At 70.2% G+C, this 56,812-nt stretch carries 48 protein-coding genes and 1 pseudogene (1 of these 49 cut by a window edge); 34 read left to right on the top strand and 15 right to left on the bottom strand.

Going from position 1 to position 56,812, the window contains the following annotated elements:
• Positions 1 to 424, bottom strand: partial view of a glycosyltransferase family 2 protein gene (locus C5F75_RS12280; RefSeq protein ID WP_099316285.1) — the 5' portion only. It extends 1,145 nt beyond the left edge of the window; only the first 424 of its 1,569 coding nucleotides appear in the window; it begins with the start codon at positions 422 to 424; its stop codon lies off the left edge, out of view.
• A gap of 1,123 nt (positions 425 to 1,547) precedes the next feature.
• On the opposite strand from C5F75_RS12280, the gene wecB reads away from it, so the two are divergent.
• From wecB to C5F75_RS12255, 4 genes are all read left to right on the top strand, one after another.
• A complete protein-coding gene (gene wecB, locus C5F75_RS12270) occupies positions 1,548 to 2,765 on the top strand; it encodes a non-hydrolyzing UDP-N-acetylglucosamine 2-epimerase (RefSeq protein ID WP_059640937.1) in 1,218 nt (405 codons plus the stop codon).
• 455 nt (positions 2,766 to 3,220) lie between these two features.
• A complete protein-coding gene (locus C5F75_RS12265) occupies positions 3,221 to 3,682 on the top strand; it encodes a (2Fe-2S)-binding protein (RefSeq protein WP_059573824.1) in 462 nt (153 codons plus the stop codon).
• Positions 3,679 to 6,003 carry a xanthine dehydrogenase family protein molybdopterin-binding subunit gene (locus C5F75_RS12260; protein WP_104012289.1) on the top strand — a complete coding sequence of 775 codons (2,325 nt, stop codon included), beginning with the start codon at positions 3,679 to 3,681 and terminating at the stop codon, positions 6,001 to 6,003. Before C5F75_RS12265 ends, C5F75_RS12260 begins: the two co-directional genes overlap by 4 nt.
• A gap of 244 nt (positions 6,004 to 6,247) precedes the next feature.
• Positions 6,248 to 7,228, top strand: coding sequence for an NADPH:quinone oxidoreductase family protein (locus C5F75_RS12255; protein ID WP_104012311.1), 981 nt, complete (start codon positions 6,248 to 6,250; stop codon positions 7,226 to 7,228).
• A 149-nt stretch (positions 7,229 to 7,377) separates the two neighbouring features.
• Here the strand turns inward: C5F75_RS12255 and C5F75_RS12250 are convergent, their stop codons facing one another.
• Positions 7,378 to 7,959 (bottom strand): PadR family transcriptional regulator, encoded by a 582-nt coding sequence (locus C5F75_RS12250; RefSeq protein ID WP_063896791.1) that lies wholly within the window; start codon positions 7,957 to 7,959, stop codon positions 7,378 to 7,380.
• A gap of 154 nt (positions 7,960 to 8,113) precedes the next feature.
• Here C5F75_RS12250 and C5F75_RS12245 point away from each other — a divergent pair, with 154 nt between their 5' ends.
• From C5F75_RS12245 to C5F75_RS12215, 6 genes are all read left to right on the top strand, one after another.
• Positions 8,114 to 10,138 carry an NADPH-dependent 2,4-dienoyl-CoA reductase gene (locus C5F75_RS12245; protein WP_059573820.1) on the top strand — a complete coding sequence of 675 codons (2,025 nt, stop codon included), beginning with the start codon at positions 8,114 to 8,116 and terminating at the stop codon, positions 10,136 to 10,138.
• Between the two features lie 46 nt (positions 10,139 to 10,184).
• Positions 10,185 to 10,625 carry a nuclear transport factor 2 family protein gene (locus tag C5F75_RS12240; protein WP_059573819.1) on the top strand — a complete coding sequence of 147 codons (441 nt, stop codon included), beginning with the start codon at positions 10,185 to 10,187 and terminating at the stop codon, positions 10,623 to 10,625.
• Between the two features lie 438 nt (positions 10,626 to 11,063).
• Positions 11,064 to 13,154, top strand: a complete 2,091-nt coding sequence (locus C5F75_RS12230) for a TonB-dependent receptor (RefSeq protein WP_104012310.1) — start codon at positions 11,064 to 11,066, stop codon at positions 13,152 to 13,154.
• Between the two features lie 11 nt (positions 13,155 to 13,165).
• Complete coding sequence (locus C5F75_RS12225) at positions 13,166 to 13,951, top strand: ABC transporter ATP-binding protein (RefSeq protein WP_099316290.1); 786 nt, start codon at positions 13,166 to 13,168, stop codon at positions 13,949 to 13,951.
• Positions 13,948 to 14,940, top strand: coding sequence for an ABC transporter substrate-binding protein (locus tag C5F75_RS12220; protein ID WP_060011680.1), 993 nt, complete (start codon positions 13,948 to 13,950; stop codon positions 14,938 to 14,940). Before C5F75_RS12225 ends, C5F75_RS12220 begins: the two co-directional genes overlap by 4 nt.
• Complete coding sequence (locus C5F75_RS12215) at positions 14,937 to 15,977, top strand: FecCD family ABC transporter permease (protein ID WP_104012288.1); 1,041 nt, start codon at positions 14,937 to 14,939, stop codon at positions 15,975 to 15,977. The genes C5F75_RS12220 and C5F75_RS12215 overlap by 4 nt, the downstream gene beginning before the upstream one ends.
• 45 nt (positions 15,978 to 16,022) lie before the next feature.
• Here C5F75_RS12215 and C5F75_RS12210 read toward each other — a convergent pair whose 3' ends face one another.
• Together C5F75_RS12210 and C5F75_RS12205 are read right to left on the bottom strand one after the other, a co-directional pair.
• Entirely contained in the window at positions 16,023 to 17,408 is a 1,386-nt protein-coding gene (locus tag C5F75_RS12210) for an ATP-binding protein (protein WP_104012287.1), read from the bottom strand.
• Entirely contained in the window at positions 17,409 to 18,134 is a 726-nt protein-coding gene (locus tag C5F75_RS12205; protein WP_059573813.1) for a response regulator, read from the bottom strand. It abuts the gene before it with no gap.
• A gap of 245 nt (positions 18,135 to 18,379) precedes the next feature.
• On the opposite strand from C5F75_RS12205, the gene C5F75_RS12200 reads away from it, so the two are divergent.
• From C5F75_RS12200 to C5F75_RS37190, 3 genes are all read left to right on the top strand, one after another.
• A complete protein-coding gene (locus C5F75_RS12200; protein ID WP_099316294.1) occupies positions 18,380 to 19,126 on the top strand; it encodes a MipA/OmpV family protein in 747 nt (248 codons plus the stop codon).
• Between the two features lie 280 nt (positions 19,127 to 19,406).
• On the top strand, positions 19,407 to 19,742 hold the full coding sequence (locus C5F75_RS12195; protein WP_059573811.1) for a hypothetical protein: 336 nt from the start codon (positions 19,407 to 19,409) through the stop codon (positions 19,740 to 19,742).
• A 6-nt stretch (positions 19,743 to 19,748) separates the two neighbouring features.
• Positions 19,749 to 19,880 carry a hypothetical protein gene (locus C5F75_RS37190; protein ID WP_258048561.1) on the top strand — a complete coding sequence of 44 codons (132 nt, stop codon included), beginning with the start codon at positions 19,749 to 19,751 and terminating at the stop codon, positions 19,878 to 19,880.
• A gap of 31 nt (positions 19,881 to 19,911) precedes the next feature.
• Here the strand turns inward: C5F75_RS37190 and C5F75_RS12190 are convergent, their stop codons facing one another.
• The 3 genes from C5F75_RS12190 to C5F75_RS12175 all read right to left on the bottom strand — a co-directional run bounded on the left by C5F75_RS12190 (position 19,912) and on the right by C5F75_RS12175 (position 23,971).
• On the bottom strand, positions 19,912 to 21,120 hold the full coding sequence (locus C5F75_RS12190) for a lytic transglycosylase domain-containing protein (protein WP_104012286.1): 1,209 nt from the start codon (positions 21,118 to 21,120) through the stop codon (positions 19,912 to 19,914).
• 404 nt (positions 21,121 to 21,524) lie between these two features.
• Positions 21,525 to 22,685 carry a porin gene (locus C5F75_RS12180; protein WP_104012309.1) on the bottom strand — a complete coding sequence of 387 codons (1,161 nt, stop codon included), beginning with the start codon at positions 22,683 to 22,685 and terminating at the stop codon, positions 21,525 to 21,527.
• Between the two features lie 395 nt (positions 22,686 to 23,080).
• Positions 23,081 to 23,971: a LysR family transcriptional regulator gene (locus tag C5F75_RS12175; RefSeq protein ID WP_104012285.1), complete on the bottom strand. Its 891-nt coding sequence runs from the start codon at positions 23,969 to 23,971 to the stop codon at positions 23,081 to 23,083.
• Between the two features lie 112 nt (positions 23,972 to 24,083).
• On the opposite strand from C5F75_RS12175, the gene C5F75_RS12170 reads away from it, so the two are divergent.
• Together C5F75_RS12170 and C5F75_RS12165 are read left to right on the top strand one after the other, a co-directional pair.
• Complete coding sequence (locus tag C5F75_RS12170) at positions 24,084 to 24,509, top strand: VOC family protein (protein ID WP_060011695.1); 426 nt, start codon at positions 24,084 to 24,086, stop codon at positions 24,507 to 24,509.
• 132 nt (positions 24,510 to 24,641) lie between these two features.
• The gene (locus C5F75_RS12165) at positions 24,642 to 25,226 is read left to right on the top strand and encodes a flavin reductase family protein (protein ID WP_104012284.1); all 585 of its coding nucleotides are present in this window, start codon (positions 24,642 to 24,644) and stop codon (positions 25,224 to 25,226) included.
• 40 nt (positions 25,227 to 25,266) lie between these two features.
• On the opposite strand, the gene C5F75_RS12160 is transcribed toward C5F75_RS12165, so the two are convergent.
• On the bottom strand, positions 25,267 to 26,163 hold the full coding sequence (locus tag C5F75_RS12160) for a LysR family transcriptional regulator (RefSeq protein ID WP_060011698.1): 897 nt from the start codon (positions 26,161 to 26,163) through the stop codon (positions 25,267 to 25,269).
• 97 nt (positions 26,164 to 26,260) lie between these two features.
• Between C5F75_RS12160 and C5F75_RS12155 the strand changes: the two genes are divergently transcribed.
• The 4 genes from C5F75_RS12155 (at position 26,261) to C5F75_RS12140 (ending at position 30,353) form a co-directional block, all read left to right on the top strand.
• Entirely contained in the window at positions 26,261 to 27,559 is a 1,299-nt protein-coding gene (locus C5F75_RS12155; RefSeq protein WP_059640911.1) for a CitMHS family transporter, read from the top strand.
• A gap of 39 nt (positions 27,560 to 27,598) precedes the next feature.
• A complete protein-coding gene (locus C5F75_RS12150; protein ID WP_104012283.1) occupies positions 27,599 to 28,960 on the top strand; it encodes an acyclic terpene utilization AtuA family protein in 1,362 nt (453 codons plus the stop codon).
• The gene (locus tag C5F75_RS12145) at positions 28,960 to 29,271 is read left to right on the top strand and encodes an AtuA-related protein (protein WP_059573802.1); all 312 of its coding nucleotides are present in this window, start codon (positions 28,960 to 28,962) and stop codon (positions 29,269 to 29,271) included. The genes C5F75_RS12150 and C5F75_RS12145 overlap by 1 nt, the downstream gene beginning before the upstream one ends.
• A gap of 257 nt (positions 29,272 to 29,528) precedes the next feature.
• Positions 29,529 to 30,353, top strand: coding sequence for a topoisomerase IV (locus C5F75_RS12140; RefSeq protein WP_104012282.1), 825 nt, complete (start codon positions 29,529 to 29,531; stop codon positions 30,351 to 30,353).
• A 41-nt stretch (positions 30,354 to 30,394) separates the two neighbouring features.
• Here C5F75_RS12140 and C5F75_RS12135 read toward each other — a convergent pair whose 3' ends face one another.
• Together C5F75_RS12135 and C5F75_RS12130 are read right to left on the bottom strand one after the other, a co-directional pair.
• Complete coding sequence (locus C5F75_RS12135; protein ID WP_059573800.1) at positions 30,395 to 31,324, bottom strand: phosphatidate cytidylyltransferase; 930 nt, start codon at positions 31,322 to 31,324, stop codon at positions 30,395 to 30,397.
• A 34-nt stretch (positions 31,325 to 31,358) separates the two neighbouring features.
• Positions 31,359 to 31,991: a lysophospholipid acyltransferase family protein gene (locus C5F75_RS12130; RefSeq protein ID WP_059574309.1), complete on the bottom strand. Its 633-nt coding sequence runs from the start codon at positions 31,989 to 31,991 to the stop codon at positions 31,359 to 31,361.
• An 18-nt stretch (positions 31,992 to 32,009) separates the two neighbouring features.
• On the opposite strand from C5F75_RS12130, the gene C5F75_RS36740 reads away from it, so the two are divergent.
• The 5 genes from C5F75_RS36740 to C5F75_RS12105 all read left to right on the top strand — a co-directional run bounded on the left by C5F75_RS36740 (position 32,010) and on the right by C5F75_RS12105 (position 36,770).
• Positions 32,010 to 32,444: a hypothetical protein gene (locus C5F75_RS36740; RefSeq protein WP_155634599.1), complete on the top strand. Its 435-nt coding sequence runs from the start codon at positions 32,010 to 32,012 to the stop codon at positions 32,442 to 32,444.
• A 15-nt stretch (positions 32,445 to 32,459) separates the two neighbouring features.
• Positions 32,460 to 33,065, top strand: coding sequence for a CDP-alcohol phosphatidyltransferase family protein (locus tag C5F75_RS12120; protein ID WP_059573799.1), 606 nt, complete (start codon positions 32,460 to 32,462; stop codon positions 33,063 to 33,065).
• Between the two features lie 77 nt (positions 33,066 to 33,142).
• Positions 33,143 to 34,912, top strand: coding sequence for a bifunctional alpha/beta hydrolase/class I SAM-dependent methyltransferase (locus tag C5F75_RS12115; protein WP_059573798.1), 1,770 nt, complete (start codon positions 33,143 to 33,145; stop codon positions 34,910 to 34,912).
• Complete coding sequence (locus C5F75_RS12110) at positions 34,909 to 36,318, top strand: phosphatase PAP2/dual specificity phosphatase family protein (protein ID WP_059573797.1); 1,410 nt, start codon at positions 34,909 to 34,911, stop codon at positions 36,316 to 36,318. Before C5F75_RS12115 ends, C5F75_RS12110 begins: the two co-directional genes overlap by 4 nt.
• Positions 36,318 to 36,770 (top strand): hypothetical protein, encoded by a 453-nt coding sequence (locus tag C5F75_RS12105; protein ID WP_059573796.1) that lies wholly within the window; start codon positions 36,318 to 36,320, stop codon positions 36,768 to 36,770. The genes C5F75_RS12110 and C5F75_RS12105 overlap by 1 nt, the downstream gene beginning before the upstream one ends.
• Before the next feature lie 54 nt (positions 36,771 to 36,824).
• On the opposite strand, the gene C5F75_RS12100 is transcribed toward C5F75_RS12105, so the two are convergent.
• On the bottom strand, positions 36,825 to 37,847 hold the full coding sequence (locus C5F75_RS12100; RefSeq protein ID WP_104012281.1) for a sensor domain-containing diguanylate cyclase: 1,023 nt from the start codon (positions 37,845 to 37,847) through the stop codon (positions 36,825 to 36,827).
• Positions 37,848 to 38,338: 491 nt separating this feature from the next.
• Between C5F75_RS12100 and bcsB the strand changes: the two genes are divergently transcribed.
• The 9 genes from bcsB to C5F75_RS12060 are packed head-to-tail and all read left to right on the top strand — an operon-like array spanning position 38,339 to position 53,092.
• Positions 38,339 to 40,666, top strand: coding sequence for a cellulose biosynthesis cyclic di-GMP-binding regulatory protein BcsB (gene bcsB / locus C5F75_RS12095; protein ID WP_059573794.1), 2,328 nt, complete (start codon positions 38,339 to 38,341; stop codon positions 40,664 to 40,666).
• A gap of 3 nt (positions 40,667 to 40,669) precedes the next feature.
• The gene (gene bcsZ / locus C5F75_RS37185) at positions 40,670 to 41,899 is read left to right on the top strand and encodes a cellulose synthase complex periplasmic endoglucanase BcsZ (RefSeq protein WP_258048560.1); all 1,230 of its coding nucleotides are present in this window, start codon (positions 40,670 to 40,672) and stop codon (positions 41,897 to 41,899) included.
• Positions 41,884 to 45,792, top strand: coding sequence for a cellulose synthase subunit BcsC-related outer membrane protein (locus C5F75_RS12090; RefSeq protein WP_104012308.1), 3,909 nt, complete (start codon positions 41,884 to 41,886; stop codon positions 45,790 to 45,792). Before bcsZ ends, C5F75_RS12090 begins: the two co-directional genes overlap by 16 nt.
• Before the next feature lie 8 nt (positions 45,793 to 45,800).
• Positions 45,801 to 47,777 (top strand): cellulose biosynthesis protein BcsE, encoded by a 1,977-nt coding sequence (gene bcsE, locus C5F75_RS12085; RefSeq protein WP_060011715.1) that lies wholly within the window; start codon positions 45,801 to 45,803, stop codon positions 47,775 to 47,777.
• A complete protein-coding gene (locus tag C5F75_RS12080) occupies positions 47,774 to 48,019 on the top strand; it encodes a hypothetical protein (RefSeq protein ID WP_060011717.1) in 246 nt (81 codons plus the stop codon). Before bcsE ends, C5F75_RS12080 begins: the two co-directional genes overlap by 4 nt.
• Positions 48,016 to 48,795, top strand: coding sequence for a cellulose biosynthesis protein BcsQ (gene bcsQ, locus C5F75_RS12075; RefSeq protein ID WP_059640895.1), 780 nt, complete (start codon positions 48,016 to 48,018; stop codon positions 48,793 to 48,795). Before C5F75_RS12080 ends, bcsQ begins: the two co-directional genes overlap by 4 nt.
• Positions 48,792 to 51,329: a UDP-forming cellulose synthase catalytic subunit gene (bcsA, locus tag C5F75_RS12070; RefSeq protein ID WP_060011719.1), complete on the top strand. Its 2,538-nt coding sequence runs from the start codon at positions 48,792 to 48,794 to the stop codon at positions 51,327 to 51,329. Before bcsQ ends, bcsA begins: the two co-directional genes overlap by 4 nt.
• A gap of 27 nt (positions 51,330 to 51,356) precedes the next feature.
• A complete protein-coding gene (gene bcsG, locus C5F75_RS12065; protein ID WP_059573788.1) occupies positions 51,357 to 52,913 on the top strand; it encodes a cellulose biosynthesis protein BcsG in 1,557 nt (518 codons plus the stop codon).
• The gene (locus C5F75_RS12060) at positions 52,895 to 53,092 is read left to right on the top strand and encodes a hypothetical protein (RefSeq protein ID WP_059573787.1); all 198 of its coding nucleotides are present in this window, start codon (positions 52,895 to 52,897) and stop codon (positions 53,090 to 53,092) included. Before bcsG ends, C5F75_RS12060 begins: the two co-directional genes overlap by 19 nt.
• Before the next feature lie 55 nt (positions 53,093 to 53,147).
• Here C5F75_RS12060 and C5F75_RS12055 read toward each other — a convergent pair whose 3' ends face one another.
• From C5F75_RS12055 to C5F75_RS12040, 4 genes are read right to left on the bottom strand one after another with little or no spacing between them, the layout of a single operon-like run.
• On the bottom strand, positions 53,148 to 54,032 hold the full coding sequence (locus tag C5F75_RS12055; RefSeq protein ID WP_060011720.1) for a pirin family protein: 885 nt from the start codon (positions 54,030 to 54,032) through the stop codon (positions 53,148 to 53,150).
• 31 nt (positions 54,033 to 54,063) lie between these two features.
• On the bottom strand, positions 54,064 to 54,456 hold the full coding sequence (locus C5F75_RS12050; RefSeq protein WP_059573785.1) for an OsmC family protein: 393 nt from the start codon (positions 54,454 to 54,456) through the stop codon (positions 54,064 to 54,066).
• A gap of 56 nt (positions 54,457 to 54,512) precedes the next feature.
• Entirely contained in the window at positions 54,513 to 56,093 is a 1,581-nt protein-coding gene (locus C5F75_RS12045) for a cation:proton antiporter (RefSeq protein WP_059573784.1), read from the bottom strand.
• Between the two features lie 25 nt (positions 56,094 to 56,118).
• Complete coding sequence (locus C5F75_RS12040) at positions 56,119 to 56,379, bottom strand: DUF1427 family protein (RefSeq protein ID WP_059573783.1); 261 nt, start codon at positions 56,377 to 56,379, stop codon at positions 56,119 to 56,121.
• A gap of 278 nt (positions 56,380 to 56,657) precedes the next feature.
• On the opposite strand from C5F75_RS12040, the pseudogene C5F75_RS12035 reads away from it, so the two are divergent.
• Positions 56,658 to 56,812, top strand: a pseudogene (locus C5F75_RS12035) (hydrolase); the annotation flags it as partial.

Here is a 56,812-nt window from a genome sequence, read left to right as displayed (position 1 = left end):
TCATCGTCCGGTAGGGCGCATGCTGCGGCTTGAACAGGCGGTCGATGCTGAATACGTAGTGCCGTGCGGCATACGCGCACGTCAGCAGCGTGAACAGCCACAGGTAGGCAACGCACGGCATCAGCAGCAACTTGGGATCGAACGTGAGGTCCGGCGGGGTGGCGGGCGGCGGCGCGAGCGACGCATCCGGATCGGGCGACGCCTGCGCGGAGACGGACAGCGTCACGCTGTCGAGCGCGGCTCGCTCCACCGCGATCGCGATGTGTGCGGCGTTCGCGGCGTTGACAGCGGGCGCGCCGAACCGGGCGGGTTCGGCAATTGCCTGCGAGGCGGTGTCGGTATCGCGCACGATCAGCGAGCAGGCAAGCGCGATCAGCAGCAGGATGACTTGCTCGCAGAGTGACGCCGTGCGCGTTTTCTTCATGTCTGGTCCCCGGTCCCGCAACGACGACCGGTGAGCGCCGAAGCGCTGCGTGGATCGCGCGGATGTCAATGGAAAGCGGCGGCGCGTCCGTCGCGCAGGGGCCGTGGTCGGGTGCCCCGGACGGACGCGTTGCGTCGCCTCCCGGCTTCGTTGCCTTGGCGTCCCCGTCCGTCTGCTGCCGTGCGAGTGCTTCGGGACACCTGTCCGACATCAAGCAAGGCGTGAGCCATCTGCCCGGATGCCCCGTGCGGCAAGGCGCCGTACCCGGGAAGCGGATCCGGGACGCGCGTGGGCGGCGCGTTTTGATTCACTGACGAATCAGCGTGCACGGATCGCATTCAGCCCGCGCGGCGCCGGCGGCAAGCGTTGCGCATTTCGCGTGGCGGCCGGTTCGTCCCGTCCATTGGGGCGCAGGCGGCGGTATGGCGGTCGCAACGCGCGCCGGTTTCGCATGAGGAAAATGGAACGCACTCCGATGTATTTGCCGGATTCGGTGCCGCGTTACACATTCGCAACATTTCCCGCGCACCGATTCGTGTGACGCAAGCGCCGTCTCGGGCCGGAGAAATTCCGTACGCGCGACGGCGGCCGACGGCCGCGCGCGCGCCACGCGCTGCACCGACGAAAGGGGCGAATCGCGGCGACGCAACGCGCGTCGAAAGATGCGCGCGCTTCGATGCGTCACGCGTGACGACAGGCATGCGCGATTCGTCGGACGACGTCGTGTGACGGATCGCGCGTGCGTCCCGCTGTTTGTCGTTGTCGCGGGGGGCGGCGATGCGGGCGCCCGTAGCAGTTGTGAAACATTCCGCAACGCGCCGCGTGCACACGATCGCCGTGAAACGAAGCGGGCCGGGATGCGGGCCGGCTGGTTTGAATATTGCTGTAGCAGGAGGACCTGACACGCGACACGGCGAGGAGCTGCTCATGACGTGATGGATCCACCGCAACCGGCCGGTAGTACGACGATTCGCGCGGCCCGGACCGCGCGGACGAGGTGGCCCGCTCGCCCCGCAGCACCACGGCATGTCGATCGCGCGCGAGTACGGGGTGCGCCGCCCGAATACATGCTTCGCGCCACGTGCAGGATCGCCACGCGCGAAGCGGCTAAACGAGGACAACGATGAAGAAGATCTTGCTTGTGTTCGGGACTCGGCCGGAGGCCATCAAGATGGCGCCGCTGGTGCGCGCGCTGAAGGCGCAGGCGGGTGTCGACGCCCGGGTATGCGTGACCGCGCAGCATCGGCAAATGCTCGACCAGGTGCTGACGCTGTTCGACATCAAGCCCGACTACGATCTCAACCTGATGCGGCAGGGCCAGACGCTGACCGACGTGACGACCGGCATTCTTCAGGCGATCGGCATGGTCTTCGACGAATTGCGTCCGGACGTCGTGCTGGTGCACGGCGATACGACGACCACGCTCGCGGTGAGCCTCGCGGCGTTCTATCGCTATCTGCCGGTCGGGCACGTGGAGGCCGGGCTGCGCAGCGGCGACATCTGGTCGCCGTGGCCGGAGGAACTGAATCGCCGCGTGACCGATGCGGTGTCGTCATGGCATTTCGCGCCGACCGGGCAGGCACGCGACAACCTGCTGAGCGAGGGCGTGCCGGGCGGGGCGGTCTCGCTGACCGGCAATACCGTGATCGACGCGTTGCACGAGGTCAAGCGCATGCTCGATCGCACCGCCGCGCTAACGGACCGGATCGCCGCGTACTTCCCGTTTCTCGAACCGTCGCGGCGCGTCGTGCTGATCACCGGCCATCGCCGCGAAAGTTTCGGCGAACCGTTCCGGAATTTCTGCGACGCGCTCTGCACGCTGGCGAAACGCTATCCCGATGCGCAGTTCGTCTATCCGCTGCACCTGAATCCGAACGTGAGGGAGCCGGCGCGCGCGCGGCTCGGCGGCGTACCCAACATCTACCTGATCGAGCCGCAGGAATATCTTTCGTTCGTATTCCTGATGTCGCGCGCGTATTTCATCATCACGGATTCGGGCGGCATTCAGGAGGAAGGGCCGGCGCTCGGCAAGCCGGTGCTCGTCACGCGCGAGACGACCGAACGGCCCGAGGCGATTCAGGCCGGCACCGCGCGGCTCGTCGGGACCGACCAGGACAGGATCGTGTGGGAGGCGTCGCGGCTGTTCGACAGCGAGAGCGCTTACGAGGAAATGTCGCGCGCGAGCAATCCGTATGGCGACGGCCATGCGAGCGAGCGGATCGTGCACGCGTTGATGCGTACGCCCGGCGTGCCCACGAAGACGACGAGTTTCGCGATGGGTGCCGCCGAAATGCCGTTCAACGCGCTCACGCTCGGGTTGCAGGCGTTGCGCTCGCCGTGAGGAAGACCATGCGGTAACGCGTTTCGACGCGTTCGCGCGCATCCATCGAGCATCCGGTCCGGCCGCGAGGTCGGCCGGATGTTTGCACGTGTGCGCCCCGACACGAATCGCCCCGTTGCATTCGCCAGCCATGCCGCCGACACGCCCCGTTCCCGGCCGTGTTTTCTTCCCGTTTGCCTAAAACTCCCGAATCGCCCCAATCCGACGTCGAATCCAAAATGGTTCGATAATGCCGACGGCGATCCATGCGGACGAGCGGCCGGCCGGCGTTCGGTTGAAAGGTTGCACGGGCAACCGGCCGACCGCATCGTTCGCGGCATCCGCCCGGCCGTGCCTGCACGGGACACGGCCGACGAAACGGCGCCACGCCTGCCTGATCGTTCGGAATGTGCGCCGCGCCGTTCGAATCCCCACCCGATGCCTGCCCGGCCGGCATCGCAACCAGGAGGTGAACGATGATCACGCTGACCGTCAACGGTAGCGAGCAGCACTTCGACGGCAATCCCGACATGCCGTTGCTCTGGTATCTGCGCGATGTCCTCGGCCACACCGGCACCAAGTTCGGCTGCGGCATGGCGCTGTGCGGTGCGTGCACCGTCCATCTCGACGGCGTGGCGATCCGGTCTTGCATCACGCCGGTCGCGGCGGCTTCCGGCAAGCGCGTGACGACGATCGAGGGGCTGTCGACGGACCTCACGCACCCGCTGCAGCAGGCGTGGCAGGAGTTGAACGTCGCGCAGTGCGGCTACTGCCAGTCCGGGCAGATCATGCAGGCCGCGTCGCTGCTGAAGACGAACCCGCATCCGAGCGACGCCGACATCGACGATGCGATGTCCGGCAACATCTGCCGCTGCGGCACCTATACGCGCATTCGCGCGGCGATCCGGCTGGCCGTGCGCCGCGGAGGTGCCGCATGAGCGCATCCGAACTCTCCGTCCACAACGAAAGCCGCCGCGCGCTGCTGCTCGGCTTCGCGTCAGGCGGGCTGCTGCTCGCGTTCGGCGTGCCGTCGCTCGCGCAGGCGGCCGCGCCCGTGCAGCCGCCCGTCAGCGCGAATCCGCGATACGGCGGCGCGGGCATGCCGCACGGCTTGCGCGACGATCCGAACCTGTTCGTTGCGATCGCAACGGACGGCACCGTCACGGTGACCTGCATCCGCTCCGAGATGGGGCAGGGCGTGCGCACGAGCGTCGCGCTCGTGGTGGCCGACGAGCTGGGCGCGGACTGGGCGCGCGTGAAGGTCGCGCAAGCGGTCGGCGACGAGGCGCGTTACGGTAACCAGAACACCGATGGGTCGCGCAGCTTGCGCCAGAGCTTCGCCGCGCTGCGCCGCGCGGGCGCGGCCGCGCGCACGATGCTCGCGCAGGCGGCCGCTGCGGAGTGGGGCGTCGACGTGCGCCAGGTCAAGGTGACGGTGCACGAGGTCGTCGACCCGAAGACCGGACGCACGCTCGGCTTCGGCGAGTTGGCGGCGAAGGCGGCCGCGCTGCCGGTGCCGGATACGACGACGCTCGCGTTGAAGGCGCCGGCCGAATTCCGCTATATCGGCCAGGGCAGGACGGCGCTGATCGACGGACGCGACATCGTCGGCGGCCGCGCACGGTACGGGATCGATACGCGGCTCGACGGCATGCTGTATGCGGTCGTCGCGCGATCGCCGGCCTACGGCGACACGGTCGCGTCGTTCGATGCGTCGGCCGCCGAGAAGCTGCCGGGCGTCGTCAAGGTCGTGCAACTGGCGTCGACGCCGCTGCCGTCCGGCTTCCAGCCGCTCGGCGGCGTGGCCGTCGTCGCGCGCGATACGTGGACGGCCATCCAGGCACGCGCGCAGTTGAAGATCGACTGGAAGCGCGGGCCGCATGCGGGCTACGACTCGGCCGCCTATCGCAAGACGCTCGAAGCGGCCGCCGCGCAGCCGGGCGACGTGATCCGCAACGACGGCGACGCGGCGGCCGCGCTCGCCGGCGCCGCGAAACGCGTGCGTGCGACGTACTACGTCCCGCATCTCGCGCACGCGACGATGGAGCCGCCCGCGGCCGTCGCGCGCGTGGCCGACGGCCGTTGCGAAGTGTGGACCTGCACGCAGGCGCCGCAGACCACGCGCGACGAGATCGCGAAGGCGCTCGGCTTGCCGACCGAGCGCGTGACGGTCAACGTGACGCTGCTCGGCGGCGGCTTCGGGCGCAAGTCGAAGCCCGATTACGTGGTGGAAGCCGCGCTGCTGTCGAAGGCGGTCGGCGCGCCCGTGAAGCTGACCTTCACGCGCGAGGACGACATCGCGCACGACTACTTCCACGCGGTGTCGCTCGAGGCGTTCGACGGCGGGATCGATGCGTCGGGGAAGGTCGTCGCGTGGCAGCATCGCACGGTCGCGCCGTCGATCCAGTCGACGTTCCGGGCCGGCGTCGTGCACGAGCAGCCGGGCGAGCTCGCGCAGGGCATCGCGGATCTGCCGTTCGCGATTCCGAACGTGCGGATCGAGAATCCGGCCGCCGAAGCGCACACGCGGATCGGCTGGTTCCGTTCGGTGTACAACATCCCGCATGCGTTCGGGATCCAGAGTTTCGTGTCGGAGCTCGCGCATGCGGCCGGCCGCGATCCGAAGGATTTCCTGCTCGAACTGATCGGGCCCGCGCGGCGTTTCGAACCGCACATCACGGTGAGGAACGTGAACTACGGCGAGGATCCCGCGCTGTATCCGGTCGATACGGGGCGGCTGCGGCGCGTGGTCGAGACGGTCGCGCGCGAAGCCGGCTGGGGGCGCAAGCTGCAGAAGGGGCACGGGCTCGGGATCGCCGCGCATCGCAGCTTCGTGTCGTACACGGCCGCCGTGTGCGAGGTTCAGGTCGGCGCGGACGGCGGGATCTCGGTGCCGCGCGTCGACATCGCGATCGACTGCGGGCCGCAGGTCAATCCGGAGCGCGTGCGCTCGCAGCTCGAGGGCGCGGTGGTGATGGGGCTCGGCATCGCGCTGCACGGGGAGATCACGTTCAAGGACGGCCACCCGGAGCAGAGCAACTTCAACGGCTTCCAGGTGCTGAGGATGAACGAGGCGCCGCGCGAGATCCGCGTGCATCTCGTCGCGCCGGACGACTACTCGACGCCGCTCGGCGGCGTCGGCGAACCGGGCCTGCCGCCCGTCGCGCCGGCGCTGACCAACGCGATCTTCGCGGCGACCGGCACGCGCATCCGCAGCCTGCCGGTGGCCGATCAGCTCGCGAAACCGCGGGCGGGTTGACGCAACCACCGTTCGTGGCGGCGGCGCCGGGCCGCATCGCGCGGCCCGGCCCGCCTCCCGGTGCGCGGACTCGCGCGAGCGTCGTTGTCGGTTGCGAACGACCGTGCTAAATTTCCGCCAGCCGGAATGCTGACGATCGTGCCGACGCCGAAGGCCATCGTGCGTTCGTCGCGAACCGGCCGAGCGGGCGGATCCCGCGGACCATACCGATGCCCGGCCACGCCGCGCAAGGAGAGAGAAGCGCATGAAAGCCCTGTTGTGTACCGCATTCGGCCCGATCGACCGCTTGCGCATCGAGGACGTCGCGATTCCCGAACCGGCTGCCGGGCAGGTCCGGATCCAGGTGAAGGCGGCGTCGCTCAATTTTCCCGACGCGCTGATCGTCCAGGGGCTCTATCAGGTGAAACCGGCGCTGCCGTTTTCGCCGGGCGCCGAGTTTGCCGGCGTGATCGATGCGGTCGGCGACGGCGTCACCGCATGGCGGCCCGGCGATTCCGTGATGGCGTTTACCGGGCACGGCGGGTTCGCGCAGCAGTGCGTGGCCGATGCGCACCAGCTCGCCGCGTTGCCGCCGGGCATGACGTTCGAGCAGGGCGCGGCGCTCGTGCTCGCGTACGGTACGTCGCTGCACGCGTTGCAGCAGCGTGCGCGGTTGCAGGCGGGCGAGACGCTGCTCGTGCTGGGTGCGGCCGGCGGCGTCGGGCTCGCCGCGATCGAGATCGCGAAAGCGCTCGGTGCGCGCGTGATCGCGGCGGCGTCGAGCGCGGACAAGCTCGCGCTGTGCCGCGAAGCGGGCGCCGACGAAACGATCGACTATGCGACCGAGGATCTGCGCCGCCGCGTGGACGAACTGACCGGCGGGCGCGGGGCCGACGTCGTCTACGATCCGGTGGGCGGCGCATGCAGCGAAGCGGCGCTGCGTGCGACCGCGTGGCGCGGCCGGTTTCTCGTGGTCGGCTTCGCGGCCGGCGAGATTCCGAAGATCGCGCTGAACCTCGCGCTGCTGAAGGAGCGCGACATTCTCGGCGTGTTCTGGGGCGATGCGGTGCGGCGCGATCCGGCGCAGCATGCCGCGAACATGCGGCTGCTCGCCGAATGGTTCGCGGCCGGCAAGGTGCGGCCCGCGATCACCGAGCGCGTGTCGCTGGACGGTGCGGTCGACGCGATCGCGCGGATGGCGAACCGGCAGGTGAAGGGCAAGGTGGTGATTTTCCCGGACGCGTGATCCGGTTTCGCCGCGCGGCGATTCAACGCGGGCCGCGCGGCGGGTTCTTCATGACGACGGGCGCGGGGCGACCGTTGTAAAGGCATCCTCGCCATGTAGTCAGACGCACGATGTCGAGCGGCGGTGAAGCGAACCGCCGCGCCGCGGCGTCAATCCTTCGGCAGACGCAGCGTATCGAGCGCGTGCTGCGAAAACTCGACCCAGAACCGCTCGTTCGCGATGCCGGCCTGCAGCACCAGATGCTGCAGGCGCTTCGTGCGTGACTCGCCGGCCGCCGGAGCGCCGGCCGCCGGGTCGCCGGCCGCCGGATCGCCGGCCGCCAAAAAATCACGCGCCTCGATTTGCAGATACAGGTCGAGCTTTTCCTGATGCAGCGCGATGCGCCGCCGGATCTCGTCCTCGAGGCCGGCCGGCCCGAGCACGGCCTCCGCGCGCAGGCGCACCATCAATGCTTCGCGCAACGGCGTCGGATCTTCCGGTTCGGCGATCCAGCGCCGCAATTCCTTCTTGCCGGCCGGCAGGATCCGGTACGCGCGCTTGCGGCCGCGACCGGATTCGGCCGGCAGCGATTCGATCCAGCCCGCTTCCTCGAGACGCCCGAGTTCGCGATAGATCTGCTGATGCGTCGCCTGCCAGAAGTAGCCGATCGAGCGATCGAAACGATCGGCGAGCTCGGACCCCGAACCGGGACGTTCGGCGAGGGCGGTGAGAAGCGCGTGAGGCAGGGACATGTCGGATCGAAGGAGGCTGCGCAATGGCCTGCATCTTGCCATATCGGGGCCACGGCACAAACGACGGGACTCTGTTTATGCAACATGTTGCATAAACGAGGGCGGCGAGCTACCATCCGTGCAACTTGTTGCATAAAAATTGGAGACGCTCCCGATGACCTCCCGTTATCCGCATTTGACGACCCCGCTCGAACTCGGCTTCACGTCGCTCCGGAACCGCGTGCTGATGGGGTCGATGCACGTCGGCCTCGAGGAGGCGCCGAACGGCTTCGAGCGGATGGCGGCGTTCTATGCGGAGCGCGCACGGGGCGAGGCCGGGCTGATCGTCACGGGCGGCTTCGCGCCGAACGAGCGTGGCCGCCCGGCGCCCGGCGGCGCGATGCTGACGACCGAAGCGGACGCCGAACGCCATCGTGTCGTGACGCGCGCGGTGCACGCGGAAGGCGGCAGGATCGCGTTGCAGATCCTGCATTTCGGGCGCTATGCGTATCACCCCGCGCTCGCGGCGCCCAGCGCGCTGAAGGCGCCGATCAACCGGTTCACGCCGCATGCGCTGACGAGCGACGAGGTCGACGAGACGATCGCCGATTTCGTGCGATGCGCGGCGCTCGCGCAGCATGCGGGCTACGACGGCGTCGAGATCATGGGCTCCGAGGGCTACCTGATCAACGAATTCATCGCCGCGCGCACGAACCATCGCGACGATGCGTGGGGCGGTGCGTACGACAACCGTATCCGCTTCGCGGTCGAGATCGTGCGGCGCGTGCGCGAACGCGTCGGCGCGAAGTTCATCGTCATCTACCGGCTGTCGATGCTCGATCTCGTCGAAGGCGGCTCGACGCTCGACGAGGTGATCCGGCTCGCGCGGGCGATCGAGGCGGCCGGCGCGACGATCCTCAACACCGGTATCGGCTGGCACGAGGCGCGCATTCCGACCATCGCGACCAAGGTGCCGCGCGCCGCGTATGCGTGGGTGACGCGGCAACTGATGGGCAAGGTCGGCATTCCGCTCGTCGCGACCAACCGGATCAACACGCCGGAAGTCGCCGAGCAACTGCTCGCCGACGGCTATTGCGACATGGTGTCGATGGCGCGGCCGTTCCTCGCCGATGCCGAATTCGTCCGCAAGGCGCGGGAAGGGCGCGCGGACGAAATCAACACGTGCATCGGCTGCAACCAGGCGTGTCTCGACCATACGTTCAGCGGCAGGATCACGTCGTGCCTCGTGAACCCGCGTGCGTGCCATGAAACCGAGCTCGTGATTCGTCCCGCGCCGCGGCGCAAGCGGATTGCGGTGGTCGGCGCGGGGCCGGCGGGCCTCGGCTTCGCGGTCACGGCGGCCGAACGCGGTCACGCGGTCACGCTGTACGAGGCCGGCGCCGAGATCGGCGGCCAGTTCAACCTCGCGAAGAAAGTGCCCGGCAAGGAAGAGTTCAACGAGACGCTGCGCTACTTCCGCCGGCAGATCGAGCTGCGCGGCATCACGCTGCACGTCAATACGCGTGCGAGCGCCGAGATGCTGTTGCAACGCGAATTCGACGAAGTGGTGATCGCGACGGGCATCGTGCCGCGTACACCGCCGATCGAAGGCATCGACCATCCGAAGGCGCTCGGCTATCTCGACGTGCTGCGCGACGGCATGGCCGTCGGCCGCAGCGTCGCGATCGTCGGCGCGGGCGGCATCGGCTTCGACGTCGCCGAATATCTCGTTCATCGCGACGGCGGCGAGCGCGTCGATGCCGACCGTTTCTTCAGCGAATGGGGGGTCGACAGCACGTATGCGACCGCGGGCGGGCTCGGCGCCGCGCGGCCCGAGCCGGCGGCGCGGCACGTGCATCTGCTGCAGCGCAAGGCGTCGAAAGTCGGCGACGGGCTCGGCAAGACCACCGGATGGATTCACCGCGCGGCGCTGAAGGCGCGCGGCGTCGGGATGTCGTCGGCGGTCACGTACCGCCGCATCGACGACGACGGTTTCCACGTGACGATCGACGGCGTCGAGCAGACGCTGCCGGTGGACAACGTCGTGATCTGCGCGGGGCAGGAGCCGTCGCGCGAGCTGGCGGAGCAACTGCAAGCCGCCGGATGCCGCGTGCATCTGATCGGCGGCGCATACGAGGCCGCCGAACTCGATGCGAAGCGCGCGATTCACCAGGGCACGACGCTGGCCGCGACGCTTTGATACCGACTCGTTTCCATTCGATCCAACAACGTTACTGGAGACCGCGATGACGCACTCACTGCTGAATGTTCATCCCGCCGTCGCGAAATCGCTCGACGCGTGGCACGCGATGGTCGAGCGCAAGGATTTCGGCGCGCTGGAATCGATCGTCCATCCGGACGCCGTGTTCCGTTCGCCGATGGCGTTCAAGCCGTACGGGCCGGCGCCCGCGCTGCTGATGGCGCTGCGCACGGTGATCACGATCCTCGAGAATTTCACGTATCACCGCCAGTTCGCGACCGACGACGGCAAGAGCGTCGTGCTCGAGTTTGACGCGACCGTCGGCGACAAGGCGCTGAAGGGGATCGACATGATCCGCTTCGACGACGACGGGCGGATCGTCGAATTCGAGGTAATGATCCGGCCGTTCAATGCGCTGCAGGCGCTCGGCGCGGAAATGGGCGCACGGCTCGGGCAGCAGTTGCCGGCGTTCAAGACCGGCGGGTGAGCGGGAACACGCGCTAGCGTGCAACCGGCTTGCGGCCGCGTTGCCGGCCCCGCGCGAGGTCGGGCGCAGCGTCGACGACGCGCACGGCAAGCGCGTACGTGTGCGGGTGCACGCGTTCACGGCACGCAATCGGCCGCAGGCCGACAAGCCGCGGATGCAGTTCGGTTTCCCGCCGCAGACGCGCGGAGCGGCATCCCAAGCTGTCAAAATCCTGACGAATCAAGTTGATATATTGTATCATCCGAGGTTTTCGTCGCCGGCCGGGCGGGCTGCCCGGGCCGCTCGTGTGCGACGACATCCTGCGAAGATCGATACGACGTGACGAGAATCGGACACACCCCGGCGCGCGGGGCGCGGCGCCATGCCGCGCCGCGCCGGAACGCGAGCGCCTGGCGCACGCGCGCGGCACGCGGTTGCACGACCTTGGTCGGCTGCGCGATCGCGACCACCGGCGCGCTGGCCGCCGAAGCCGCCGCATCGGCGGCGGACGACCGGCACGCGCTGCCGGCGATCAGCGTCACGGCTTCGTCCGCACCGGCCGACCCGCTGACGCAACCGCTCGAAACGGGCTCGCGGCTCGGGCTCGCGAGCCTCGACACGCCTGCGAGCGTCGAAACCGTCACGGCCGATACGATCGAAGCACGCGGCGATCGCACCGTGCTCGACGCGGTCACGCGCACGGCCGGCTTTGCGAGCGCGATCGCACCAGGCACGGGTGGCACCGCATCGAGCGTGCGCGGCTTCAGCGGGCAGGAATCGGTGATGATGCTGCTCGACGGCGTGCGGCTGATGCCGGCGGCCGGCACGATCACGTTTCCGTTCGACACGTGGTCGGTCGCGCGCATCGAGGTGCTGCGCGGGCCGGCATCGGTGCTGTACGGCGAAGGGGCGATCGGCGGGGTCGTGAACGTGGTGCCGAAGCGGCCCCGGCGCGCGCGCGAGACGACGCTGCAGGCCGGCATCGGCCCCGACGGCGCGAAGCGCTTCGCGTTCGATACGACGGGCGCGCTCGGCCCGCGGCTGTCGTACCGCTTCTACGCGAGCGATGCGCGCGCGAACGGTCTCGCCGAGCGGGCCGATACGCATACGACGGCCATCGGCGGCGCGCTGACAGTCGACGTGAGCCCCCGGCTCACGCTGACGCTCGACTACGACTACGGGCGCCAGATGCCCGCGACGTACTATGGCGTGCCCGCGCCGAACGGCGTGCTCGATCCGTCGCTGCGCAAGCTGAACTACACGGTCGGTGACGCGACGATTTCGTACTACGACCAGTGGACGCGCCTGTCGGCCAGCTACCGGCCCGCGGCCGGCGTGACGATCGACAACCAGCTCTACTACCTGACCTCGAACCGCCACTGGCGCAACGCGGAATCGTATGTGCTTGACCGCGCGACGGGACGTGTCACGCGCGGCGACTATCTCGACATCGGCCACCATCAGCGACAGATCGGCGACCGGCTGAGCGCGCGCTTCGACGGCATGCTGTTCGGTCGCGCGAACCGTTTCGTCGTCGGCACGGAATTCAGCCAGACCACGTTCAACGGCATCAACAATTCGCCGTACGGCGGCGAAACGACGGTACCGGCGCACGGCTTCGATCCCGGCGTATTCACGAGCCCGAACCCGACCGTGCCGCAGTTCAGCACGCGCGCGCGGCAGGCGGCGGTATTCGCCGAGAACCGGCTCGAGGTGCTGCCGCGGCTCGCGTGGGTGAGCGGCCTGCGCTACGACCACATCGCGTTCAGCCGCGAGCAGGCGGCGACCGGCGCGCGCTTCGACAAGCGATTCGCGAACGTCGGCTGGCGCACCGGTTTCGTGTTCGACATCGCACCGACGTTCAGCGCGTATGCGCAGTACACGACGGGCGCGGAGGGCGTCGGCTCGCTGTTGACGCTGTCGGCGTCGCAGGCGGGCTACCGGCTCGCGACCGGCGAGCAGTGGGAAGCCGGCCTCAAGCAGACGCTGCTCGACGGTCGCGCGTACTGGACGTTCGCCGTGTACGACATCACGAAGCGCAACCTGCTCAGCACCGATCCGTTCAATCCGGCGCTGCGCCAGCAGGTTGGCCGGCAGTCGTCGCGCGGCGTCGAGCTGACGGGCGGCGCGCGGCTGCCGCACGGCTGGACGGTCGATGCGAACGTCGCGCTGCTGCGTGCGCGCTACGACACATTCAACCAGACGGCCTGCGGCGCGACGGTGTCGCGGGCCGGCAACGTGCCGTCCGGCGTGCCGCAGCGGACCGCGAACCTGTGGCTCGGCTGGGCGTTCGCCGAGCGCTGGCAGGCGAATGCGGGCGTGCGCTACGTCGGGCCGACCTACGGCGACGACGCCAATCGCATACAGGTGCCGTCGTATACGGTGTTCGATGCGTCGCTGCGCTGGCAGCCGACGTCGCGCACCGAGCTCGCGCTGACGCTGCGCAATCTCGCGAACCGCACGTACGCGGCGACGACGTCGAACGGCGGCGAGCAATGGCTGCTCGGCCCGTCGCGCTCGGCGGAGCTCGTCGCGACGATGCGCTTCTAGGCCGGCACGACATGCGTGCCGTCACCCACATGCTCGACATCGAACGCGTGCGCTGGTCTCCCGGCGGCGCGGCCGACGTGCTCGATTCGGTGACGCTGACGGTGGCCGAAGGCGAATTCGTCGGGCTGGTCGGCCCGAACGGCAGCGGCAAGACGAGCCTGCTGCGCTGCGTGTTCCGCTACGCGCGCCCCGACGCGGGCCGCGTCGCGCTCGACGCCGAGGACGTGTGGCGCATGCGGCCGCGCGCGGTCGCGCGGCGCATCGCGGTGCTGCAGCAGGAAACGCCGGACGATTTCGGGCTGACGGTCGACGAACTGGTCGGCATGGGCCGCACGCCGCACAAACGGGCGTTCGACGGGGAATCGGCCGACGATCGCCGGATCGTCGATTCCGCGCTGCACGACGTCGGCCTCGTCGAGCGCCGCGCCCAGCGTTTCGCGTCGCTGTCGGGCGGCGAGAAGCAGCGCGCGCTGCTGGCTCGCGCGCTCGCGCAGCAGCCCGAACTGCTGTTGCTCGACGAACCGACCAACCATCTCGACCTGCGTCACCAGCTCGAACTGCTCGCGCGCGTGCGCCGCCTCGGCATCGCGACGCTCGCGACGATTCATGACCTCAATCTCGCGGCCGCGTATTGCGACCGGCTCCATGTGCTCGCGCACGGCCGCGTCGTCGCGTCCGGCGCGCCGGACGACGTGCTGACCGAAGCGCTGCTGCGCGACGTGTTCGGCGTCGCCGCGCTCGTCGATCGCCATCCCGTCACGGGCCGCCCGCGCATCACGCCGCTTCATCCGGAATGACCGCCATGCCGTTTACTCTCTTGTCCTTCGTGTCCCGCCGGCTGCTTGCCGCCGCCGTGCTCGGCTGCGCGGCCGTTCACGCGCTCGCCTATCCGGTCACCGTGCGCAGTTGCGACCGCGACGTGACGTTCGAGCATGCGCCACGGCGTGCGGTGAGCAACGACGTGAACCTCACCGAGATGATGCTCGTGCTTGGCCTGAAGGACCGGCTCGTCGGCTATACGGGCATCGGCGGCTGGAAGACGGGCACCGCGCGCGTGCGCGACGCATTGCGCGGCGTGCCCGAACTGGCGAGCCAGTATCCGTCGCTGGAAGTGCTGGCCGCCGCGCGCGCAGACTTCTATCTCGCCGGCTGGAACTACGGGATGCATGTCGGCGGGCCGGTGACGCCGGCGACGCTCGCGCCGTTCGGCATCCGCACGTACGAACTGACCGAATCGTGTTCGCACGTGATGAAGCAGTCGGCCGCATCGTTCGACGACGTGTTCCGCGACCTGACCAATCTCGGCCGGATCTTCGGCGTCGATGCGCGCGCCGCGCAGGTCGTCGCCGCGATGCGCGCGCGGCTCGCGGCGGTGTCGCGTGCGATCGGGCGCCCGGCGCCAGTGCGCGTGTTCGTGTACGACAGCGGCACCGACAAGCCGATGACGGCGGGCGGGCTCGCGATGCCGACCGCGCTGCTCGCGGCGGCGGGCGCACGCAACGTGATGGACGACCTGCCGCGCAGCTGGACGCAGGTGAGCTGGGAAAGCGTGGTCGCGCGCGATCCGCAGGTGATCGTGATCGTCGACTATTCGGCGGTCACGGCCGCGCAGAAGCAGCAGTTCCTGTCGAGCCAGCCGGCGCTCGCGCGCGTGGCCGCGATCCGCGACCGGCGCTTCGTCGTGATTCCGTACGATGCCGCGACGCCGGGCCCCGAGAACGTCGCGGCCGTCGAGACGCTCGCACGCGCGCTGTATCCGGCCGCATTTGCCGGAGCGGCGCGATGAGCGTGCGCGGGCAGGTGGCGCGGCCCCGCATGCGCGTGGTGCTGCCGGCGCTGGCCGTGCTGCTGATCGCGTCGATCGTCGTGTCGGCCGCGTTCGGCCCGGCGCCGATCGCGATGCCGGCCGCGGTGCGGATCGTCGCCGCGCACGTCGCGTCGGCGTTCGGCGGCGCCGACGCGTTCGCCGCGGCAGCGGGCGACGACAGCATCGTGTGGCTGATCCGGATGCCGCGTGCGCTGCTGGCCGCGATCGTCGGCGCGACGCTGGCGACGGTCGGCGTCGCGTTGCAGGCGGCGACCGCGAACCGCCTGGCCGATCCGCACCTGCTCGGCGTGAGCGCGGGCGCGATGCTCGGCGCGGTCGCGGTCACGGTGGTGGCCGGCGCGGCGTTCGGCCCGTTCACGCTGTCGGCCGCCGCCTTTGCGGGGGCGCTCGCGGCCACGGCGTGCGTGGTCGCGCTCGCTTACCGGAGCGGCCGGCTCGAATCGGACCGGCTGCTGCTCGCGGGCGTGTCGGTGTCGTTCATGATGGCCGCGTTCGGCAACCTGCTGCTGTATCTCGGCGACCAGCGCGCCGCATCGTCGGTGCTGTTCTGGATGCTCGGCGGCGTCGGGCTCGCGCGCTGGGACCTGCTGCCGGTGCCGGCCGTGTGCGCGGTGCTCGCCGTCGGCGCGCTCCATGCGCGCCGGCGCGAACTGAATGCGCTGATGTCGGGCGACGTCGCCGCCGCGTCGCTCGGCGTGCCGAGCGCACGGATGCGGCGCGAGGTGTTCGTCGTCGCGTCGTTCGCGACGGGCGCGATGGTCGCGGTAAGCGGCGCGATTGGCTTCGTCGGGCTCGTGACGCCGCATCTGTGCCGTCGCGTCGCCGGCGCCGAGCATGGCCGGCTGCTGCCGGTCGCCGCGCTCGCGGGCGCGATCCTGCTCGTATGGGCCGATGTCGCCGCGCGCACGCTCGCGGCGCCGGAGGATCTGCCGATCGGCATCGTGACCGCGCTGTTCGGCAGCCTGTTCTTCGTCGCGCTGCTGCGCCGGCGCTGAGCGGCGGCGCGGTCGGGCGGGGCAGGCCGACGCACGCCGCGTGTTTTATCGAAGCGGGATGACCGCACCCGCGCCGCTGCGGCGCCGCGCGTCGGCATGCGTGCTCGCCGCGCCCTGCGCGACGTCGAAGAGCGTGTCCGGCAGCGCGCGCACGGGCAGCGTGATCACGAAGCGCGCGCCGCCGAGCGGCGAATCCTCGAGCCGCACGTCGCCGCCGTGCACCTGCGCGACGCGCCGCACGATCGCGAGCCCGAGCCCGAAGCCGCCGGTCTGCCGGTCGCGGCTCGAGTCCAGCCGCTGGAACGGCTCGAACACGCGGGCACGCTCGGCGGCCGGAATGCCGGGGCCGTCGTCGTCGACGCTCAGCACGAGCGCGCCGGACCGGTCTCGCGTGGCGGCCAGCACGACCTTGCGCGACGCATAGCGCGCGCCGTTGCGAATCAGGTTCAGCAGCGCGCGGGCGACGAGCTTCGGATCGCAGACATGGGTCGCGGGCGCATCGAGCGTCGACACGTCGAGCGCGATGCCGCGATCGGCGATGTCGTCCGCGACGTTGCCGGCGACGCTGTCGATCAGCGCGTCGACGTCGACTTCCATCGGCGCGAGTTCGCTCGCCCCCTGTTCGAGCCGGCCGATCGTCAGCAGCTCGGTGACGAGCTCGTCGAGTTCGCGCACGTCGCGCCGCAGCGCGTCGCGGCGCTCGCGCATCCGGCCCGTTTCGTCGGCGTCGGCGAGCAGCGCGAGCCCGAATTCGAGTCGGGCGAGCGGCGTTTTCAGTTCATGCGAGATGCCGTGCATCATTTCGCGCTGCTGCTTGATCGACGCCTCGATGCGCGCGGCCATGTCGTTGAACTGCTGCGACAGCTCGTAGATGTTCGACTTGCCCGACAGCTTCACGCGCGTCGACAGCATCCCGGCGCCGAACGCGCGCGCGGCATCCTGCAGCCGGCGAATGTCGCGCCAGTGATAGTGAATCCACAGCACCACCGCGAGCAGCGTCGCGAGCGCGAGCAGCATGTACGCATAGATGCGGATGTCGAGGTCCGGCGCCTCGATCGGGCGCGCATGCAGCACCGAGCCGTCCGCGAGCGGCATGTAGTAATCCTTGCCGTTGTAGCTGATCGCGATCCGGCCGGCATCGAGATCGCGCAGCGGCGCGCCGCTCAATTGCGCACGCGCGTCGGCCATCGACATGAAGCCGAACCCTTCGCGGCCGTGCAGCGCGAGTTCGCGCAACGCAAGCTCGCGCTGCGCGCCGGGATGGCGTTCGAGATAGTCGTTCAGCACGAACGAGTAGGTCGTCAGCGAGTCGCGCTGAGCCTGCGCGCCGCGCTCGTAGAAGATCCGGTCGAACGACAGCTGGATGAAGATGATCGACGCGCCGACGAACAGGATCACGACGAGATACAACCGGAGTAGCGGGCGCAGCATTCACTCGTCCCATGCGGAAGGGCTGAACAGGTAGCCGCGACCCCAGATCGTCTTGATCTTGTGCGGCTCCGACGAAGCGTCCTCGAAGCGGCGGCGCAGCTTCGAGATGCCGGAATCGACCGAGCGGTCGAGCCCGTCGAATTCGATCCCGCGCAACTGCTTCAGGATGTCGTCGCGGCTCAGCACGGTGCCGGCCGCGCGCGCGAGGATCAGCAGCAGATTGAATTCGGCGGTCTTCAGCTCGACCGGCTCGCCGCGCCACGTGACGGTGCGGTTCGGCGGCGAGATCGTGAGTTCGCCGAATACGAGTGCGTCGGGCGCGACGGCCGGCGCTTCCACCGCGGCCGGCTGCGCGCGGCGCAACAGCGCGCGGGCGCGTGCGACGAGCACGCGCGGCTCGATCGGCTTCGTCACGTAGTCGTCGGCGCCGGTCTCGAGCCCGGCGACCTGGTCGTACACGTCCGCGCGCGCCGTCAGGATCAGCACCGGGACGTTGGTGAACGCGCGGATGCGCCGGCAGACTTCCATGCCGTCGAGATTCGGCAGCATCAGGTCGAGTATCACGAGGGCCGGCTGGTGCTCGCGGACGCCCGCGACAGCGAGGTCGCCGCGCCGCACGACCGTCACCGCGAATTCGTAGCCGTCGAGATATTCGCGGACGAGCTGCGCGAGGCGATCGTCGTCCTCGATCAGCAGCACACGGTATTTGAGCGGAACTTCGTTCATGGTCTCCTCAGAGCGCACGCGCCATTTCGCACCCGGCAGGCTGGTGCGCGACGCGGCACGCGAATTCTATCCGGCGGATCGGCCGGCGGGGCAGCGGGGAGACAATCTCGAACAATCGAACACAATTGCGCACAGATTCGCCGCACATTCGGGACAGTCTCGGCGCAGGGCGGCACCTAGACTGCCGGCTTCGTCACTCTTATCTCAATATTGTGCGCCCATTACTTCGACGCTACCGCTATTGCATGCCGCTCGCCGGCCTGACCCTCGCCGCCGCCGCCCACGCGGAAAACCAGTATGCGTTGTCGCTCGGCGGCGGGTTCGCACCGCGCTACGCGGGCAGCAACCAGTATCGCGGCGTCGTCGCGCCGTCGTTTTCCGCCACGTTCGGCAACGGCTTCTTCATCGACAGCACGCAGGGCGCCGGCTACCGGCTGAACCTGCCGCACGGTGCGTTCGTGTCGGCGGCGGTGGGCTATGACGCGGGCCGCGCGGACGAGAACCGCTTCGATCTGCCGGGCTCCGACTACCTGAAGGGAATGGGGCGGATTCCGGGCTCGGTGCTCGTCGGCGTGCGCGCCGGCGTGACGTTCTTCGATGCGGCGGAACTGAGCGTCACGATCGATACGCCGGTGACGCACACGTCGCGCGGCGTGTCGGGGCACGTGGATCTCGCGGTGCCGGTGCTCAAGACGTCGCGGCACGAGATCATCGTGACGGGCACCGTGCACGCGGGCACGGGACGCTACATGCAGACCTTCTACGGCGTGACCGATGCACAGTCGCTGACGAGCCGCTTCCGGCCGTATTCGGCGAGCGGCGGGATCGACAGCGCGTCGATGGCGGTGGCATGGAACTGGACGCTGTCGCGGCACTGGTCGGTGCTCGCGACCGGCGGCGTGACGCGGCTGCTCGGCCGCGCGGGCGACAGCCCGATCGTGCAGTCGCGCAGCAACTACTACGGCATCGCGGGCGTCACCTACAAGTTCTGAACGGATGCCGACGCGGGCCGGCGTGTGCCGGGCGCATGCGTTGCGTCGGCGTCGCGCGGTCGCCGCGAACCGCGTGCGGTAACATGCGCTCGGGTCCGGCGTCAGGCCGGCCCGCGACGCAGGTGCGCCGAGACGGCTCGGCCAGGTCGAAAACGGCCGCCGTTCGCGGGCCGGCTCCGTCAGGAAACGGCCGGCAGCGTGCGGAACCGATCACGCATGCGATGCCCGGTCGTGCACGAATGCCGCACATGGACCGCCGGGCCGAGAGAAGGAGAAACCAATGAAGAACACGATCGCGATGCTCGTCGCACTCGTTGCGAGCGCAACTTTTGCAGGATGTGCAGACATGAACACGCAGCACCGCAACGCCACCGCCGGCGGCGCGGCGACGATTCCCGCGCAGCCGGGCGCCGCGCCGGCGTGCAAGGCGGACGCCACGCCGGACGACGCGCTGGTCGGCAAGACCGAAACCGATGCGGCCGCGCTGCTCGACGGTTGCCTGTGGCGCGTGCTCGAGCGCGACGGCAAGTCGTTGCCGGGCACGATGGACTATCGCGAGGAGCGCCGCAATCTCGGCATTCGCGACGGCAAGGTGATCTGGGTGCGGCGCGGGTGAGGCCGTGTGACGATTCCGCAGCCGGAATCGTCGACGTCGCGTTATCTGCGCGTGTATTTCAGGCAGAACGGCACGGCCGAGCTGCAACGGGTGGACGACATGAACGCGCCCGAACCGCGGCCGACCGCGGGCCCATGATCGCCGCGATGCGCGTGCGGTCGGACGCGCGTCACTTCGAGATGTACCACAGCGCGTCCGCGCTGGCGCGCGACGGCTGAGCGGCCGGTGCCTGAGCCGGCGCGGGCGGCGGCGTGTTCGACGTGATGGCCGTCGGCAGCGTGGCGGGAATATTCGCGGTCGAAGGCGAGGCCGCCGCCGTGCCCGACGTCGATGGCGTATTCACGTACCACAGCGCATCGGCCGAGGCCGTGCGTTTCGCTGCCGTATTGGGCGCCGCGTTCGTCGCCGCGTTCGCGGCCGCACTGGCCGATTTCTTCGATGCCCCGGCCGTTGCCGTGCCCGCCGTCCCGGCCTGCGCGGTCATGCCGGCGGCCGCCGCCCCCCGCTGCGCGCGCGCTTCGAACGGCCCGAGCTGGAAGATCAACGTTTGCGCGGGACGCGTCACGACGGCATACGGAAACTGCAGCTCCCACGACATCAGCACGCGCCCGGCCGACGTTTCGGTGAAGATCGCCGGCACGTGCTTCATGTCGCTGAACTGCACGTAGACCCGCGCACCGTCGTCGAACACCTGGGTCGGCTTGGCCTGGTCGGCGCCGGTGACCGTCCATCCGAAGTTGTACGTACCGGCCGGGCCGGCGGGGCCACCCTGCGGCGGCGGAGGCGGCGAGGCCGGCGATATCGTGCGTGCGCGCGTGACGGGCGGCGCCGACACGCTCAGGCTCGCGAACGGGTTGTACGTCTGCGCCTGTTGCGGCGGCGTGAAGGACGGTGGAAGGATGGGCATGGGAGTATCCGGCGAATCCGGCATGGTCCGGATTGCATCATAGACCTTGCGCGCATACGCGAGGCGCTTGTCGGGCGACGCGGAGTTGTACGCGCCGATCGCGTTCCAGTTGGGGCCGAGCTGGCGGATGTTCTGCGACAGGATCCACGCGCCGACATACGCGTTCGTGCACGCATCGAACAGGCTTTCCCGCGTGATGCCTTCGCGCGCGAGCGTCGGCAGCCACGTGCTGTTGATCTGCATCAGCCCGATGTCGACCGTGCCGTTGGTATTGGTGTTGATCGCGTTCGGATTCATTCCCGATTCGACCTGCGCGATGCCGCGCATCAGGCTGACGCTCACGTGCTGGAATGCGGCCGCGTCGTCCAGGCAGTCGGCCCGCGCGACGCCGCAGAGCGCGCAGGAGAGCGCGATCGTCGAGGCGATGGTCAGCGTGGCGCGACCGAGCGGGCGAGAAGTATGACGCGGCATGGCAGGATGGGGCGGAATCCGGCCGCCCGGTGCAAGGAAATTACGCAGACGCGAAGTGTGCCATAGCAGGCGGGCAAATGGTTCGCGTCAAACTTTCCTTTGCATTTGCCCGCGCGTTCGCCGGGCATTTTTATCGCGCCGGATCAGCGGCCGGGACGATGCATGATCGGTAAAAATGGCCGGAAATTGCGCGCATGCGAATGCAACGGCGGCGACGGAAACCTGACGTGCTGCGTCAGCTGCGTGGTAAAGCCGGCGATAAGCGGCGCGACAGGGACAATCGGCCGGGGGCCGTTGGCGGGGCGATGGAAAGCGATAAAAAATCGGCGGCCGAAGCCGCCGTTTGCGCAATGCGGATTCGGCCGGTCGCGCCGCGCGCGGCCGGCCGTCCTGCCGTATCGCGATCAGAAACGGTGACGCAGGCCGAGGTTGACCATCGTCTGCGAGCTCGTGCCCGCATAACCGTACGAGCCGATCGATGCCTGCGCGGCCATCGAGCCGCCCTTGCCGTCGCCGGTCTGGCCGCTCGCGTGCTGGTACGCGGCGGTCAGGTAGACGTCGGTGCGCTTCGACAGGTTGTAGTCGGCCCCGGCCGATACCTGGTGATAGGTCGCCGACGTGTCGCCGCCCGAGCGCGTGTAGCTGTAGCCGACGCCGACGAGCAGCGCATTCGTCGCCTGGTAGTTCACGAAGCCTTGCCCCGTGTTGTAGTGCTCGTTCGAGCCGAACACCGAGCTGGCGTCGCGGCGGTACTGCGCGTTGCTGTAGCCGAGGCCGAACGTGAACGGGCCGGCGACGTACTGGCCCGCGATGCGCGCGATGCCGATCGAATGGGCGCTCGCGTAGCCGTTGTTGATCGGGCCGTCGAACGTGCCGTCCGACGAGCTCGTCCAGCCGTCGCGCACGCCGCTCGACGCGGGGCTGTTGGTCGCGTGGAAGTAGCCGCCCGCGACGCTGAACGGCCCGTTGTTGTACGACACGGCGGCCGAGTACGACTGCGCGGCGCCGGTGCTGCCGGCGATGCCGCCGAACGAATACATCGCCGCGAACTGCAGGCCCGAATAGACGGCCGACGTGTACTTCACCGCGTTGTCGACGCGGAAGCTGTTGTCGTAGTTGTCGACGTCGCCCGGCGTCGCGAATGCGCTGCCCAGATAGTTGTCGGCGGTGATGCCCTGCACGAGATCGATGAGCGGGTCGTATTGGCGGCCGAACGTGAGTGTGCCGTAGCGGTCGCTCGCCAGCCCGACGAAGGCCTGCCGGCCGAACAGGCGGTTGCCCTGGCCCAGCCGGCCGTTGCTCGGGTCGAAGCCGTTCTCCAGCTGGAACAGCGCCTTCAGCCCGCCGCCGAGATCCTCGGTGCCTTTCACGCCCCAGCGGCTGCCGGCGAGGTTGCCCGCGCTGCTGTTGCCGAGCATCCACGCGTTGTCCTTGCCTTGCGCATGGTTCACATAGGTGATCGACGTGTCGATCACGCCGTACAGCGTGACGCTCGACTGTGCATGCGCGACGGGCATCGCCGCGAACGACGCGAGCGAAATCAGCGAGAGGGTCGTGCGTTTCATTTCATTCTCCTTGCGCATTGGTGTGGGTTCGTGATCCGGAATGGCAGGAGACTACAGAGCCGCGATAAAACCGCAAAAATGAAATTCTCCATTGTGGCCTGCTGCAGACAGGCCTGTTTTATGAAATTCATCATTGAGGGATTTGGATTATTGATCGTTGCGTACCAATAGGGGGCCGAGTTTGGGTGAGGTGTCGTTGAGTTTTGCGTGTCGAGTGATAATTCGAGGTGGTTTTCGGGCGAATTGCCTCATTCCCAACATTGTTATCGTTTCGTCAAATCGTTATTTAACGGATTGAATTGGCGTGGCCGGAATGAATGTGATAAGGCGGGCAATTCGCGTCGGGCGGACGACATCGCGGCTTGCCCATTCGCCGCCGAGCCGCCACGTGTCGATCACGCGGCTTGCGGCGGCGAGCGTCGCCGCGACGCCGCCTCGATCAGTTGCGCCAGCGTTTGCGCGGGTTCCGACATCGTGCGCCGCGCGCGATGCACGAGGCCGATGTCGCGATGGAACGTATGATGCCCGAGGTCGATCGCGCGCACGCCGGCCGGCCAGCGGCGATACACGGCGGTCTGCGGCACGATCGCGACGCCGACGCCGTTCTCGACCAGCTTGACGATCGCGTCGAGCTCATCGAGTTCGCAGGTGTCGCGCACCGCGATGTGCATCTTGCGCAGAAAGCGGTCGACCTGGCGGCCGCCGAACGACGCGCGATCGTAGCGCACGAACGGCTCGCTCGCGAGCAGGGCGGCCCAGTCCTTGCCTTTGACGCCGCGCGGCACGATCAGCCGGAACGGTTCCTGTGCGAGCGTCGTCCAGTGCAGGTCGCTCTGCAGCGCAAACGGCGGCCGGATGATCGCGGCCATGTCGATCTCGCCCGCGTCGACCCGGTTGACCAGCTCGATCGACAGCCCCGGTATCACGCGCGTGCGGCATGCGGGGTGCCGGCGATGGAAATCGGCCAGCGCGGCCGGCAGCAGCGCGCTCTGCACCGATGCGATCGCGCCGATCGTCACGCGCACGGCGGCCGGCGAGCCGGCCGCGGTCGAACTCAGGTTCTCGTATAGGCCGATCAGCGTCTGCGCCTGGTCGAGCACGTGATGGCCCCGCTCGTTGAGCCGGGCCGATCGCCCTTGCCGGTCGAACAGCGCGAAGCCGAGTTCGGCTTCAAGGCGCTGCATCTGCGCGCTCACGGCCGCCTGCGTGAGCCCGATACGGTTGCCGGCGGCGGCAAAGGTGCCTTCCCGGGCGACGGCGACGAGGGTTTTCAGTTCGCGGATCATTCATCAATTCCGTTTGTGAATCAGCCAATTTTATATTGATTTAATTTTTGTCCGGGCTTGTCTACCATGGTGCCGTCCTCGCGCCCCGCGAGCGTTCCTTCACGAGGCCATCATGAGTCTTTCCCCGTTTCACCTGGCGATTCCCGTCCACGACCTGCCGGCCGCGCGCGATTTCTACGGCCGCGTGTTCGGGCTGGAAGAGGGGCGCTCGAGCGCGCAGTGGGTCGACTTCAACTTCTACGGCCATCAGCTCGTGATCCATGAGCATCCGAAAACCGCGGCGCAGGAAAGCGCGCATACGAATGCGGTCGACGGCCACGACGTGCCGGTGCCGCATTTCGGGATCGTGCTCGACTGGGCAAGCTGGGAGGCGCTGGCCGAGCGGCTGCGTTCGTTCGGCGTGACGTTCGTGATCGAGCCGTATGTGCGGTTCCAGGGGCAGGTCGGCGAACAGGCGACGATGTTCCTGTTCGATCCGTGCGGCAATGCGCTCGAGTTCAAGGCGTTTCGCGACATCGGCCAACTGTTCGCGAAGTGACCTGCCGCGGCGCCTGCGCCGATCGAAATCGGGTGCGAGAATGCGGCCTCGGATCCGGCCGCGCGCAGGTGCGACGGCCGGCGCCGCGCCGCAGGGCATCCGTCCGTGCGCGCCGTTCTCCAGGGAGCCCGTATGAACAATTACATCGCACCGGTGGCGCTGAACAAAGCCTACCGTCTCCTCAATCACGGCCCGACCGTGCTCGTGTCGGCCCGCCACGACGGCGTCGACAACGTGATGGCCGCCGCGTGGGCGTGCGCGCTGGACTTCCTGCCGCCGAAGCTGACGGTCGTGCTCGACAAATCCGCGAAGACGCGCGAGCTCGTCGAGCGCAGCGGCACGTTCGTGATCCAGGTGCCGACGGCCGCGCAACTGCGGCTCACGCATGCGGTCGGCAGCCACAGTCTGACCGAGCGGCCCGACAAGCTGCGCGAGGCGGGCGTCACGCTGTTCGACGTCGACGGTCACGACCTGCCGTTCGTCGCCGGCTGCTCGGGCTGGCTCGCGTGCAGGCTGATTCCGGAGCCGCACAACCAGCAGACCTACGACCTGTTCATCGGCGAGGTGGTCGCCGCGTGGTCCGACACGCGCGTGTTCCGCGACGGCCACTGGTATTTCGAATCGGCCGATCCCGCGCTGCGCAGCCTGCACTACATCGCGGGCGGCAATTTCTATGCGATTGGCGAATCGCTGCACGTCGACCCGGCGGCGCAGTAAGTAAGCGCCGGGCAAACCGTCCCGGTGTGGGAACCACGCGTCACGCGCGCTTTTTCAATTCCGCCAGCATGAGGTCGGCGAACGCCTGCGCGACGCGCGGCAGCGTGCGCCCGCGCTTGACGACGAGCGCGATCGGCCGCACGAACGCGGGATCGTCGATCGGCTTCGCGACCAGATCGGGCTCGGCGCGCACCTCGCGGGCGGTCGCGGGCAGGATCGTCACGCCGAGGCCGCCGCGCACCATCGCGACGGCCGTCATCATGTAGGTCGGCTCGCACGCGATGTCGGCCGTGCAGCCGGCCGCTTCCAGCGCGGCATCGACGACGCTGCGCACGCTCGTGCCCTGCGCAGTGAGCACGAGCGGCACGCCGGCGACGTCGGCGGTGCCGACGCGGCGCTTGCGCGCGAGCGGATGATCCTGCGGGCACACGGCGACGAGCCGGTCGGCGCCCACATACAGCACCTCGAGCGACGCATCGAACGTGTCGCCGCCGGTCAGCCCGAGATCGGCATCCTCGTTGCGCACGAGCGCGGTGACGAGGCTCGCGACGCCGTCGCGGATCTCGAAGCCCGCGCGCGGCACGTCGCGCCGGAACGACTGGATCAACTCCGGCAGCATGCTCGATGCGAAGGTCGGCAGGCACGCGAGCCGCACCGTGCCGCTCGCGCCTTCGCCGAGCGCGCGCGCATCGCGCAGCACGCGCTCCATGTCGTCGAGCGAGCGTTGCAACAGCGGCAGCAACTCGCGCCCGGTCTGCGTGAGCGCGACGCTGCGGCTGTTGCGGTCGAACAGGCGCGCGCCGACGATTTCCTCGAGCCGGCGGATCTGCACGGTCAGCGCCGGCTGCGACAGGTGCAGCCGCGCGGCCGCGCGCGTGAAGTTGCCGGCGTGCGCGACGGTGACGAACGCGCGAATGTCGCGAAGATTCAGATCCATAACGATTCGTGATTGCTACGATCAAATCATTTCAATTGTGCTATCGCTGCGCCGACCTTACGCTCGTCTCCAACAAAAGACAAGGTAGGAGACACGGATGCTGCCGTTACTCGGGCTTGGCACGATCGTCGTGCTGCTGGCCGCGATTCTGTCGAAGCGGATGTCGCCGCTCGTCGCGCTGATCATCGTGCCGATCGCCGCGTCGCTGATCGGCGGCTTCGGGCTGCACACCAGCAAGTTCGTCATCGACGGGCTGAAGGGCCTCGCGCCCGTGGTCGGGATGTTCGTGTTCGCGATCCTCTATTTCGGGACGATCACCGATGCCGGCACGCTCGACCCGATCATCGACCGGATCCTGCGCGCGGTCGGCACGCGGCCGACGCGCATCGTGATGGGCACGACGCTGCTCGCGCTGCTGATCCACCTCGACGGCTCGGGCGCCGTCTGCTTTCTCGTGACGATTCCGGCCGTGCTGCCGCTGTACGACCGGCTGAAGATGGACCGGCGCGTGCTGGCCGCCGCCGTGTCGATGGCCGCGGGCATCAACTTCCTGCCGTGGACGGGGCCGATGATTCGCGCGTCCGCGTCGCTGCACCTGCCGGTGTCGGCGCTGTTCAATCCGCTGATTCCGGTGCAGGCGATCGGGCTCGTGTTCGTGTTCGGCGTCGCGTACTGGCTCGGGCGGCGCGAGGAGAAGCGGCTCGGCCTGTCGCGCGACGATGCGTCGATCCCGCTGCCCAGGCGCGAATTGACGGCCGACGAGCAGGCGCTGCGTCGGCCGCATCTGTTCTGGTTTAACCTCGTGCTGACGCTCGTCGTGCTCGGCACGATGGTCGTGATGGGCGAGAAGATTCCGCCCGCGATCATGTTCATGGTCGGGCTCTGCATCGCGCTGATGGTGAATTACCCCGACGTCGACATGCAGCGGAAGCGCATCGACGCGCATGCGCGGGCCGCGCTGATGATGGCCGGCATCCTGCTCGCGGCCGGCGTGTTCACCGGGATCATGCAGGGCAGCGGGATGCTGAAGGCGATGGCGCAGGCGGCGGTCGGCTTCGTGCCGCCGTCGATGGCCGGCCACATTCCGGTCGCGCTCGGCCTCGCGTCGATGCCGCTCAGCATGCTGTTCGATCCCGATTCGTTCTACTTCGGCGTGCTGCCCGTGATCGCCGAAGTGGCCGGGCAGCTCGGCGTGCCGGCCGTGCAGGTCGGGCAGGCCGCGCTGCTCGGCCAGATGACGACGGGGTTCCCGGTCAGCCCGCTCACGCCGGCGACGTTCCTCGTCGTCGGCCTGTGCGGGATCGAGCTCGCCGAGCACCAGAAATTCACGTTTCCGCTGTTGTTCGGCGCGTCGATCGTGATGACGATCGCCTGCGTCGTGCTCGGCGTCTTTTGATTTTGCCGGCGGCGCGCTCCGCCGGACGACGGTACGGACATGACAGCAAAGCCTTCACATGAACGGCGCGTGCGCATCGGCGCGGGCGCCGGCTACTCGGGCGACCGGATCGAGCCCGCGGTCGAACTGGCTGAACACGGGCAACTCGACTACCTGGTCTTCGAATGCCTGGCCGAGCGCACGATCGCGATCGCGCAGCAGGCGCGGCGCAACGATCCGGCGCTCGGCTACGATCCGCTGCTCGACGCGCGCATGCAGGCGGTGCTGCCGGTCGCGGCGGTCAAGCGCGTGCGCATCGTGTCGAACATGGGTGCGGCGAATCCGCGCGCGGCCGCACGGCGTACCGCGCGGATCGCGCAGTCGCTCGGCATCGCGGGGCTGAAGGTCGCGGCGGTCGAAGGCGACGACGTGCTCGACGTCGTGCTGCGCGGCGCGTTCCGTTTCGAGGAATCGGGCAACGAGGTCGCCGCGTATCGCGACCGTATCGTATCCGCGAACGCGTATCTCGGCGCCGCGCCGATCGTCGACGCGCTCGCGGCCGGCGCGGACGTCGTGCTGACCGGGCGCGTCGCCGATCCGTCGCTGTTCGCCGCGCCGCTGATCCACGCATTCGGCTGGCGGATGGACGACTGGGACACGCTCGGGCAGGCGACCGTCGTCGGCCATCTGCTCGAATGCGCGGGGCAGGTGACGGGCGGCTATTTCGCCGATCCCGGCTACAAGGACGTGCCGAATCTGGCGCGACTCGGGTTCCCGATCGGCGAGGTCGCGGCCGACGGCTCGGTCGTGATCACGAAGGTGCCGCACGCGGGCGGCCGCGTGAGCGCGGCGACCTGCAAGGAACAACTGCTCTACGAGATTCACGACCCGGCGCGGTATCTGCAGCCCGATGTCGTGGCCGATTTCACGCGCGTGGCGGTCGCGGAGGAGGCGACCGATCGCGTGCGTGTGACGGGCGGGCGCGGCGCCGCGCGGCCCGACACGCTGAAGGTGTCGGTCGCGTATATCGACGGCTGGATCGGCGAAGGGCAGATCTCGTACGGCGGGCGGGGTGCGCTCGCGCGGGCGCGTCTTGCGCTCGACATCGTTCGCGAGCGGCTCGCGCTGACCGGCGTCGCGGCGACCGAGTTGCGCTTCGACCTGATCGGCGTCGATGCGCTGTACGGCGACGCGACGCCGGCCGTGCGCGGCGAGCCGGCCGAGGTGCGCGTGCGGGTGGCCGGCCGCGCGGCGAACGCCGCCGAGGCCGCGCGAATCGGCAACGAAGTCGAGACGCTCTATACGAACGGGCCGGCCGGCGGCGGCGGCGCGTTCAAGTCGACGCGCGAGGTGATCGCCGTGCAGTCGGTGCTGCTGCCGCGCTCGGCCGTGACGCCGTCGTTTTCATTCGTGGAGGCCTGATGCAACTGCGTGAACTCGCGCATGCGCGCACCGGCGACAAGGGCAATACGCTGAACGTGTCGGTCATCTGCCGCGATCCGCGTCATTACGATCATCTGCGCACCCACCTCGATGCGCAGGCGGTGAAGGCATGGCTCGCGGGCATCGTGCACGGCGACGTCGTGCGCTACGAGTTGCCGGCGCTCGGTGCGTTCAACTTCGTGCTGAGCGATGCGCTCGGCGGTGGCGTGACGCGCTCGCTCGCGCTCGATGCGCACGGCAAGTCGGTCAGTTCGGCGCTGCTGGCGATCGAGGTGCCGGATCCGGCGTGACGGCGGGCGTCGCGGCCGGGACGCGGCCGGGCGCGCACGGAATCGGCAGTTCGCGACGCTCGTGCGCGTGCTCGATGCGCGCGCCGGCGATGTGCGCAGGCACGAGGCGATGACGTGATGGGCAACGATGCAGGGCGCGTCGTCGTCGGCAACGAGCGGTTGCCATTCTTTTCCGCCCCGGACGACGTGTGAAGGATCGACGGGGACCCGCCGATTCTGCAACAATCCGCCGCACACCCATCCGACCTGATCTCGTCATGACTGCCCAGAACCCGACCATACGTCTCAAGCCGCTCTTGGCTTCGCTCGCCGCCCTTGGTGCCCTCGCGGGACTCACGGCGCTCGCCGTACCGTCGCCCGTTCATGCCGCCGAGCCGGCCCAGCCCGACCGCCAACTGAAAACCTTCATCCACGACACGTACGGCAACTGGCGCGCGAGCCGCAAGGGCTGGCAGTCGGACGGCGACGATTTCATCCATTCGCCGTGCGGCGTGCTGCGCGTGGCGACCGCGGACGGCCCGCGCACGCTGCTCGCGATGTGCGGCGAGACCGAGGCGGCGGTGCAGAACGGGATGCCGGCCATGGATTCGGACGCGACGCCGGGCGCGATCGACCTGTACGTGCTGAAGCCTTCGCCGGACGGCAGGACGCTCGAGCCGGTCGCGAAGAAAACGGAGATCGCATCGGGCGGGCGTGGCGAACCCGGTACGGTGCGCATCGAGCGGCTCGGGCCGCACCTGTTCGGGTTCGTCATCGGCGAAAGCGACACGCGGCAAGGCTATACGCAACGCTTCCGCTCGATCTGGCTGCCGGTCGGTAATGCGCTGGTGCATGCGGCGGCACGCATCGACGAGGCGCTCGACAACGCGGAGTCGACGGAATGCGCGAACGCCCGCGCGCGCTGCGAGGAACGCCGCTTCGAGATCGCGCCGGACACGGCCGGCACGGGCGACGTCTATCCGCTAACGGTCACGGAAACGGGTACGCGCGGCGACAAGGCCATCCATGCACGCTACACGGTGAAGTTCGACGCCGCGCGCGGCCGCTACGTCGTGCCGAAGGCGTTGCGCGACGGGTACTGATCCTTCGCGCGGGAACGGGCGGCATTGCACCGCCCGCGCATTCACACGTACAGGTAGCGCACCAGGTGGAAGAACACCGGCGCGGCGAAGCAGATCGAATCGACGCGGTCGAGCATGCCGCCGTGGCCGGCGATCATCGAGCCCCAGTCCTTCGTGCCGAGCGAGCGCTTGACGGCCGACAGCACGAGCCCGCCGACGAAGCCCGCGATCACGATCGCGAGCGAGATCCCGAACGCCGCGCCGAAGCCGAACGGCGTCACGCGATACAGCGACGCGCCGCACAGCGTGGCGAGCAGCCCGCCGCCGATGAAGCCCTCGACCGTCTTCGACGGCGACAACTGCGGCGCGATCTTGCGGCGTCCGAACAGTTTGCCGACGACGTATTGCAGCACGTCGCTGATCTGCACGACGAACAGGAAGAAGAACAGCAGCAGCGCGTTCTGCCCCGCGTAGCGCGGAATGTCGAGGATCAGCACGGCCGGCGCGTGGCTCAGCCCGTACACGCACACCATCAGCGCCCAGTTGATCTTCGCGTTGCGGCTCAGGAAGTCGCGCGTGTCCTGCGTGAGCGCCGACACGAGCGACATCGCGAAGAACAGGTGCACGGGCACGAAGATCGAGTACATCCCGTACCAGTTGATGCCGAGCAGCAGGTACTGCACGGGAATCGCGATGAAGAACGCGATGAAGAGCGTCGTATGGTCGCTCGCGGTGGTCGGCGTGAGCGTGATGAACTCGCGCAGCGTCAGGTACGACAGCAGCGCGAACACCAGGTACGTGACGTTGTTGCCGAGGCCGATCGCGACGGCCATGATCGCGATCATCGCCCACCATGCGCGGATGCGCTGGTTCAGGTTGACGATGGTCGGGCTCGCGCCGCCGCTGCGCGCGCCGAGGATCGCGCCGATCACGGTCGCGACGACGAGCACGCCCGTGACGCCCGCGACCAGTTCCCAGAAGAGGGTTCGCATGGTTGGTATCCGGAAAAGGGAGAAGGAGGCGCGCTCAGCCGGCCGGCCGCTGCGGCGGCGCGAGCGCGACGACCGCGTCGCGCATGCGGGCGAGGAACGTCGGCTTGTCTTCCTGCGCGCCGAGCGCTTCGTTCGCGCCGAAATGTACCTTGCAGATCAGCGGCACGGGCCAGATCGCGCCCTTCGGCATGATGCGCTGCAGGTTCTCGAGGTAGACGGGCGCGAGCGCGACGTCGGGGAATTCGGTCGCGAGATGGAACAGCCCGCTCTTGAACGGCTGCGGCAGTACGTCGGCGCCGCGCGTGCCTTCCGGGAAGATGATGATCGAGTGGCCCTGCCGCAGCGCGTCGCGTACCGGCTCCAGCGGGTCGCCGCCCGATTCGCGATGACGGTCGATCAGCACGACGTTCAGCAGCTTCTGCGCGATGTGACGCTTCAGGTCGCTGCTGTCCCAGTAGTCGCGCGCGGCGACCGGCCGCACGACCGCGCGCACGTCGCGCGGCAGCGCGGCGAGGATCGCGAGCGTGTCGATATGGCTCGTATGGTTCGAGAAATAGATCTTCTGCGTCGGGGACGGCGGCGCCTGATGCCAGACCGGATACGCGCCGGCGACGAGCCGCACGATGGACAGCAGGAAATCGCGCTGCCAGACGTTGAGGATGTTCATCGGCGCGCGGCCTCCTGCGTGCATGCCCGGCCCGCCGCGCACGCGCGGTGGGCGGAACCCCGGAATGCCGGCGCGGCAGGATGCGCGCCGGACGGCTCTTGTTTAAATTTTTTCAAAGTTCGTGGCTGCCTGTCGCAGGTCCGCGATAATCGGACGATTCGCCGTCGCACGCTGCTGCGTCGCGGCGAATGCGCCGGTCGGCGGCGTGATAATCGGCTGTTGCACGAGTGCCCGCTGCCGCTCGAATGGATCTCGCCGCGATCGGGCCAGCGGATTATCGCGAGTTTCGCCGAAAAACGCCAGATTGCCGCCGCGCGGGCGGTTCGCGCCGCCATGCTTGACGCATGGAGGCCGCTCGGCGACGATGAGGGCCGTTCAATCCAGGCCGACGAAGGCCGTTTCGCCGCCCGGGGCATGGCGGCGGGAAACTATCCGACCGTGCCGCGCGAATAATACGAATACGAAACGATGAGCCTCTACGCACTCAAACCCAAATTTCAGAACCGTCTGCGCCCGTTCGCGAATTCGCTCGCCGAACGCGGCGTCACGGCCAACCAGGTCACGCTGTTCGCGGCCGGCGGCTCGATCGTCGTCGGCGCGCTTGCCGGGCTCGGCGTGTTCGCCCGCGCGCTGTTCCTGCTGATCCCGCTGTGGCTGTTCGCGCGGATGGCGCTCAACGCGATCGACGGGATGCTCGCGCGCGAGCACGGGCAGAAGAGCACGCTCGGCGCATACCTGAACGAGCTGGGCGACATCGTGTCCGACGTCGCGCTCGTGCTGCCGTTCCTCGCCATTCCCGCGTTCGCGCCGGCGGACGTCTGGCTGTTCGCGCTGACGGCGGTGATCGTCGAATGCGCGGGGCTGATCGGCCCGCTCGTCGGCGCGACGCGCCGCTACGACGGCCCGTTCGGCAAGAGCGACCGGGCGCTGGCCCTCGGCGCGTTCGCGCTGTGGATCGGCCTCGGCTTGCCGGTCGGCGGCGCCGCCGCGTGGTTGTGGCGGCTGCTGATCGTGCTGTCGATCGTGACGGCCGTGCGGCGCGTGCAGGCCGGGATCGCCGAAGCGGGCGGCTGATCGGCCGTCGACGCGGGGCGGGACCGGCGCCGGAGGGCGGCGCCGCATGATTCGAATAACGAAACGAGAGAGATCGCATGAACGCACGCACGGCCCGCGAGGCCGACTTCATCACGCACGACGGCGCAACGCTGTTCTACCGCCACTGGCCCGCGACGGGCGCACGCTGCCGCGGCGCGATCGTGCTGCTGCATCGCGGGCACGAACATTCGGCGCGCGTCGCGCACCTCGTCGACGAGCTCGACCTGCCGGATTTCGCCTTTTTTGCGTGGGACGCACGCGGCCACGGCCGCTCGCCGGGCGCGCGCGGCTACAGCCCGAGCGCGGCCGCGTCGGTGCGCGACCTGCAGACCTTCGTCGAGCATATCCGCGACACGCACGGCATCGCGATCGAGGAGATGGCGGTCGTCGGCCAGAGCGTCGGCGCGGTGCTCGCGGCGACCTGGGTGCACGACTACGCGCCGCCGATCCGCGCGCTCGTCGTCGCGTCGCCGGCATTCCACATCAAGCTCTACGTGCCGTTCGCGCGGCCGGGGCTGCGGCTGATGCACAAGCTGCGCGGGCTGTTCTACGTGAACAGCTACGTGAAGCCGAAATTCCTCACGCACGATCCCGAACGGATCGCGAGCTACGCGTCCGATCCGCTGATCACGCGGCCGATCGCGGTCAACATGCTGCTCGACCTGCACGATACCGCGCGGCGGATCGTCGCCGACGCGGCCGCGATCACCGTACCGACGCAGTTGCTGATCTCGGGCGCCGACTGGGTCGTGCATCGCGGCCCGCAGGACCGCTTCTTCGAACGGCTCGGCTCGGCGCGCAAGGAGCGCATCGTGCTGCCGGGCTTCTACCACGACACGCTCGGCGAGCGCGATCGGGCCCAGGCGCTCGCGCCGCTGCGCGCGTTCGTGCTGCGCGAGTTCGATGCGCCGAGCCCGCGCGTGTCGCTCGCCGATGCCGACCGGCGCGGCGCGTTCCACGACGAATACGCGGCGCTCGGCCGGCCGCCGGCCAACGTGTTCGCCCGGGCGTACTGGGCGCTCACGCGCGCCGGGCTGAAAGCCGGCGGCGCGCTGTCGGACGGCATCGCGCTCGGCTTGCGACTCGGCTTCGATTCGGGCTCGACGCTCGACTACGTGTACCGCAACCGCGCGCAGGGGCGGTTCGGCATCGGCGCGCTGATCGACCGCACGTATCTCGATTCGCCGGGCTGGGTCGGCATCCGCCAGCGCAAGGTGCATCTGCAGGAGCTGATCGGCGCGGCGATCGGCCGGCTGCGCGCGCACGGCACGCCGGTGCGGATCGTCGACATCGCGGCCGGTCACGGGCGCTACGTGCTCGACGCGATCGCGATGGCCGCCGAGCGCGACGGCGCGGCGCCCGACGACATCACGCTGCGCGACTACAGCCCGCCGAACGTCGAGGCCGGGCGCGTGCTGATCGCGCAGCGCGGCCTCGAGCCGATCGCGCGCTTCGAGCGCGGCGACGCGTTCGACGAGGCGTCGCTCGCGACGCTCGAGCCGCGGCCGACGCTGGCGATCGTGTCGGGCCTGTACGAGCTGTTCGGCGAGAACGCGCTGATCGAGCGCTCGCTGCGCGGGCTCGCGCAGGCCGTGCCGCCGGGCGGCTATCTCGTCTACACGGGGCAGCCGTGGCATCCGCAGCTCGAATTCATCGCGCGCGCGCTGAACAATCACCGCGGCGAGTCGACGTGGGTGATGCGCCGCCGTTCGCAGGCCGAAATGGACGAGCTCGTCGCGCGGGCGGGCTTCCGCAAGCTCGACCAGCGGATCGACGAGATGGGCATCTTCACGGTCAGTCTCGCACAGCGGGTCGACGCGTCATGAGCGCGCTCGGCGGCGGCGCGGGTGCGGGCGGCGGGCTGGCCGCACCGGCGGCCGGCGCGCGCGGCGCGTCGTTCGCGCTGCGTTTCGGCTGGCTCGCGGCGATGGGCGCCGTGTTCTTCTCGACGTACGGCTTCGCGAACTGGCTCGCCGCGCGCCGCGCCGCGGTGCCGACGTTCGCGTTCGGCTGGGAGCATGCGATCCCGTTCGTGCCGTGGACGATCGTGCCGTACTGGTCGATCGACCTGCTGTATGCGCTGTCGTTCTTCTTCTGGACGCGCCGCGACGATCTGCTCGATCACGTGAAACGGCTGCTGACGGTGCAACTGGTGTCGGTCGCATGCTTCATCGCGTGGCCGCTGCGCTTCGGCTTCGAGCGGCCCGACGCGGGCGGCGTGGCCGGCGCGCTGTTCACGCTGCTGATGGGCTTCGACAAGCCGTTCAACCAGGCGCCGTCGCTGCATATCGGGTTGCTCGTCGTGCTGTGGGCCGTCTATGCGAAGCACCTGCGCGGCACGTTCGCGCGCGGCGTGCTGCACCTGTGGTTCGCGGCGATCGGCGTGTCGGTGCTGACGACCTACCAGCATCACGCGATCGACGTGCCGACCGGGGCGGCCGTCGGCTGTCTCGCGCTGTTCCTGTTTCCGCTGCGCGACGCCGCGGGCCGGTTGCCGGGCGCCGATGCGTCGCCGAGCCAGGCCGGCCGCGCGCTCGCGCGCCGCTATGCGTTCGGCGCCGCGCTGGTCGCATGCGCGGCGCTGGCCTGCGTGCCGCGTGCGCCGGCCGGGGCGCTGGCGGCGGGGTGGGTCGCGCTGGCGCTCGCCTGCGTTGCGTGGGCTTACCGGCGCGGCGCGCCCGGCGCGTTCCAGAAGGACGCGCACGGGCGGTTTCCGGTCTTCATCGGCGCGCTGCTCGCGCCGACGATCGCCGGCGCGTTCGTCAATTCGCGGCTGTGGACGTTCCGCCAGCCGGCGCCGGTGCGGATCGACGAACGCGTGTCGATCGGCCGGACGCCGACGACGCGCGACATCCGGCGCCACGGCTTCTCCGCGCTGGTCGACCTGACTGCCGAGATGCCGCGCTGGGCGACGGCCGACGCATCGCTCGCGTATGCGTGCGTGCCGCAGCTCGACCTCGTCGCGCCGACGGCGGCGCAGCTCGCGCAGGCCGTAGCGGCGCTCGAGCGCCTGCACGGCGAAGGGCGCGACGTGCTGGTCTGCTGTGCGCTCGGCTACGGGCGCAGCGTGCTGTGCGCGGCCGCGTGGCTCGCCGCGCGGCGCGGGTTCACCGATGCGCGCGAGGCGCTGGCCGCGGTGCGCGCGGTTCGGCCGCGCGCGGTTTGGTCGGATGACGGCGTGGCCGTGCTGCAGCAGTGGATCGATCGCCGGTGCGACGCGGGGCGCGTGTGATGCGCGATCCGTCCGCGCCGTTCAGGATCGCCGCCGCGCGCGGCGCGCTCGATGCGGGTGCATGGGCGCTCGCGGCCGCGCTGGCCGCGGCCGGCGCGGGCGGGTGGATCGCGGCGGGCTGGGCGCCCGCGACGCTCGCCCGGGTACTGCTGGCCGTCGTCAGCACGGGATCGGGGATCGCGGCGCTGTGGTACGCGGTGCGCATCGAGATCGATCGGCGGCTGTTTGCCGCGCTGGCGCGGGCGGCGCAAGGCGACGGGGCGGTCGACGACGGGCTCGCGGCGCTCGACCGTGCGCTCGCCGATCTGGGCTGGATCGACGCGGCGAAGGCCGGACGCACGCTCGACGCACGCGTGCGCGGCGCGGTCGGGCTGTGCCGGGCCGCGGTGCTCGTGGCGATCGTGCAGTGGCTCGTCGTCGGGCTCGCGATCGCGGTGTCGCCGATCGGTTAGGGCCAGCGCAAGCGCGCTATCGGCGGGAACGGCCCGTCCGGCGCATGCGACGCGTCATGCTTGCGCGGAGCGCCGCGATCGCGTGCGCTTGGCCTCGTACATCGCGTCGTCCGCGTGCTCGATCAGCGCATTCATGTCGGTGCCGTCGTCCGGCAGCACCGCGATGCCGACGCTGACGCCGAGCTGCAGCGCATGCCCGTCGAATTCGAACGGCTCGCCCACCCGCCGCGCGAGCCGCGTGCTTTGCGCATGGGCATCGTCGCGGGTGCCGATATTCGGCAGGATCACCGCGAATTCGTCGCCGCCGATGCGCGCGACCGTATCCGAGCGTCGCACCGCGGCCTGCATCCGCGTGGCGACCTCGCGCAGCGCGGCGTCGCCCGCGCGGTGGCCGAACCCGTCGTTGATCGGCTTCAGCCCGTCCATGTCGATGTTGAGAATGCCGAGCCGGCCGCTTGCGCGCAGCGCCGAATGCATCGACTGGCGCAGGCGGTCGTAGAACAGCGCGCGGTTCGGCAGGCCCGTGAGCGCGTCGTGGGTCGCGCGCAGGTAGAGCTCGTTCGCTTCGTTGCGCGCCGCGTGGAACATCGCGGCGGCGATCAGGTCGGCCATCAGCCGCAGGGTGGCCGAGTCGGCCGGCGAGAAGCCGTCGACGTCCGGCGACATCACCTTCAGCACGCCGACCGTCGTGTCGGCATGCGCGAGCGGCATCACGAGCATCGAGCGCAGGCCGACCCGGCGGCACGCATCGCGATCGACGCGCGGGTCGGTTTCGGAATCGATGCAGTGCAGCAACTCGCCTTGCTGCACGCACAGCCCCGACAGGCTGCCCGAGCGCCGCAACCGCAGGCCGAGCATGCCGGCGGCCGTGCCGGACGCGGCGCGGTACACCATGTCGTCGCCTTCGGCGAATTCGACCGCGGCGGCGCTCGCGCCGGTGAGCTGCGGCATCTGTTCGGCCACGTACGCGATCACGCTGCCGAGGTCCATGCCGAGTTTCGCGATTTCGGCTTGTGCCGCGATGATGCGCAGCAACGTGTCGGCGGACGGGGTGGCGGAGTCGGCGGTTTGATTCAAGTCAGTTTTCCATGAAGAAAGTACGTCGCGCGACACGTACTTGCGGTAGCATACGCGCCGCCTGCGGCAGCGCGCGTGGCGAGGGCGGTCCGCCACGGACCGCGGCCGGGGCCCGGCTCCCGGCCAGCCGTATCGCGCCGGCAGTATGCCGTTCCAGCCGTCCCGCTGGCAACGGCGCAATTCTTGCCATTCCCTCTTCCCGCGCGGCATTTCCGACCGAATTGAGGTTTTTTCGCTTCACAGTCGCGAATCACGGTAAGTTTTGTTCTATTTTTGAGATAGTGTGACGAATGAGCGGGCGCCGGTGCCAGGCGCGCCGCAACGCGACGAACCGGCCGCTGAAGCATTCGCCGCGTCGTACCGACAAATGCAATCAGGTCATATAGATGAGAGGAAGCAGAGGGGATGTGCACTCACGGGCATAGCTGCTTTGCGCGCGTCCGTTGCGACGCGCGGATGGACCGGACGATCGTGACGATGGAGAGCGGCGCATGAGGCCGGCCGTGTCGCTGTTCGTCCTCGCGGCCGCGATGACCGGCGCTTTCCACGCGGCCGCGCTGTCGGCCGCGCCGATGCCGGCGGTGCCGGCCGCCGCTTCGACGTCCGCTGCCGATCGCGCGGCGGCCCCCGCTACCGCGGCGCCCGCGGCCGCGCCGACGGCGGCCAGCGCGCCGGCCGCCGGCCTGCCGGCGACGACCGTGCGCATGCCGTTCGCATCGCTCGGCGCGTTCGATCCGCTGCGCCTGCGCGGCGCCGACGACGCGCGCACGATCAACGCCGGCGTGCGGCTCGACCGCGTGATCACGGGCGCGCGGCTGCGCCTGACCTACGCGTATTCGCCGTCGCTGGTCTTTCCGCTGTCGCACCTGAAGGTGTCGGTGAACGGCGAGGTGATCGCGACCGTCCCGTTCGATGCGGCGCGCGCCGGGCGCACGGTCACGCAGGAGATCCCGATCGATCCGCGCTACTTTTCCGATTTCAACCAGATCGGCCTGCGCCTGATCGCGCACTACACGCTCGACCATTGCGAGGATCCGGCGAACTCGGCGCTGTGGGCCGACGTGAGCCCGACGAGCGAGCTGATCCTCGACGAATCGCCGGTGCGCCTGCCGAACGATCTCGCGCTGCTGCCCGCGCCGTTCTTCGACCGGCGCGACAACGGCCGCCTGCGGCTGCCGTTCGTGCTGCCGGCCACGCCCGATTCGGCGACGCTGCGCAGCGCGGGCGTGCTCGCGTCGTGGTTCGGCGCGCTGGCCGACTACCGGCATGCGCGCTTCCCGGTATCGGCCGCGCTGCCGGCCGACGACCAGGCCGTCGTGGTCGGCACGGCCGCGACGCTGCCGGCCGGTCTCGCGCTGCCCCCCATCAACGGTCCGCTGCTCGCGGTCGCCGACAATCCGGCCGCGCCGGGGCGCAAGCTGCTGATCGTCACGGGCCGCACGGCGGCCGAGGTCGACGACGCGGTCGCGACGCTCGTGCTCGGCCGCGCGGCGCTGTCCGGGCCGGCCGCGACGGTCGCGCACGTCGATCTCGGCGCGCCGCGCAAGCCGTACGACGCGCCGCGCTGGCTGCCGGTGAACCGGCCGATCGCGTTCCGCGAACTCGTGAACGACCCGCGCCAGCTCGAAGTGCGCGGCACGACGCCCGACGCGATCCGGCTGAACCTGCGCGTGCCGGCCGATCTGCATTCGTGGAACGGCGCGGGCGTGCCGATCACGCTGCGCTACCGCTACACGGCGCCGACCGTGCAGGACAATTCGACGCTTGCCGTCGAGATCAACGACCAGCTCGTGAAGTCGTACCGGCTCGGGCCGGCCCACGCGGAGGACGCGCACGGGCGCATGCAGTTGCCGCTGCTGTCGGTGCCGGAAGGGCGCGTGACGAGCGACGTCGACATTCCCGCGTTTCGCGTCGGCAGCGGCAACCAGCTGCAATTCCGCTTCACGCTCGATTCGCAGAAGACGGGCCTGTGCTCGAGCACGGCCACCGAGCCGCAGCGCGCGGCGATCGATCCGGATTCGACGATCGACTTCTCGCATTTCGTCCATTACGCGCAATTGCCGAACCTCGCGTTCTTCGCGAACAGCGGCTTTCCGTTCACGCGCTTCGCGGACCTGTCGCAGACGGCCGTCGTGCTGCCCGAGCGGCCCTCGCCGCAGGAGCTCGAGGCGTACCTGACGATGCTCGGCCACATGGGCGAATGGACCGGCTTCCCGGCGCTGCGCGTGCAGGTCGCGCGGCCCGGCGACGTCGCCGCGCTGTCGGGGCACAAGGATGTGCTCGTGATCGATGGCTCCCCGGCGTCGCCGCTGCTCGCGAACTGGCGTGCGTCGCTGCCGCTCGCGATCGGCGAGCCGGGCGGCGCGGGCGGCGGCGGCGCGACGCGCGTCGCGTTCACGGTGAAGGAGCGCTGGCGCAACGGCGTGGGCGTCGCCGACGGCGGCGCGCACATCGAACAGACGGGCCCGCTCGCCGCGCTCGCCGGTTTCGAGCTGCCGGGCAGCCGCGGCCGCAGCGTCGTCGCGCTGACGGCGACCGACCAGCCGCGCCTCGGCGATCTGCTCGACGTGTTCGAGAACGCGGGGCTCGTGGCGCAACTGCAGGGCGACCTCGCGCTGGTGCGGCCGGGGCAGGTCGACAGCCTGCGGGTCGGCGAGCCTTACGTGGTCGGCTTCGTGCCGTGGTATGCGCGCGTGTGGACGGAGGCGGCGCGGCATCCGGTCGTGCTCGGCGCGGTGGGCGTCGTCGCGGGGCTGCTGCTCGCGCTCGGCGTGTTCAGCGTGCTGCAGCGAATCGCCGCGCGTCGACGGGGGATGTAACGGATGGCGCGGGCAATGACGAAGCGACGGGCGACGCAGCCGGCGCGGCGTGTCGGCGCGACGCTCGCGCTGGCGGTGGCGGTGACGTGCGCGGCGGCCGGCATGGCCATGCACGCGCGGGCCGCGCCGGCCAGTGCAGCCGATGCCGCCGCCGCGGGATGCAGTGCCACGTGGCCGCGCTGGGACGCGTTCAAGCGCGATTTCATCTCGGCCGACGGCCGCGTGATCGACGTCGGCTCGGCCGATTCCCGCACGGTATCGGAGGGGCAGGCGTATGGGCTGTTCTTCGCGCTGGTCGCGAACGACCGGCGCATGTTCGACACGATCCTCGCGTGGACCGAGAACAATCTCGCGCAGGGCGACCTGAGCGCACGCTTGCCGGCGTGGCTGTGGGGCCGCGCGCCCGACGGCGCATGGCGCGTGCTCGACGCGAACGCGGCGTCGGACGCCGACCTGTGGATTGCCTATGCGCTCGTCGAGGCCGGGCGGCTGTGGCACGAGCGCAGCTATACGGCGCGCGGCGCGCTGCTCGCGAAGCGCGTGCTCGACGACGAGACGGCGACCGTGCCGGGCCTCGGCCTCACGCTGCTGCCGGGGCCGACCGGGTTCAAGCTGGCCAACGGCCAATGGCGCGTGAATCCGAGCTATTCGCCGCCGCAGGTGATTCGCGCGCTCGGCGCGCGGCTGCCCGACGACCGGCGCTGGGCCGCGCTCGCATCCAGCACCGCTCGCGTGCTGCTCGACACCGCGCCGAAGGGCTTCTCGCCCGACTGGGCGCTGTATCGCGCGGGCAAGGGGTTCGGGCCCGATCCGGATACGCACGCGGAGAGCGCGTACAACGCGATTCGCGTGTACCTGTGGGCCGGCATGCTTGACCGCGCCGATCCGCTCGCCGCGCCGCTGCTCGCGAAGTTCGCGCCGTTCGCCGACCATATCGCCGCGCATGGCGCGCCGCCGGAGAAGGTCGATACGACGACGGGCGTCGCGGGCCCGAACGACGGCAACGGCGGCTTCTCCGCGGCGGCCGTGCCGTTCCTCGACGCGCGCGGCCAGCACGCGCTCGCGGATGCGCAGGCGGCGCGCGTCGAGACGCTCGCGCGCCAGTCGGCGCCCGGCTATTACTCCAGCGTGCTGACGCTGTTCGGGCTCGGCTGGCGCGACGGTCGCTACCGGTTCGGGGCGGACGGCACGCTCGACACGCGTTGGGGAGGCCGTTCGTGCGCCGCCCGTTGAAGCGTGCCGCGCCGCACGTCGCGGGATTCGCGTGGCTCGCGTCGTCGGTGTGCGCGGCCGCGCCGGGCGCCGCCTCGGGCGCCGCGGCGGCGCCCCCCGCGGCACCGGCCACCGCGGCTGCCGGCGATGCGCGGCGCGAGCTCGACACCGCGCGGATGTGGGGCATCAAGCATCGCGACGATCTCGCGCGCGATGCGCTGCGCAAGGGCCTGCTGATCGCGCCGGGCGATCCCGACCTGCTGGCCGAACAGGTGCGCGTGCTGCTGCGGCTCGGCGACGCGAAAGGTGCGCAGGCGTCGCTGGCGCGGCTGCAGGCGCAGTCGCCGAATGCGCCGGCCACGCGGCGGGTGGCCGACGAATACCGCGTCGCGACGAGCGCGCGCGGCGAGATGGCGCAGATCCGGCTGCTCGCGCGCAGCGGCCGCGCCGACGAGGCCGCCCGGCGGATCGTCGCGCTGTTTCCGAACGGCGCGCCGTCGGGTGCGCTCGGCGCCGAGTATTACCAGATCGTCTCGAATGCGCCGGGCGGGCGCGAGCCGGCGATCGCCGCGCTGCGCCGCGCGATCGCCGCCGATCCGCGCGACACGAGCGCGTCGATCGCGCTCGCGCGGCTGTTGAACCAGCGCGACGACACGCGCGCGGAAGCGAACCGGATCGCGTCGTCGCTCGCGACGCGCGCCGACGCGGACCATACGGAAGCGATGGCGCTGTGGCGGCGCGTGCTGCAGTCGGCCGGCAGCGATCCCGCGTATCTCGATGCGCTGCACGCGTATCTCGCGCTCGCGCCGGACGATACCGAATTCCGCGATCGCGCAGCCGGCCTCGATCGGCAGCGCGATGCGCAGCGCCGGCTCGAGCGCGATCCCGACTACATCGCGCAGCAGCGCGGGCTGCAGGCGCTGGCGCGCGGCGACCTGGCCGCCGCCGACCCGCTGCTCGCGCGCGCCGCGCGGGCGCGGGCGGACGACGCCGATGCGCTGGGCGGGCTCGGCCTGCTGCGCCTGCGCGAAGGGCGGCATGACGAAGCGCGCGCGCTGTTCGCACGGGCCGCGACGCGTGCGACCGACCAGCGCGGCAAATGGCAAGGCCTCGCGCGTACCGCGCAGTTCTGGGGGCTGCTCGCCCAAGGCCGCGAGGCGGCCAGTGCGGGCCGCCCGCGCGATGCCGAGCGCGCCGCGCGCGCGGCGCTCGCGATGCAGCCGGACAACCCGGACGCGAAGCTTCAGCTTGCCGATGCGCTGCTCGCGCAGCGCGACTGGGCGCAGGCGGAGCCATTGCTGCGCGGTTTGCTCGCCGCGCGCTCGCCGAGCGTGTCGGCCGTGCGCGACACGGCCACGCTGTATGAAAACACCGGCCGCGCGGACCGGATCGGCCCGTTGCTCGACGCGCTGCAAGGGCGCGTGACGAGCGCCGACGATCGGCGCGCGCTCGACGGCCTGCGCGGCGACCTGCTCGCGAAGGAAGCGCGCGCGCTGGCCGACAAGGGGGCACGCGGGCCGGCCGCGCAACGCTACGAGGCGGCCGTGCGCGCGACGCCCGACGCGCCGTGGACGCGCTTCGCGCTCGCGCGCCTCTATCGCGACATGGGGCTGCCGCAGCTCGGCCGCACGGTGATGGACGACGGGCTCGCGCTGAGCGATACGCCCGAGATGCGCTACGCGAACGCGCTGTACCGCAACTCGCTCGACGATGTCGCGGGCGCGCAGGCCGCACTGGCGCCGGTCGACGATGCGCACCGTTCGGACGGGATGCGTGCGCTCGCGCGCAAGCTCGATGCCGAAAGCGCGCTCGCCGACGCGCGCGGCGCGCATGCACGCGGCGACCGCGCGGCATTCGCCGCCACGCTCGCGCACGCGCAGGCGAGCGCGCCGGACGATCCCGACATGCTCGCCGCGATCGGCGCGCAGTGGATCGACGCGGGCGAACCCGAGCGCGGCCTCGCGCCGCTCCACGACTGGATCGCCGCGCATCCGCGCGAAGCCGATGCGGACGTGCGCCTGCGCTACGGCGACCTGCTCGGCCGCGCGGGGCGCGACGACGCGCTCGCCGCGTGGCTCGACACGCTGCGCCGCGACCCGGCGCTGACGCCCGCGCAGACGGCGCGACTGGAGGACCAGTCGCTGCGGCTCGTGCTGCGGCAGACGGACGACGCGATCGCGCGACAGGATTATGCGCAGGCGCGTACGCTGCTCGATCGCGCGAGCCCGGCCGGCCGCGTGGACAAGCGCCATGCGCTCGAACTCGCCGATCTCGAACGCGCGCAGGGGCATTACGATGCGGCGCGCGAGGCGCTCGCGCCGGTCGTGGCGCGCACGCCCGACGATGCCGATACGCAACTCGCGCTCGCGCGGATCGACGAGGACAGCGGCAACCGTGCGGCCGCCCGCGAGCGCGTGCAGGCGGTGCTGGCGCGCACGCCGGACGACGACGTCGACACGCAGTTGTCGGCCGTGCGCCGCCTGAACGCGCTGCGCCGGCCGGACGAAGCCGCGCAGGTGACCGAGCGGCTGCAGGCTGCGTATCCGGCGCGCGCCGACGTGACGGTCGCGGCCGGCCGCGTGGCCGAGGCGCAGGGCCGCTACGACGACGCTGCGTCGCTGTACCGGCTGTCGCAGTCGCAGGAGCGCGCGACGGGGGTAGGCCCGGGCCGCGACGGGCTGACACCCGCGCAGGCCGCGTTCGCGGAGCTGGCGCAGCGGCGCAATCCCGAGATCGAGACCGGCTGGATACCCGCGTACAAATCGGGCGACGAAGGCATCTCGTCGTATCGCGCGCAGCAGGTGCCGATCTACATGCAGATGCCGGTCCGCTACGACGGGCACGTATTCGCGCAGATCGACACCGTGCATCTCGACCCGGGCACGCTCGATACGAGCGACCCGAACGCGTATTCGCTGAAGACGTTCGGCACGTACGCGGGGCTCCGGGGGCCGAACGGGCTGCCGCCGCCATTCCAGCCGAATCCGCAGGCCGCCGCGCTGCTCGCGAATCCACCGGGCTCGCTGCACCAGTCGGTGACGGGCGTCGCGCTCGGCGCCGGCTATCTGTCCGATGCATGGCGCGTCGATCTCGGCACGTCGCCGCTCGGCTTTCCGGTGCATTACCTGGTCGGCGGCGTGCGCTACCGCTTCGACGCCGGCCCCGCGAGCTTCTCCGTGAATGCGTCGCGCCGGCCGGAAACGAGCAGCGTGCTGTCGTACGCGGGGATGCGCGACCCGTGGACGGGCGCGGTGTGGGGCGGCGTGCGCCGCGACGGCGTGAACCTGCGCGCGTCGGTCGACGTCGGCCGTACGAACCTGTTCGCGGAACTCGGCGCGGGCGTGCTGTCCGGCCGCAACGTCGAACGCAATGCGGAAGTCACGTTGCGCACCGGCTTCACGGTGCCCGTGTACGAGCGCGCGACGATGAAGGTCAGCACCGGGCTCGTCGGCAATGCGTGGCACTACGCGCAGAACCTGCGTTACTACACGTACGGGCAGGGCGGTTACTACAGCCCGCAGCGCTACCTGTCGCTCGGCGTGCCGATCGAATGGGCGGGGCGGCACGATGCGCTGTCGTGGGACCTGACCGTCACGGGCGGGATCTCGAACAGCTACGAGAAGGATTCGCTGTATTACCCGACGCTCTCCGGACAGCGGGCCGCGCAGGTGGCGGCCGGGTTCGTGTACGCGGGCAGTTCGACGCGCGGCGTGTCGTTCTCGTACGGCGTGAACGGCATCGTCGAGTATCGCGTGAACCCGCACCTGAGCGTCGGCGCGCAGTTGCACATCGACCGGTCGCACGACTATGCGCCGAGCTCGGCGCTCGTCTACCTGCGCTATGCGTTCGATGCGCGCGCGCCGCGCAGCTGGCTCGTGACACCCACGCCCGTGCGGCTTTATTCGGATTACTAGGGGAACGCGTGACTACGGAATTCGATGCTACCCGCCTCGCGCCCGGCGCCACCGGCCTGGTCGATCGCGTGCGCGCGCTGTTGCGCATGGGGCCGGCGGGCGGCCGTGCCGGCGCATCGAGCCGGCTCGCGATCGACGGCCTGCCCGACGCCTGGACGCAACTGGACGCCGGCGGCCTTTACGCGATCTACGCGGCCGGCGGCACGCCGGGGTGCGACGCGCTCGTGTGGGAAAGCGCGCGGCAGGCGCGCACGCGCGACGTCACGATCGTGCTGGCGCGCGATCCGGCGAGCGTCGCCGCGCAGATGGCATCGCTCGGCTTCGCGGGCGGCGCGCAGCCGGCCGGCTGGCCGCGCAACCTGAACGTGCTGGCGATGCCGCCGGCGGCCGAGCCGGCCGACGCCGGCGCCGGCGCCGATGCCGGCGTGGCCGGCGGCGCGTCGGGCCGCGCGGCGCCCGGCCCGTTCGCGCGGCTGACGGGCGGCTTGCGCGCGATGAAGCGCTACGGGCTGCATGCCCGGTCGCTGTATTTCGTCGAAGGCGCGCAGCGCTGGTTCAGCTGGGACGATCCGGTCGCGCTCGCGGAGGAAGCGCACGCGCTGGCCGGCTGGTGCCGCACCCGCCGGATCGCGCTCGTGCTGCTGCTCGACCCGGAAGCGGCCCGGGCAGGCGGCGACACGCGTGCCGACGATGCGCCGCTCGTGCGCGATGCGCAGCGCGCGCCGCGCAGCGCCTTCCACGGAATCTGCTCGGGTGTCGCGCAGTTGCAGCGCACGCACGGCGAATTGCTGTGGGTCGTCGATTTCTGGCGCGCGGGCGACACGCTCGCGGCCGGCGAGGTGCGGCCGCTGCGCTTCGCGCCCGGCGGCCGGTTGACCGCCAGCGTCGATGGCGGCGCGACCGAACCGGCGCACCGGATGAAGCTCGCGAGCGACGAGGATCGCGTGGTGGTCAGCCGCGCGGTGCTCGACGGCGCGAGCCGCGTGCCGGACGGCTGGGAGATCGTCGACGACAACGCGGCCGTCGTCGCCGCGTGCGCGAACGCACAGGCCGCGACCGCGGTGCTGGTGTTCCGCTCGCATGCGCAGCTCGAAGCGCTGTGCGCGGACGTGCATACGTTGCGCCGGCAGTGCGGCGGCGCGCTGAAGATCGCGGTCGTCGAGCGCGGCGAGGTGCTGCGCCAGCAGTTCGAGATGCTCGTGCTGAGCGTCGGCGCGAACCGCGTCGTCGCGCGCGACCTGCCCGTGTCGCGGATGCAGGCCGCCGTGCACGCGCTGCACGGCCAGCTCTACGCGCGTCCCGTCGCGGCCGACTATCGCGCGGCGCTCGCGGCCGCGCTCGGCGATTCGGTGCTCGGCTACCTGCCGGTCGGCGCGTTCTGCCAGCGGATTCGCGCGGTGCTCGATCGCGGCGCGGTGCTCGCGCTGCCGCATACGCTCGCGAAGCTCACGCTGCTGCCGGGCGTGTCGCACGTCGACGCGTTGCGGCATTGCCGGCCGCGCCGCGCGGGCGACGTCGTGACGGCCGATGCCGGGCACCTGTTCGTGTTCCTGTTCGCGTGCGAGCCGGTTGATGCCGAAGACGCGCTCGCGCGGATCTTCGACGTGCCGGTCGATACGCTGTCCGACCGCGTCGTGTGCCTGGGGCAGGGCAGCATCGACACCGAGCTCGACGCGCTGAAGGCCGAGAACCGGCGCGCGCCGATCGCCGATTACAGCGACCTGTTCGCGGCGGCGCGGCCGCCGGGCGCCGCGCGCGCAGCGGCCACGCCCGTCGCGCCCGGCGCGGCATTGCCCGACGCGAGCGAGGTGAGCGACGCGATCGATGCGATCGATACCGTCGTCGCGCTCGACGCGATCGGCGTGCCGCAGGCGTCCGCGCCCGCTGCCGACGCCGCCGCGGCGCCGGATCCCGTCATTCCCGCCGTGCGTGCGCGCGGCGCCATTCGCAGCGCGATGCCGCTGCGCAAGCAGGAGGACGCATGATCGCCGAACTCGTCATCGGCTTCATCGTCGGTATCGTGATCGCGGTGCCGGTGTGGATCGTCGCGCAGCACCTCGGCATCGGCCGCGGCTTTCATGCACCGCGCGGCATCGACCGGCGCGACGCGGTGCCGTGCGAACTCGTGCCCGTCGCGCTGCGCGGCCGCCTGTTGCCCGGCGCGGGCGGAGACGGAGGCGATGAAGGCGACCAGCGCGGCACGCGCGACAGCAAGGCGGCACGATGAAGACGATCGCCCTCACATCGACGACGGGCGGCGCGGGCCGCACGACGCTCGCCGCCGCGCTCGCGGTGCTGCTCGCGCGCCGCGGCCGGCCGGTCGTCGCCGTCGAATTCGATGCACAGAACCTGATGGGCGCGGCGCTCGGCCTCGATACGCTGGCCGAACACGGTCTCGCGCACGGCCTGCTGGGCGGCGCCGAACCGTGGCATACGCATACGTGGGGCAACGCCGACGGCGTGCTGTTCGTGCCGTACGGGCAGGTCGACGCGGCCGGCGCGGCCGCGTGCGATGCGCGGCTCGTGGCCGATCCGGCGTGGCTCGCGCGCGCGCTCCACGAGATCGCGCTGCCGGCCGACGGCGTCGTGCTGATCGACACCGCCCGCTATCCGTCGCCGCAGGCCGAGCAGGCGATCCGATGCGCGGACCTGACGCTCGTCGTCGTGCCGCCGGAGCCGGTCGCCTGCGCGACGACGGCCGCGCGGCTCGGCGCGCTGCGGGCCGGCGGCGGCGACCTGCGGATCGTCGTGAACCGGCTGAACCCGGCGCGCGACATGCAGCGCGACGCGCTGGCGATGCTGCGCGCGGTCGCGGGGCCGGCGTCGATGCTCGAGCAGCGCATTCACGTCGACGCGGCCGTGCCCGAAGCGCTCGCGCGCGGCAGCTGGATCTTCGACGACGCGCCGTATTCGCAGGCGTCGCACGACCTGAACGGCGTCGCGAACTGGGTCGATACGTGGCTGAAGGCGGTCGTCGCCGGCCGCGCGGGAGCCATGCGATGAAGGCCGCGTTCGCGTCGCGACTGCGCGCGCTCGGCCGTCGAGCGGCCGACTGGTGCGCGCGCGGCATCGGGCTGCCGGCGCAACGCACGCGGCTGGACTGGTTCGTGCGGCTGTTCTTCCACGCGCCGCCGGCCGGGCGGCCCGATCATGTGCGCCGCTGGGTGCGCGTCGCGTTCCTGCAGCTCGCGCACGACTGGGGCGTGCTGCAGCCGCTCAGCGTGCGCGAATGGCTGTGGCGCGCGATCGTGCGCGCGCCGCGCGCGGCCGACGGCCGGCCCGCGCGCGATCCGCTCGCGTGGTTCGACAGGTTCGTGGTGCCCGTCTACGTGGCCGGGCGCGCGGTCGGCCGGCGCATCAACGCGATGCTCGAACGTCTGCCGTGGGCGCGCTGGGGCGGCTGGCTCGATGCGCGCGCGAACGGCGTCGGCCGGCGCCGCTGGCTCGCGCCGCTGCTGCTCGTGGCCGGCGCGGTGCTGTGGGCCGCGGCCGGGATGTCGCCGCTGATGCCCGGCGCGCAGTTCGCGTTCTTCGCGATCGTCGCGGTGCTCGCGCTCGCGCTGCGCCGCCTGCCGGGCCATCTGCCGACCCTCGCGCTCGCGTCGCTCGCGCTGCTCGCGGCCGTGCGCTACGTATGGTGGCGCACGACGCAGACGCTCGATTTCCGCAGCCCGATCGAGGCCGTCGCCGGCTACCTGCTGTATGGCGCCGAAGCCTATACGTGGATGATCCTGCTGCTCGGCTTCGTGCAGACCGCATGGCCGCTCGACCGGCCGATCGTGCCGCTGCCCGACGATCCGGACACCTGGCCGAGCGTCGACGTCTATATCCCGACCTACAACGAACCGCTGTCGGTCGTGAAGCCGACCGTGTTCGCCGCGCAGAGCATCGACTGGCCCGCCGCGAAGCTGCGCGTGTACCTGCTCGACGACGGCCGGCGCCCGGAATTCGCGGCATTCGCGGCCGAGGCCGGCATCGACTACCTGACGCGCGACGACAATCTCCACGCGAAGGCCGGCAACATCAACCGCGCGTTGCCGAAGACGCACGGCGAGTACATCGCGATCTTCGACTGCGATCACGTGCCGACGCGCTCGTTCCTGCAGACGACGATGGGCGTGTTCCTGCGCGACCCGAAGTGCGCGCTCGTGCAGACGCCGCACCATTTCTTCTCGCCCGATCCGTTCGAGCGCAACCTCGGCACGTTCCGCGAGGTGCCGAACGAGGGCAACCTGTTCTACGGCCTCGTGCAGTCGGGCAACGACCTGTGGAACGCGACGTTCTTCTGCGGATCGTGCGCGGTGCTCAAGCGCAGCGCGCTGGAGGAGGTCGGCGGCGTCGCGGTCGAAACCGTGACCGAGGATGCGCACACGGCGCTCAAGCTGCATCGTCGCGGCTATACGTCGGCGTACCTGCCGACCGTGCAGGCGGCCGGCCTCGCGACCGAAAGCCTCGCGGGCCACGTGAAGCAGCGCACGCGCTGGGCGCGCGGGATGGCGCAGATCTTCCGCATCGACAACCCGTTCCTCGGGCGCGGGCTCGGTTTCATCCAGCGGATCTGCTACGGCAACGCGATGCTGCACTTCTTCTATGGGATTCCGCGCCTGGTATTCCTGACGATCCCGCTCGCGTACCTGTTCTTCCACCTGTATTTCATCAACGCGTCGTCGCTCGCGCTCGCGAGCTACGTGATCCCATACCTCGTGCTCGCGAACATCGCGAACTCGCGGATGCAGGGGCGCTACCGGCATTCGTTCTGGGCCGAGGTCTACGAATCGGTGCTCGCGTGGTACATCGCGCTGCCGACCACCGTCGCGTTCTTCAGCCCGAAGCACGGCAAGTTCAACGTGACCGACAAGGGCGGCAAGATCGACGAAGGCTACGTCGACTGGTCGACGTCGAAGCCGTATCTCGTGCTGTTCGCGCTGAACGTGCTCGCGATCGTCGCCGGCCTGTGGCGGCTCGTGGCCGACCAGGGCGACGAGGCGTCGACGATCCTGATCACGCTCGGCTGGACCGTGTACAACCTCGCGATGCTCGGCGCGGCGCTGGCCGTCGCGCGCGAGACGAAGCAGGTGCGCGTCACGCACCGGATCGCGATGCGCGTGCCGGCGATGCTGCTGCTCGCCGACGGCTCGACCGCCGCGTGCTTCACGAGCGACTACTCGACCGGCGGCCTCGGTCTTGAAGCCGTGCCGGGGCTGCCGCTCGCGGTCGGCGACACGCTGACGGTGTGCGTGACGCGCGGCGACCGCGCGTTTCCGTTCCCGGTGCGCGTGACCCGTGTGACGCCGACCCACGTCGGCGTGAGCTTCGAGGCGCTGACGCTCGAACAGGAGCGTCAGCTCGTGCAATGCACGTTCGGCCGTGCGGATGCGTGGCTCGACTGGCACGAGGGCGCGCGGCCCGACACGCCGCTCGGCGGGCTCAAGGAAGTGCTGCGGATCGGGCTGGACGGTTACGTACGAATGTGGAAGGGTGCGGCGCGCGGCGTGCAGGCCATGCTCGCGCCGAAACTCGATCGCGCGCGCGACTGACGCGGCGCGCATCATGGAGTGGGTTAGATGACGTTCTGGAATCTGTATTTCATCCTGAAGTTCGCGCTGTTCGCGACCGGGCGCCTGCAGCCGTTCTGGCTCGCGAACCTCGCGTTCGCGGTGGCGCTGGTGGCGAGCGCGCCGATCCGGTCGCGCGCGTGGCGCATCGTCCGGCAGGTCGTGGCGATCGCGATCGCGGTGCCGCTGCTCGCGCGCGAGCTGCATGCGCCGCCGCTCGCCCGTCTCGCGGAGGCCGCGCGCGAAGTCAGCACGTTCCGGCTCGACTACTGGATGGAGCTGCTGCCGCGCCTGTTGCCGCCCGTGCTCGCGCTGACGATCGTCGGCGTGCTGATCGTCTATTTCATCGTCAATCGCTGGCTGCGCGTCGCGACGTTCGTGGTGGCCGTGCTCGTTGTCATGCCGTTGTGGCAGGCCGGCAGCGGGCTGATGGCGCGCGTCGTCGCGCCGGCCCAGCCGCAGGCGAACGCGGCGGGCGCCACGCGCGTCGACGCACCCGAGGATCACAACGCGGCGCTCGCGACGTTCCGCGCGCAGGAATCGCAGCGCCAGGTCGCGTTCGGTCATCTCGGCAGCGATCCGGCCGCGCAGTTCGACGTGATCGTGCTGCACGTCTGTTCGCTGTCGTGGGACGACCTCGATGCGGCGAAGGTGCGCAACCATCCGATGCTGAGCCACTTCGACTACCTGTTCACGAACTTCAGCACGGCCGCGAGCTACAGCGGCCCGGCGGCGATCCGCGTGCTGCGCGCGAGCTGCGGGCAGGAGGCGCATGCGGACCTGTACAAACCCGCGCCGCAGCAGTGCCACCTGTTCTCGCAACTGGCGGGCGCCGGCTACACGGTGCAGTCGCTGCTGAACCACGACGGCCATTTCGACAACTTCCTGCAGGTGATCCACGACAACATCGGCGTGGCCGATGCGCCGATGATCTCGAACGCGGCCGCGCCCGTCGCGATGCACGCGTTCGACGGCTCGGGGATCAAGGACGACTATGCGACGCTCGCGAACTGGTACGCGCAGCGCGCGTCGGTGCCGGGGCCGGTCGCGCTGTACTACAACACGATCAGCCTGCACGACGGCAACCGCGTCGTCGGCAGCGCGCTGACGAGCATCGATTCGTATCCGCAGCGCGCGACGAAACTGATGACCGACTTCGACCGTCTCGCCGACCTGATCGCGCAATCGGGCCGCCGCGCGGTGATCGTGTTCGTGCCCGAGCACGGCGCCGCGTTGCGCGGCGACAAGAACCAGATCGCGGGGCTGCGCGAGATTCCGACGCCGCGCATCGTGCACGGGCCGGTCGGTGTGCGGCTCGTCGGCTTCGCCGGCAACCACGGCGCGACGACCGTGATCGAGCAGCCGACCAGCTTCCTCGCGCTCGCGCAGTTGCTGTCGAATCTCGTGTCGAACAGCCCGTTCAAGCCGGGCGCGACGCTTGCGCAATACGCGGCCGATTTGCCGCGCACGCGGATGATCGGCGAGAACGAGGGCACGGTGACGATGCAGACGGCCGCGGGTTACGCGGTGAAAACTCCGGATGGCGTATGGATCGACGAACAGTGACGATTACCGGCGAAGGCGACGACGATCGCCTGTCGCAACCGAACGACGTGATCGGCCTCGCGCGGCATCTGCCCGCGCTCGATCCCGAGCGCTACGTCGACGAGCAGGCGCGCCGCGCGTTCGACGCGTCGCTCGATCGCTGGCCGGTGCTCGCGAAGCTGATGGGGCTGAAGCGGTAAACGCGCGACGGCCAGCATGATGGCCGGCCGTCGTCGCCTTGTCGGGGCAGGCTGCCTACTGCGCTTTGCGTTCCGGCTGCCGCGTCCATTCGTTTTCTTCGCCCGGCACCTTGCCGAAGGTCTGATCGGCCCACGCGGCCCGCGCCGCGTCGATCTTCGCGCGTTCGCTCGACACGAAATTCCATTCGATGAATCGCTCGCCCGGCAGGTGCGCACCGCCGAGCAACATCACGCGTGCGCCGTTCGCGCTGGCGAGCGCCACGCTCGCGCCGGGTTCGAGCACGGCCATCGTCGCCGGGGCGAGCGGCGTGCCGTCGACGGTGAGGTCGCCGTCGACGAGATACACGCCGCGTTCTTCATGTTCCGCATCGAGCGTGAGCGTACCGCCCGACGCGAACTCCGCAACCGCATAGAGCGTCGGCGAGAATACGGCGACCGGCGACACGAGCCCGAACGCGGTGCCCGCGATCACGCGCACGGTCACGCCGTCGCGCGTGAACGACGGCAGCGTGTTGGCCGCATGGTGAACGAACGCGGGTGCGGTGTCTTCATGCTCGACCGGCAGCGCGACCCAGGTCTGGATTCCGTGCACCGGCTGCTCGCGCGGCCGATCCTCGTCGGGCGAGCGTTCCGAATGCACGATGCCGCGGCCGGCGGTCATCCAGTTCACGTCGCCCGGCACGATCTTCTGCCGGAAGCCAAGGCTGTCGTGATGCATCAGCGAGCCGTCGAACAGGTAGGTGACGGTCGCGAGCCCGATGTGCGGATGCGGGAGCACGTCGATGCCGTGGCCGGCCGGCAGCACGGCCGGGCCCATCTCGTCGAAGAAGATGAACGGGCCGACGAGGCGCGCGGCGCGCGCGGGCAGCACGCGGCGCACGACGAGGTTGCCGATGTCGCTTTCGCGCGGCGTGAGCAGGGTCTTGATCGAGGCGGACATGACGGGAATCTCGTGACGGGGGCGGGAATACTCAAGCGATCGCCGTGTCGATCGCGATCGGGTGCGTGAGGATCTTGTGCACCGGGCATGCATTCGCGATCTGCAGCAGGCGTTCGCGCTGTTCGTCGGTCAGCTCGCCGTCGAGCGTGATGCGGCGCACGATCGTGCTGCCCGCGCTGCCCGATTCGTGCGCGAGCTTCACGTGCACTTCGTCGAGCGGCCAGCCTTTTCGTTGCGCATACATCTTCAACGTGATCGCGGTGCACGCGCCAAGGCTCGACAGCAGCAGCGCGACGGGCGTCGGCGCCGTATCGCCGCCGCCGAGCGACGCGGGTTCGTCGGCGCGCCACTGGTGGACGCCATCGGTGAAGTGGACGAGGTAATCGACCGGGCCGATGCTCGCTTCGACGGTGAGTTCGCTCATTGCAATTCCAGGTGGGGAAAGGGGCCGGGCCGGCCGGGCATGCCGCGGGCCGGACGTTACGGTTCGAGCAGGCGCTGCAGCCGCAGCTCCTCGAAATCCAGCTCCGATTCTATGCGGTGCAGCACCGCGTCGTCGACCCGGCCGTCGCGATGCAGGTCGAGCAGCGCGTCGCGCGACACGCCGACCAGCTCCAGCTCGACGCGCAGCATCCGCGCGCGCACGTCGGCGGGCGCCGCGCCGTCGCGGTGTGCGCGTTCGTTGAACGCGACGCGGTTGCGGTATTCGGTCAGCAGCCGGTCCAGCGATGCACGTTCGAGGCCGGCGCCGCGCTGCTCGCGCGCATCGAGTTCGGCGAGCGCCGCGCCGAACGTGTGCGCGCGCACCGCGTGCTCGGACATCGTGCGGCGCGCGGCCGGGCGCAGCTTCAGCACGCGGATCAGCGGCGCGAGCGTGCCGCCCTGCACGACGAGCGTCGCGATGATCAGCAGGAACGTGCTGAACAGGATCAGGTCGCGGCCGGGGAAATTGGCGGGCAGCGCGATCGCGGCCGCGAGGCTCACGACGCCGCGCATGCCCGACCAGCCGAGCACGACCGCTTCGCGCCACGACCACGCCGCGTGGCCCGCGCGCCGCGCGCGCAGGCGGCCCGGCAGCCACATCGCGGCGAACACCCACATCATGCGCGCGCCGATCGCGGCGGCCGTCGCCGGCAGCGCGACCCGCAGGCCGGCCATCAGCACCGCGCCTTCGTGGTTCACGCCCGCGAGGATCGCGTGCAGCGCGAGGCCGATCAGGATGAACACGAGCGCGTCGAGCACGAACACGATCGCTTCCCACGTCGCCTTCGCCTTGATCCGCATGTCGGCGTCGAACACGCGATGCTGGCGCACGCCGAGCACGAGGCCGCAGGTGACGACCGACAGCACGCCCGAGCCGGCGACCGCTTCCGCGATTCCGTAGCTGCCCCATGCCATCGCGAAGGTCACGACGATGCCGAGCATCGGGTCGCGCAGGCGCGGCAGCACCCAGCACATCGCGTGGCCGCACGCGAGGCCGACCGCGATGCCGATCAGCGTGAGCGAGAAGAACAGGCCGGTGGCGCTCGCTGCCGTGATCGACACGGCGAGCGCGGCCGATACGGCCATCTGGTACAGCAGCAGGCCCGACGCGTCGTTGACGAGGCTTTCGCCTTCGAGCACCGCGACGAGCCGCGCGGGCAGCGGGTGGCGCTGCAGGATCGCCTTCGCGGCGACCGCGTCGGGCGGCGACACGATCGCGCCGAGCGTGAAGCACGCGGCCCACGGCAGTGCGGGATTCGCCGCATGCACGGCGAGCGCGACCGCGACGGTCGTGAACGCCACGGCCCCGAGCGCGAGCGACGCGATCGATGCGAGCTCCTGCCGGAATTCCTTCCAGGCGGTGTAGAACCCGCTCGACATCAGGAGCGGCGGCAGCACGGCCGCGAGCAGCAGCGCCGGGTCCATGTCGGGCACGCGCTTGCCGGCGACGGCGACCGCGCAGCCGCCGAGCAGCAGCACGACGGCCGGCGGAATCGACACGCGTTCGGCGAGCCACGTGAGCGCGCCCGCGCCGCAGATCAACAGCAACAGGTAATGGAACAGCTCGACGTTGGTCATGCGCGGCCGGCGGCGATGGGGTGGATCAAGAAGGCTTGCGGTCGTTCGCGGCACCGCCCGGCAGCGCGCCGAACATGTGCTGGCTGCACTGCGCGTCGCGCCATGCGGTGTTCAGCCGATGGCCGGACAGCATCCGGCGCGCGACGGGCAGGATCTGTTCGCCGGCCAGCATGCCGAGCAGGCCGAGAAGCGCGATGATCGGCGGCGCGGGCGAATTCACGCCGATCGCGCCGTAGATGACGCCGGCGAGGATGCCGGCGAGCAGCGAGAGGACATACGGTTTCATGGGGGTGCGCCTCGTGAGGGCCGAGCGGCGCCGGAGCGGCGCCGCCGAAGTCTTGAGAGCGTATCGGGTTTGCGTGAAGAAAAAAAGGGCGGGCGGGCCGGAACGGCCATCCATTCGGGAATCGGATCGATTCCATTCCTTGGGTGTTCGCGCCGCGCGTTTGCGGCTTAAATGTTCGGGTCCGGATGACGACGATCCGGCGCCGATGCATTCCGGGCCCCTCCCGTTGTCACGGTCGAGGCAGGCCCCCCTTTTTCCGTTCACAGGACCCATCCGCCATGAGCAACCCGAAGCTTGAAGTACTGACGCCGCAGAACAGCCAGCTGATCTTCATCGACCAGCAGCCGCAGATGGCGTTCGGCGTGCAGTCGATCGATCGGCAGACGCTGAAGAACAACGTCGTCGGGCTCGCGAAGGCCGCGAAGGTCTTCAA

Source organism: Burkholderia anthinoferrum (assembly GCF_002925705.1).
In the GTDB taxonomy this organism is placed as follows: domain Bacteria; phylum Pseudomonadota; class Gammaproteobacteria; order Burkholderiales; family Burkholderiaceae; genus Burkholderia; species Burkholderia semiarida.
This window is presented reverse-complemented; position numbering and strand designations above follow the sequence as displayed.

What these genes read in the sequence shown, in the direction of transcription:
- wecB (WP_059640937.1), top strand. Translation starts at nt 1,548, where the DNA reads ATGAAGAAGATCTTGCTTGTGTTCGGGACTCGGCCGGAGGCCATCAAG.
- C5F75_RS12265 (WP_059573824.1), top strand. Translation starts at nt 3,221, where the DNA reads ATGATCACGCTGACCGTCAACGGTAGCGAGCAGCACTTCGACGGCAAT.
- C5F75_RS12260 (WP_104012289.1), top strand. Translation starts at nt 3,679, where the DNA reads ATGAGCGCATCCGAACTCTCCGTCCACAACGAAAGCCGCCGCGCGCTG.
- C5F75_RS12255 (WP_104012311.1), top strand. Translation starts at nt 6,248, where the DNA reads ATGAAAGCCCTGTTGTGTACCGCATTCGGCCCGATCGACCGCTTGCGC.
- C5F75_RS12250 (WP_063896791.1), bottom strand. Translation starts at nt 7,959, where the DNA reads ATGTCCCTGCCTCACGCGCTTCTCACCGCCCTCGCCGAACGTCCCGGT.
- C5F75_RS12245 (WP_059573820.1), top strand. Translation starts at nt 8,114, where the DNA reads ATGACCTCCCGTTATCCGCATTTGACGACCCCGCTCGAACTCGGCTTC.
- C5F75_RS12240 (WP_059573819.1), top strand. Translation starts at nt 10,185, where the DNA reads ATGACGCACTCACTGCTGAATGTTCATCCCGCCGTCGCGAAATCGCTC.
- C5F75_RS12225 (WP_099316290.1), top strand. Translation starts at nt 13,166, where the DNA reads ATGCGTGCCGTCACCCACATGCTCGACATCGAACGCGTGCGCTGGTCT.
- C5F75_RS12220 (WP_060011680.1), top strand. Translation starts at nt 13,948, where the DNA reads ATGACCGCCATGCCGTTTACTCTCTTGTCCTTCGTGTCCCGCCGGCTG.
- C5F75_RS12215 (WP_104012288.1), top strand. Translation starts at nt 14,937, where the DNA reads ATGAGCGTGCGCGGGCAGGTGGCGCGGCCCCGCATGCGCGTGGTGCTG.
- C5F75_RS12210 (WP_104012287.1), bottom strand. Translation starts at nt 17,408, where the DNA reads ATGCTGCGCCCGCTACTCCGGTTGTATCTCGTCGTGATCCTGTTCGTC.
- C5F75_RS12205 (WP_059573813.1), bottom strand. Translation starts at nt 18,134, where the DNA reads ATGAACGAAGTTCCGCTCAAATACCGTGTGCTGCTGATCGAGGACGAC.
- C5F75_RS12200 (WP_099316294.1), top strand. Translation starts at nt 18,380, where the DNA reads ATGCCGCTCGCCGGCCTGACCCTCGCCGCCGCCGCCCACGCGGAAAAC.
- C5F75_RS12195 (WP_059573811.1), top strand. Translation starts at nt 19,407, where the DNA reads ATGAAGAACACGATCGCGATGCTCGTCGCACTCGTTGCGAGCGCAACT.
- C5F75_RS12190 (WP_104012286.1), bottom strand. Translation starts at nt 21,120, where the DNA reads ATGCCGCGTCATACTTCTCGCCCGCTCGGTCGCGCCACGCTGACCATC.
- C5F75_RS12180 (WP_104012309.1), bottom strand. Translation starts at nt 22,685, where the DNA reads ATGAAACGCACGACCCTCTCGCTGATTTCGCTCGCGTCGTTCGCGGCG.
- C5F75_RS12175 (WP_104012285.1), bottom strand. Translation starts at nt 23,971, where the DNA reads ATGATCCGCGAACTGAAAACCCTCGTCGCCGTCGCCCGGGAAGGCACC.
- C5F75_RS12170 (WP_060011695.1), top strand. Translation starts at nt 24,084, where the DNA reads ATGAGTCTTTCCCCGTTTCACCTGGCGATTCCCGTCCACGACCTGCCG.
- C5F75_RS12165 (WP_104012284.1), top strand. Translation starts at nt 24,642, where the DNA reads ATGAACAATTACATCGCACCGGTGGCGCTGAACAAAGCCTACCGTCTC.
- C5F75_RS12160 (WP_060011698.1), bottom strand. Translation starts at nt 26,163, where the DNA reads ATGGATCTGAATCTTCGCGACATTCGCGCGTTCGTCACCGTCGCGCAC.
- C5F75_RS12155 (WP_059640911.1), top strand. Translation starts at nt 26,261, where the DNA reads ATGCTGCCGTTACTCGGGCTTGGCACGATCGTCGTGCTGCTGGCCGCG.
- C5F75_RS12150 (WP_104012283.1), top strand. Translation starts at nt 27,599, where the DNA reads ATGACAGCAAAGCCTTCACATGAACGGCGCGTGCGCATCGGCGCGGGC.
- C5F75_RS12145 (WP_059573802.1), top strand. Translation starts at nt 28,960, where the DNA reads ATGCAACTGCGTGAACTCGCGCATGCGCGCACCGGCGACAAGGGCAAT.
- C5F75_RS12140 (WP_104012282.1), top strand. Translation starts at nt 29,529, where the DNA reads ATGACTGCCCAGAACCCGACCATACGTCTCAAGCCGCTCTTGGCTTCG.
- C5F75_RS12135 (WP_059573800.1), bottom strand. Translation starts at nt 31,324, where the DNA reads ATGCGAACCCTCTTCTGGGAACTGGTCGCGGGCGTCACGGGCGTGCTC.
- C5F75_RS12130 (WP_059574309.1), bottom strand. Translation starts at nt 31,991, where the DNA reads ATGAACATCCTCAACGTCTGGCAGCGCGATTTCCTGCTGTCCATCGTG.
- C5F75_RS12120 (WP_059573799.1), top strand. Translation starts at nt 32,460, where the DNA reads ATGAGCCTCTACGCACTCAAACCCAAATTTCAGAACCGTCTGCGCCCG.
- C5F75_RS12115 (WP_059573798.1), top strand. Translation starts at nt 33,143, where the DNA reads ATGAACGCACGCACGGCCCGCGAGGCCGACTTCATCACGCACGACGGC.
- C5F75_RS12110 (WP_059573797.1), top strand. Translation starts at nt 34,909, where the DNA reads ATGAGCGCGCTCGGCGGCGGCGCGGGTGCGGGCGGCGGGCTGGCCGCA.
- C5F75_RS12105 (WP_059573796.1), top strand. Translation starts at nt 36,318, where the DNA reads ATGCGCGATCCGTCCGCGCCGTTCAGGATCGCCGCCGCGCGCGGCGCG.
- bcsB (WP_059573794.1), top strand. Translation starts at nt 38,339, where the DNA reads ATGAGGCCGGCCGTGTCGCTGTTCGTCCTCGCGGCCGCGATGACCGGC.
- bcsZ (WP_258048560.1), top strand. Translation starts at nt 40,670, where the DNA reads ATGGCGCGGGCAATGACGAAGCGACGGGCGACGCAGCCGGCGCGGCGT.
- C5F75_RS12080 (WP_060011717.1), top strand. Translation starts at nt 47,774, where the DNA reads ATGATCGCCGAACTCGTCATCGGCTTCATCGTCGGTATCGTGATCGCG.
- bcsQ (WP_059640895.1), top strand. Translation starts at nt 48,016, where the DNA reads ATGAAGACGATCGCCCTCACATCGACGACGGGCGGCGCGGGCCGCACG.
- bcsA (WP_060011719.1), top strand. Translation starts at nt 48,792, where the DNA reads ATGAAGGCCGCGTTCGCGTCGCGACTGCGCGCGCTCGGCCGTCGAGCG.
- bcsG (WP_059573788.1), top strand. Translation starts at nt 51,357, where the DNA reads ATGACGTTCTGGAATCTGTATTTCATCCTGAAGTTCGCGCTGTTCGCG.
- C5F75_RS12060 (WP_059573787.1), top strand. Translation starts at nt 52,895, where the DNA reads ATGGATCGACGAACAGTGACGATTACCGGCGAAGGCGACGACGATCGC.
- C5F75_RS12055 (WP_060011720.1), bottom strand. Translation starts at nt 54,032, where the DNA reads ATGTCCGCCTCGATCAAGACCCTGCTCACGCCGCGCGAAAGCGACATC.
- C5F75_RS12050 (WP_059573785.1), bottom strand. Translation starts at nt 54,456, where the DNA reads ATGAGCGAACTCACCGTCGAAGCGAGCATCGGCCCGGTCGATTACCTC.
- C5F75_RS12045 (WP_059573784.1), bottom strand. Translation starts at nt 56,093, where the DNA reads ATGACCAACGTCGAGCTGTTCCATTACCTGTTGCTGTTGATCTGCGGC.
- C5F75_RS12040 (WP_059573783.1), bottom strand. Translation starts at nt 56,379, where the DNA reads ATGAAACCGTATGTCCTCTCGCTGCTCGCCGGCATCCTCGCCGGCGTC.